The sequence below is a fragment of the Synechococcus sp. 65AY6A5 genome (assembly GCF_002760415.1).
Classification (GTDB): domain Bacteria; phylum Cyanobacteriota; class Cyanobacteriia; order Thermostichales; family Thermostichaceae; genus Thermostichus.
Window position 1 is genome coordinate 1,617,091 of record NZ_AXUW01000001.1, and the last position, 54,913, is coordinate 1,672,003.

48 protein-coding genes, 2 tRNA genes, 5 pseudogenes and 1 CRISPR repeat array (1 of these 56 cut by a window edge) are annotated in these 54,913 nt (G+C 60.9%); of the genes and pseudogenes, 31 read left to right on the plus strand and 24 right to left on the minus strand.

Translation table 11 applies throughout. From position 1 onward, the window contains the following. The 4 genes from tnpA to SYN65AY6A5_RS07710 form a co-directional block, all read left to right on the plus strand. Window positions 1-226 (plus strand): IS200/IS605 family transposase (gene tnpA / locus SYN65AY6A5_RS07695; RefSeq protein WP_143597149.1); only part of this gene is annotated, 226 nt, incomplete at its 5' end. Window positions 227-598: 372 nt separating this feature from the next. Next, window positions 599-1,447, plus strand: coding sequence for a formyltetrahydrofolate deformylase (gene purU, locus SYN65AY6A5_RS07700; protein ID WP_099884195.1), 849 nt, complete (start codon window positions 599-601; stop codon window positions 1,445-1,447). A 90-nt stretch (window positions 1,448-1,537) separates the two neighbouring features. Next, entirely contained in the window at window positions 1,538-2,977 is a 1,440-nt protein-coding gene (gene ftsY, locus SYN65AY6A5_RS07705; RefSeq protein WP_099812367.1) for a signal recognition particle-docking protein FtsY, read from the plus strand. Window positions 2,978-3,403: 426 nt separating this feature from the next. Further along, entirely contained in the window at window positions 3,404-5,146 is a 1,743-nt protein-coding gene (locus tag SYN65AY6A5_RS07710; RefSeq protein WP_240531047.1) for a glycosyltransferase family 39 protein, read from the plus strand. 324 nt (window positions 5,147-5,470) lie between these two features. On the opposite strand, the gene SYN65AY6A5_RS07715 is transcribed toward SYN65AY6A5_RS07710, so the two are convergent. The 4 genes and pseudogenes from SYN65AY6A5_RS07715 to ureG all read right to left on the minus strand — a co-directional run bounded on the left by SYN65AY6A5_RS07715 (window position 5,471) and on the right by ureG (window position 8,594). After that, a tRNA-Leu gene (locus SYN65AY6A5_RS07715) sits at window positions 5,471-5,550 on the minus strand. Window positions 5,551-5,599: 49 nt separating this feature from the next. Continuing rightward, a complete protein-coding gene (locus tag SYN65AY6A5_RS07720; protein ID WP_011429646.1) occupies window positions 5,600-7,114 on the minus strand; it encodes a hypothetical protein in 1,515 nt (504 codons plus the stop codon). Between the two features lie 37 nt (window positions 7,115-7,151). Continuing rightward, complete coding sequence (locus SYN65AY6A5_RS07725; RefSeq protein WP_099884197.1) at window positions 7,152-7,955, minus strand: urease accessory protein UreD; 804 nt, start codon at window positions 7,953-7,955, stop codon at window positions 7,152-7,154. Then, window positions 7,952-8,594: pseudogene (ureG, locus tag SYN65AY6A5_RS07730) on the minus strand (urease accessory protein UreG). Before ureG ends, SYN65AY6A5_RS07725 begins: the two are co-directional and overlap by 4 nt. Before the next feature lie 71 nt (window positions 8,595-8,665). On the opposite strand from ureG, the gene SYN65AY6A5_RS07735 reads away from it, so the two are divergent. Continuing rightward, on the plus strand, window positions 8,666-8,917 hold the full coding sequence (locus SYN65AY6A5_RS07735; protein ID WP_011429644.1) for a hypothetical protein: 252 nt from the start codon (window positions 8,666-8,668) through the stop codon (window positions 8,915-8,917). A 73-nt stretch (window positions 8,918-8,990) separates the two neighbouring features. Then, the gene (locus tag SYN65AY6A5_RS07740) at window positions 8,991-9,548 is read left to right on the plus strand and encodes a carboxymuconolactone decarboxylase family protein (protein WP_011429643.1); all 558 of its coding nucleotides are present in this window, start codon (window positions 8,991-8,993) and stop codon (window positions 9,546-9,548) included. 91 nt (window positions 9,549-9,639) lie between these two features. On the opposite strand, the gene SYN65AY6A5_RS07745 is transcribed toward SYN65AY6A5_RS07740, so the two are convergent. Continuing rightward, window positions 9,640-9,957: a DUF3288 family protein gene (locus tag SYN65AY6A5_RS07745; protein ID WP_011429642.1), complete on the minus strand. Its 318-nt coding sequence runs from the start codon at window positions 9,955-9,957 to the stop codon at window positions 9,640-9,642. A 167-nt stretch (window positions 9,958-10,124) separates the two neighbouring features. Between SYN65AY6A5_RS07745 and SYN65AY6A5_RS07750 the strand changes: the two genes are divergently transcribed. The 4 genes from SYN65AY6A5_RS07750 to ndhI all read left to right on the plus strand — a co-directional run bounded on the left by SYN65AY6A5_RS07750 (window position 10,125) and on the right by ndhI (window position 13,389). Further along, window positions 10,125-11,309 (plus strand): NAD(P)H-quinone oxidoreductase subunit H, encoded by a 1,185-nt coding sequence (locus SYN65AY6A5_RS07750; RefSeq protein WP_011429641.1) that lies wholly within the window; start codon window positions 10,125-10,127, stop codon window positions 11,307-11,309. A gap of 30 nt (window positions 11,310-11,339) precedes the next feature. Continuing rightward, window positions 11,340-11,543 (plus strand): hypothetical protein, encoded by a 204-nt coding sequence (locus SYN65AY6A5_RS07755; protein ID WP_011429640.1) that lies wholly within the window; start codon window positions 11,340-11,342, stop codon window positions 11,541-11,543. Between the two features lie 61 nt (window positions 11,544-11,604). Next, window positions 11,605-12,726 carry an NADH-quinone oxidoreductase subunit NuoH gene (gene nuoH, locus SYN65AY6A5_RS07760; protein WP_099884200.1) on the plus strand — a complete coding sequence of 374 codons (1,122 nt, stop codon included), beginning with the start codon at window positions 11,605-11,607 and terminating at the stop codon, window positions 12,724-12,726. Window positions 12,727-12,765: 39 nt separating this feature from the next. After that, complete coding sequence (ndhI, locus tag SYN65AY6A5_RS07765; protein WP_099812371.1) at window positions 12,766-13,389, plus strand: NAD(P)H-quinone oxidoreductase subunit I; 624 nt, start codon at window positions 12,766-12,768, stop codon at window positions 13,387-13,389. A gap of 453 nt (window positions 13,390-13,842) precedes the next feature. On the opposite strand, the gene SYN65AY6A5_RS13840 is transcribed toward ndhI, so the two are convergent. After that, window positions 13,843-15,228, minus strand: a complete 1,386-nt coding sequence (locus tag SYN65AY6A5_RS13840) for a right-handed parallel beta-helix repeat-containing protein (RefSeq protein ID WP_240531012.1) — start codon at window positions 15,226-15,228, stop codon at window positions 13,843-13,845. A 399-nt stretch (window positions 15,229-15,627) separates the two neighbouring features. Here SYN65AY6A5_RS13840 and SYN65AY6A5_RS07775 point away from each other — a divergent pair, with 399 nt between their 5' ends. Next, window positions 15,628-15,981: a rhodanese-like domain-containing protein gene (locus SYN65AY6A5_RS07775; RefSeq protein WP_099812372.1), complete on the plus strand. Its 354-nt coding sequence runs from the start codon at window positions 15,628-15,630 to the stop codon at window positions 15,979-15,981. Between the two features lie 4 nt (window positions 15,982-15,985). Here the strand turns inward: SYN65AY6A5_RS07775 and SYN65AY6A5_RS07780 are convergent, their stop codons facing one another. Both SYN65AY6A5_RS07780 and ppsA read right to left on the minus strand, forming a co-directional pair. After that, window positions 15,986-17,245: a dihydrolipoamide acetyltransferase family protein gene (locus SYN65AY6A5_RS07780; protein WP_099812373.1), complete on the minus strand. Its 1,260-nt coding sequence runs from the start codon at window positions 17,243-17,245 to the stop codon at window positions 15,986-15,988. Between the two features lie 69 nt (window positions 17,246-17,314). Then, window positions 17,315-19,774, minus strand: coding sequence for a phosphoenolpyruvate synthase (ppsA, locus tag SYN65AY6A5_RS07785; protein WP_206336955.1), 2,460 nt, complete (start codon window positions 19,772-19,774; stop codon window positions 17,315-17,317). Window positions 19,775-20,086: 312 nt separating this feature from the next. On the opposite strand from ppsA, the gene SYN65AY6A5_RS07790 reads away from it, so the two are divergent. Further along, window positions 20,087-21,040, plus strand: coding sequence for an RluA family pseudouridine synthase (locus tag SYN65AY6A5_RS07790; protein WP_099884588.1), 954 nt, complete (start codon window positions 20,087-20,089; stop codon window positions 21,038-21,040). Window positions 21,041-21,322: 282 nt separating this feature from the next. Here SYN65AY6A5_RS07790 and SYN65AY6A5_RS07795 read toward each other — a convergent pair whose 3' ends face one another. Then, the gene (locus tag SYN65AY6A5_RS07795) at window positions 21,323-22,477 is read right to left on the minus strand and encodes an RNA-guided endonuclease TnpB family protein (RefSeq protein WP_099813241.1); all 1,155 of its coding nucleotides are present in this window, start codon (window positions 22,475-22,477) and stop codon (window positions 21,323-21,325) included. Window positions 22,478-22,948: 471 nt separating this feature from the next. On the opposite strand from SYN65AY6A5_RS07795, the pseudogene SYN65AY6A5_RS14430 reads away from it, so the two are divergent. The 6 genes and pseudogenes from SYN65AY6A5_RS14430 to SYN65AY6A5_RS07825 form a co-directional block, all read left to right on the plus strand. Then, window positions 22,949-23,029, plus strand: a pseudogene (locus tag SYN65AY6A5_RS14430) (hypothetical protein); the annotation flags it as partial. 54 nt (window positions 23,030-23,083) lie between these two features. Next, window positions 23,084-23,615: a CRISPR direct-repeat array (repeat unit 28 nt; unit sequence GTTGTCCCCACACCCGTGGGGGTGAACC). A 98-nt stretch (window positions 23,616-23,713) separates the two neighbouring features. Next, the gene (locus SYN65AY6A5_RS07805; protein WP_011429619.1) at window positions 23,714-24,892 is read left to right on the plus strand and encodes a transaldolase; all 1,179 of its coding nucleotides are present in this window, start codon (window positions 23,714-23,716) and stop codon (window positions 24,890-24,892) included. Next, window positions 24,853-26,409: pseudogene (locus SYN65AY6A5_RS07810) on the plus strand (cobaltochelatase subunit CobN); the annotation flags it as partial. The gene SYN65AY6A5_RS07805 and the pseudogene SYN65AY6A5_RS07810, both read left to right, overlap by 40 nt. 49 nt (window positions 26,410-26,458) lie before the next feature. After that, window positions 26,459-26,779 (plus strand): DUF2605 domain-containing protein, encoded by a 321-nt coding sequence (locus SYN65AY6A5_RS07815; protein WP_099812374.1) that lies wholly within the window; start codon window positions 26,459-26,461, stop codon window positions 26,777-26,779. Continuing rightward, window positions 26,779-27,042, plus strand: coding sequence for a DUF2973 domain-containing protein (locus SYN65AY6A5_RS07820; RefSeq protein WP_041438126.1), 264 nt, complete (start codon window positions 26,779-26,781; stop codon window positions 27,040-27,042). Before SYN65AY6A5_RS07815 ends, SYN65AY6A5_RS07820 begins: the two co-directional genes overlap by 1 nt. Before the next feature lie 292 nt (window positions 27,043-27,334). After that, window positions 27,335-27,766: a GerW family sporulation protein gene (locus SYN65AY6A5_RS07825; protein WP_011429615.1), complete on the plus strand. Its 432-nt coding sequence runs from the start codon at window positions 27,335-27,337 to the stop codon at window positions 27,764-27,766. On the opposite strand, the gene SYN65AY6A5_RS07830 is transcribed toward SYN65AY6A5_RS07825, so the two are convergent. After that, window positions 27,763-31,053 carry an SMC family ATPase gene (locus tag SYN65AY6A5_RS07830; protein ID WP_099884590.1) on the minus strand — a complete coding sequence of 1,097 codons (3,291 nt, stop codon included), beginning with the start codon at window positions 31,051-31,053 and terminating at the stop codon, window positions 27,763-27,765. The genes SYN65AY6A5_RS07825 and SYN65AY6A5_RS07830 overlap by 4 nt on opposite strands. A gap of 376 nt (window positions 31,054-31,429) precedes the next feature. Between SYN65AY6A5_RS07830 and SYN65AY6A5_RS07835 the strand changes: the two genes are divergently transcribed. Further along, a complete protein-coding gene (locus tag SYN65AY6A5_RS07835; protein ID WP_011429613.1) occupies window positions 31,430-31,966 on the plus strand; it encodes a thioredoxin domain-containing protein in 537 nt (178 codons plus the stop codon). A gap of 243 nt (window positions 31,967-32,209) precedes the next feature. On the opposite strand, the gene aroQ is transcribed toward SYN65AY6A5_RS07835, so the two are convergent. Both aroQ and SYN65AY6A5_RS14030 read right to left on the minus strand, forming a co-directional pair. After that, window positions 32,210-32,713, minus strand: a complete 504-nt coding sequence (aroQ, locus tag SYN65AY6A5_RS07840; RefSeq protein ID WP_011429612.1) for a type II 3-dehydroquinate dehydratase — start codon at window positions 32,711-32,713, stop codon at window positions 32,210-32,212. 208 nt (window positions 32,714-32,921) lie between these two features. After that, window positions 32,922-33,071: a hypothetical protein gene (locus tag SYN65AY6A5_RS14030; protein ID WP_011429610.1), complete on the minus strand. Its 150-nt coding sequence runs from the start codon at window positions 33,069-33,071 to the stop codon at window positions 32,922-32,924. Between the two features lie 169 nt (window positions 33,072-33,240). Between SYN65AY6A5_RS14030 and SYN65AY6A5_RS07845 the strand changes: the two genes are divergently transcribed. Further along, a complete protein-coding gene (locus SYN65AY6A5_RS07845; protein ID WP_011429608.1) occupies window positions 33,241-34,455 on the plus strand; it encodes an Era-like GTP-binding protein in 1,215 nt (404 codons plus the stop codon). Here the strand turns inward: SYN65AY6A5_RS07845 and lipA are convergent. Together lipA and SYN65AY6A5_RS07855 are read right to left on the minus strand one after the other, a co-directional pair. Beyond that, window positions 34,452-35,324 (minus strand): lipoyl synthase, encoded by an 873-nt coding sequence (lipA, locus tag SYN65AY6A5_RS07850; RefSeq protein ID WP_011429607.1) that lies wholly within the window; start codon window positions 35,322-35,324, stop codon window positions 34,452-34,454. The two genes, SYN65AY6A5_RS07845 and lipA, sit on opposite strands and share 4 nt — an antisense overlap. A 78-nt stretch (window positions 35,325-35,402) precedes the next feature. Next, window positions 35,403-35,900 carry a DUF4079 domain-containing protein gene (locus tag SYN65AY6A5_RS07855; protein ID WP_011429606.1) on the minus strand — a complete coding sequence of 166 codons (498 nt, stop codon included), beginning with the start codon at window positions 35,898-35,900 and terminating at the stop codon, window positions 35,403-35,405. Between the two features lie 566 nt (window positions 35,901-36,466). Here SYN65AY6A5_RS07855 and SYN65AY6A5_RS07865 point away from each other — a divergent pair. Then, window positions 36,467-37,678, plus strand: coding sequence for an argininosuccinate synthase (locus SYN65AY6A5_RS07865; protein ID WP_011429604.1), 1,212 nt, complete (start codon window positions 36,467-36,469; stop codon window positions 37,676-37,678). Between the two features lie 140 nt (window positions 37,679-37,818). Here SYN65AY6A5_RS07865 and ahcY read toward each other — a convergent pair whose 3' ends face one another. Then, entirely contained in the window at window positions 37,819-39,099 is a 1,281-nt protein-coding gene (gene ahcY / locus SYN65AY6A5_RS07870; RefSeq protein ID WP_011429603.1) for an adenosylhomocysteinase, read from the minus strand. Window positions 39,100-39,209: 110 nt separating this feature from the next. Between ahcY and ruvX the strand changes: the two genes are divergently transcribed. Then, window positions 39,210-39,689, plus strand: a complete 480-nt coding sequence (gene ruvX, locus SYN65AY6A5_RS07875) for a Holliday junction resolvase RuvX (RefSeq protein WP_011429602.1) — start codon at window positions 39,210-39,212, stop codon at window positions 39,687-39,689. Here the strand turns inward: ruvX and SYN65AY6A5_RS07880 are convergent. Further along, the gene (locus SYN65AY6A5_RS07880; protein ID WP_049749715.1) at window positions 39,656-40,024 is read right to left on the minus strand and encodes a YraN family protein; all 369 of its coding nucleotides are present in this window, start codon (window positions 40,022-40,024) and stop codon (window positions 39,656-39,658) included. The genes ruvX and SYN65AY6A5_RS07880 overlap by 34 nt on opposite strands. A gap of 94 nt (window positions 40,025-40,118) precedes the next feature. Then, a complete protein-coding gene (locus SYN65AY6A5_RS14690) occupies window positions 40,119-40,241 on the minus strand; it encodes a hypothetical protein (RefSeq protein ID WP_041438124.1) in 123 nt (40 codons plus the stop codon). A 386-nt stretch (window positions 40,242-40,627) separates the two neighbouring features. Here SYN65AY6A5_RS14690 and SYN65AY6A5_RS07890 point away from each other — a divergent pair, with 386 nt between their 5' ends. Then, complete coding sequence (locus SYN65AY6A5_RS07890) at window positions 40,628-41,251, plus strand: TMEM165/GDT1 family protein (RefSeq protein WP_011429572.1); 624 nt, start codon at window positions 40,628-40,630, stop codon at window positions 41,249-41,251. Window positions 41,252-41,481: 230 nt separating this feature from the next. On the opposite strand, the gene SYN65AY6A5_RS07895 is transcribed toward SYN65AY6A5_RS07890, so the two are convergent. The 4 genes and pseudogenes from SYN65AY6A5_RS07895 to SYN65AY6A5_RS07910 all read right to left on the minus strand — a co-directional run. Continuing rightward, window positions 41,482-42,183 (minus strand): MgtC/SapB family protein, encoded by a 702-nt coding sequence (locus tag SYN65AY6A5_RS07895; RefSeq protein WP_011429571.1) that lies wholly within the window; start codon window positions 42,181-42,183, stop codon window positions 41,482-41,484. Window positions 42,184-42,217: 34 nt separating this feature from the next. Then, the gene (locus SYN65AY6A5_RS07900) at window positions 42,218-42,415 is read right to left on the minus strand and encodes a hypothetical protein (protein WP_099812376.1); all 198 of its coding nucleotides are present in this window, start codon (window positions 42,413-42,415) and stop codon (window positions 42,218-42,220) included. A gap of 104 nt (window positions 42,416-42,519) precedes the next feature. After that, entirely contained in the window at window positions 42,520-43,899 is a 1,380-nt protein-coding gene (gene mgtE / locus SYN65AY6A5_RS07905; protein ID WP_099884204.1) for a magnesium transporter, read from the minus strand. 1,054 nt (window positions 43,900-44,953) lie between these two features. Next, window positions 44,954-45,085: pseudogene (locus SYN65AY6A5_RS07910) on the minus strand (IS200/IS605 family transposase); the annotation flags it as partial. Between the two features lie 545 nt (window positions 45,086-45,630). On the opposite strand from SYN65AY6A5_RS07910, the gene SYN65AY6A5_RS07915 reads away from it, so the two are divergent. The 3 genes from SYN65AY6A5_RS07915 to SYN65AY6A5_RS07925 all read left to right on the plus strand — a co-directional run bounded on the left by SYN65AY6A5_RS07915 (window position 45,631) and on the right by SYN65AY6A5_RS07925 (window position 47,551). After that, window positions 45,631-46,254, plus strand: coding sequence for an HD domain-containing protein (locus SYN65AY6A5_RS07915; RefSeq protein ID WP_011429568.1), 624 nt, complete (start codon window positions 45,631-45,633; stop codon window positions 46,252-46,254). A gap of 70 nt (window positions 46,255-46,324) precedes the next feature. After that, window positions 46,325-46,762, plus strand: coding sequence for a peroxiredoxin (locus SYN65AY6A5_RS07920; RefSeq protein WP_011429567.1), 438 nt, complete (start codon window positions 46,325-46,327; stop codon window positions 46,760-46,762). 48 nt (window positions 46,763-46,810) lie between these two features. Further along, window positions 46,811-47,551 carry a M15 family metallopeptidase gene (locus SYN65AY6A5_RS07925; RefSeq protein ID WP_099812378.1) on the plus strand — a complete coding sequence of 247 codons (741 nt, stop codon included), beginning with the start codon at window positions 46,811-46,813 and terminating at the stop codon, window positions 47,549-47,551. 48 nt (window positions 47,552-47,599) lie between these two features. Here SYN65AY6A5_RS07925 and SYN65AY6A5_RS07930 read toward each other — a convergent pair. Continuing rightward, a tRNA-Gly gene (locus tag SYN65AY6A5_RS07930) sits at window positions 47,600-47,671 on the minus strand. Between the two features lie 139 nt (window positions 47,672-47,810). Between SYN65AY6A5_RS07930 and zds the strand changes: the two genes are divergently transcribed. The 4 genes from zds (at window position 47,811) to SYN65AY6A5_RS07950 (ending at window position 52,122) form a co-directional block, all read left to right on the plus strand. Further along, window positions 47,811-49,262, plus strand: a complete 1,452-nt coding sequence (gene zds / locus SYN65AY6A5_RS07935) for a 9,9'-di-cis-zeta-carotene desaturase (RefSeq protein WP_099812379.1) — start codon at window positions 47,811-47,813, stop codon at window positions 49,260-49,262. 131 nt (window positions 49,263-49,393) lie between these two features. Beyond that, on the plus strand, window positions 49,394-50,341 hold the full coding sequence (locus tag SYN65AY6A5_RS07940) for an NDP-sugar synthase (protein WP_011429563.1): 948 nt from the start codon (window positions 49,394-49,396) through the stop codon (window positions 50,339-50,341). Between the two features lie 49 nt (window positions 50,342-50,390). Further along, entirely contained in the window at window positions 50,391-51,101 is a 711-nt protein-coding gene (locus SYN65AY6A5_RS07945; RefSeq protein ID WP_011429562.1) for a class I SAM-dependent methyltransferase, read from the plus strand. Window positions 51,102-51,231: 130 nt separating this feature from the next. Beyond that, window positions 51,232-52,122, plus strand: coding sequence for a CPBP family intramembrane glutamic endopeptidase (locus SYN65AY6A5_RS07950; protein ID WP_099884206.1), 891 nt, complete (start codon window positions 51,232-51,234; stop codon window positions 52,120-52,122). Here the strand turns inward: SYN65AY6A5_RS07950 and SYN65AY6A5_RS14435 are convergent. Beyond that, window positions 52,092-52,498 (minus strand): annotated as a pseudogene (locus SYN65AY6A5_RS14435) (zinc ribbon domain-containing protein); the annotation flags it as partial. The gene SYN65AY6A5_RS07950 and the pseudogene SYN65AY6A5_RS14435 overlap by 31 nt on opposite strands. Before the next feature lie 273 nt (window positions 52,499-52,771). Here SYN65AY6A5_RS14435 and SYN65AY6A5_RS07960 point away from each other — a divergent pair. Further along, window positions 52,772-54,904 carry a caspase family protein gene (locus SYN65AY6A5_RS07960; protein WP_099812381.1) on the plus strand — a complete coding sequence of 711 codons (2,133 nt, stop codon included), beginning with the start codon at window positions 52,772-52,774 and terminating at the stop codon, window positions 54,902-54,904. Here the strand turns inward: SYN65AY6A5_RS07960 and SYN65AY6A5_RS07965 are convergent. Then, on the minus strand, window positions 54,901-54,913 hold the 3' end of the coding sequence (locus SYN65AY6A5_RS07965) for a DUF1614 domain-containing protein (RefSeq protein WP_011429559.1). It continues 659 nt past the right edge of the window; only the last 13 of its 672 coding nucleotides appear in the window; the start codon falls outside the window, past its right edge; the stop codon is at window positions 54,901-54,903. The two genes, SYN65AY6A5_RS07960 and SYN65AY6A5_RS07965, sit on opposite strands and share 4 nt — an antisense overlap.

Below are 54,913 nucleotides of genomic sequence, written 5' to 3' on the forward strand. Positions count from 1 at the left end.
GCATCTGTTGGTGAGTTTTCCGCCGGATGTCCAGGTCTCAAAGCTGGTGAACAACCTGAAAACAGTCTCCAGCCGGTTGATTCGCAAAGAGTTCGCCACAGAGGTGGCACGGTTCTACAGCAAGCCTGTATTTTGGACAGGGGCCTATTTTGTTGCCTCTTGTGGTGGGGTCACCGTTGAGCAGTTGAAGAAGTATGTCGAGCAGCAGGCAACGCCCAGATTGTGAGACTCAGGGGCATTGAACCCCTTCGTCTCACCGCCTATCCTCCAGCCCGCCAAGCTGCGCTGTGGCGGGAGTACCCCGGAGGTTCTGATGGAGATCACGCACCTGTTCGTTTTGCTCCGGCGGAGGTAGCAGCCGGGCTGCGGCAACACGGCCAAAACCCCTCCGACTCCGAGATCTCACCAGGAGCTGCCCCCTGCCGGCTCCTCGGCGACGATGGGGATTCGCATCGACCTCAGGCGTTGGGATGGTCGGCCGGTGGATCCCTGGTTGTTGCAGGAGATCAACCGACAGGACTGAAACCCCTTGGCCAGGGGTGCTTGCTCGGAGACCGATCCAGGCCCTAGGGTAAAGGGGCGAGCTCTTTGCACTTCTATGCCCACGGCCACCCTGTTGGTCTCTTGCCCCGATCAAAAAGGGCTGGTAGCCAAGCTCTCTAACTTTATCTACAGTTACGACGGCAACATTCTTCACGCCGACCACCACACAGATCTCGAGGCAGGGCTGTTCCTGAGCCGCATCGAGTGGGACCTAGAGGGCTTTCGCTTGGAACGCTCGGAGATTGTCCCCGCTTTCTCTGGGATTGCCCGCGGGATCCAGGCCAACTGGGAGCTGCATTTTTCCGACACGCGCCGGCGCATTGCGGTGTGGGTTAGCAAGCAGCCCCACTGTCTGCTGGATCTCATCTGGCGGCAGAGGGCTGGGGAGCTGCTGGCGGAGATTCCTTTGATCATCAGCAACCATCCCGATTTGGAGCCGCTGGCCCGCTCTTTTGGCATTGACTACTACCACATCCCTGTTTCTCCGGAGAACAAGGCCGAGGCAGAGGCCCGCCAGCTCGCCCTGTTGCAGGAATATCGCATTGACCTGGTGGTCTTGGCCAAGTACATGCAGGTGCTGAGCGGGTGGCTGCTCCGCCAGGCGCCCCCGGTGATCAACATTCACCACTCCACCCTGCCTGCCTTTGCCGGCGCCAACCCCTACCAGCGCGCCCACCAGCGGGGCGTCAAGATCATCGGCGCCACCGCCCACTACGCCACCGAGGAGCTGGACGAAGGGCCGATCATCGAGCAGGACGTGGTGCGGGTAAGTCACCGCGACACAGTAGCCGACCTCATTCGCAAGGGCCGCGACATGGAGCGCCTAGTCCTGGCCCGGGCCGTGCGCTATCACCTGGAAAATCGCGTGCTGGTCTACCACAACAAGACTGTGGTGTTCGCTTGAAGGAGCTGCGCCGTTCCCCAGGATTGCAGAGCCGCGCTCCCGAAAGAGAGCTGCTCTGCCAAACTGGAAAACAAAAGTAGAGGTGGGATTATGGCCTTCGATTGGTTTCGCCGTCGCTACACCGACTTCAAGGGCGAAGCAGAATCTTCTCCCCCAAATGCCGAGTCGACGCCTCCCCCAGCGGCAGAGTCGGCAGCGATGTCGCCGGAGGACTATTTGGCTTTTGCCAAGGCCGCCTATGCCAACCTGAAAGCGCGAGCTGCTGCCCAAGCCACTCAAGCAAAGGTTGTCTCCCCAGCCACCCCTGCAGCAGAATCGCCTGCAAGCGAGGGCTCTGCCCCAGCAGTTGCAGCAACTGAGGCAGTCTCTCCCCCATCGCCTCCTGAGCAGTCGGCTGCTGCGGCCTCCTTCTTTGATCTGGCCCCCCGTGCTGCCGAGCGCCTGCAAGCCCTAAAGGCAACCGCTGTGGAGGAACCGGAGCCAATGGCGGCAGCCGTGGCTGCCCCGCCCCCAGAGCCGGCGGCGGAAGAGGTGGTTTTCGACGAGGGCTTTCGCTGGTCAGCCGAGATCCTGGCAGCCCAAGGGCGCAAGCCCGAAGAGATCTCCGTAGAAGAGATCTCCTGGCTGCAAAAGCTGCGGCGAGGCTTGGGCAAAACCCGCCTCAACCTGATCAACCAGTTAAAGGCTCTAATAGGCCGGGGGCCTCTTGATCAAGAGGCGGTCGAAACAATTGAGACGATGCTGCTGCAGGCGGATGTGGGAGTTGAGGCCACTGAGCAGATCATCCAGGCCCTGCAAAAACGCATGCGCGAGGAGGTGGTGCCCCCCGAGGAGGCGGTGAAGTACCTCAAGCAGCAGATGCGCCAGATGCTGACAGTAGGGGATCCCACCTTTGCGCCGCAGCGGGGCAGGCTCAACATTTGGCTGATCGTCGGCGTGAATGGGGTGGGCAAGACCACCACCATCGGCAAAATTGCCCATGTGGCCCGCGAGTCCGGCTACCAGTGTCTAATTGCTGCCGCCGATACCTTCCGCGCTGCTGCCGTCGAGCAGCTCAAGATCTGGGCAGAACGGGCGGGGGTGGATGTCATCGCCAACCCGTCTCCCAATGCCGACCCGGCAGCCGTGGTGTTTGATGCCATCAACGCCGCCAAGGCCAGAGGTACGGAGCTGCTGCTGGTGGATACGGCAGGCCGCCTGCAAAACAAGAAAAACCTGATGGAGGAGCTGGCCAAGATCCGCCGCATCATCGACAAGAAAGCCCCCGAAGCCAAGGTGGAAAGCCTCTTGGTCTTGGATGCCACCCAAGGGCAAAACGGCCTGCGCCAGGCCCAGGTGTTTGCCGAAGTGGCCAAGCTAACCGGCGTCATCCTCACCAAGCTGGACAGCACCGCCAAGGGGGGGATTGCCCTGGCCATTACCCAGCAGATGCACTTGCCCATCCGCTTTATCGGCGCCGGCGAAGGGCTGGAGGACCTGCGGCCTTTTTCCAGCTACGAGTTTGTGGAAGCTCTGCTAAGTGAGTATTGAGGCAGCCCCTTGCTGGGCAGAGCCACCGTGAACGAGATACCCACAGCTCCCAATTGGGTTGGGCGTCGCCCTCGCCGCCTGAAACCGGTGGGGGCGGGAAGGATGCAGAGGCTCTGCAAGAACTGGTGGCCACCTCGGTGTTGTCGAGGCTGTTGAGAGCATCTGCCAAGAGCTGCGATCCACCAGGGCTGAGTTTTGGGAGTTCACCGACGGGGGAGAACTTCTACTATGGTCGAACTGCACCTGCAACCCCATGCTGGTTTCAGGGCTTGACCTGTCTGGCAGATAAGCTGGAGAGCGCCTCTGGATCCCTGGAGCTTCCCCTTCGCGTCAGTGGTGCGTAGCGCTAAAAAAAGGCCAGATCCCTTGTCGCAGAGTTTAGTCTGGTCAGAGCGGCTACTTGGTGTCGTTCCAGAGGGCTTGTTCATGCGTCCTTTCGGCAACCCCAACCGTTTGGGCAGTTCTCCTGGCGGGGGATCCCTGCCCGGATCCAGCTCTTTTGTGCAGTTTCGCCGCGACCCGCACCTGCTGTCCTTTTGGGGCCTGAGCCTGGTGATCATGGGCCTGGCAGTGCCGCTGTTTGTGCTCTCGGGGGCGGATCCCAGTTTGGCCGGCTGCGACGAGAGCTTTTATGCCCAGATGGCCCGCGAGCTGCTGCGGGGGAGCAACTGGCTGGGGCCGACTTTTTTGGGGGAGCCTTTTTTCGAGAAACCCCCTCTGCTCACCTGGAGCGTGGCCCTCAGCTTTGCCCTCTACGGCATCAACGAATGGGCGGCGCGGCTGCCCGGGATCCTGGCGGCTCTGCTTTCTATTCCTCTGGTGGGCTGGATTGGGCGAGCCTTTTTGCCAACCCGGGCGGCCCTCTTGGGCATGGCGGTTTTGCCCCTCTGCTACCTCTGGGTGCAGCAGGGGCGGCTGGTGGGGCAGGATGTGCCCTTGACCTGTCTGGAGCTCTTGGGGATCCTGGCCCTGGTCAACGGCAGCCGCGGCCACCGACGCTGGTTCTGGCTGACGGGGGCGGCCTTTGGGCTGGGCCTGTTGATGAAAAGCGCCATGATCCTAGTGCCGGCGGCAGCGGTGATCCCCTACTTGTGGCAGCAGCGGCGGCACTGGCTGGGAGCCGCTTCCTTTTGGCTGGGGCTTTTGCTGGGCCTGGGGATCTTCGGCCTCTGGCTGGTGCCGGCCATGGGGGTGTACGGCACAAAGGTGCTGACCACCTTGGTGGGGAAGGTGTGGGATCTGGGGCAAGAACCCTTCCATGCCGATGCCACCGGCTGGTATTACTTTTGGCACATCCCGATCCATGGCTTCCCCTGGACGGTTTTGGCCTTGGTGGGAGGCTGGCTGCTGCTGCGGCAAAAGCCGGGATCCACCCTGCTGGTTTGGTCTTTCCCCCTGCTGTTGTTTTTGCTCTTGCAGCTCTACCCCACCAAAACGCCCTACTACACGGTACAGCTCTATCCCTGGCTAGCTCTCCTAGCGGGGGTGGTTCTGGATCAAGCTCTGCCATTTCCGCTCCGCTCCGCCTTGCCGGCAACAGTAGGACGAGGCTCTCGCCGCGACAGACCCCATGTGGCCCAGGTGCTCTCCTGGGGGCTGGCGGCGGTGGGGACGCTGCTTTTGGGTTTGGGGGTGGCCGTCAGGCGGGACGTCGAGGGACTGGAGCTGCTCCAACCCCATGCCTGGTCGTTGGTGGCAATCGGCCTGTTGTATCTGCTCTTGCCGGTGCTCTGGAGCTGGCGGCGGGTGCTGCACTATGCCGGCGAACTCTGGGTAGGCACGCTCCTAGCTGCCAGCATCCTTGCCCTGGTCAGCATTGTCCTGCGGCCTGACTTCGGCAATTTCAATCCTGCCTTTGCCCAGCTGGACTGGAAACAGATGCTGGGCTCTGACAAGGGCGATTTCCCCGTAGTGGACATTGGCCGCAGTGGTCTGCCAGATGTCTGTCAGGCCCAGGCCATCGCCTTTTACACCCCCAACCCAGGGCGATGGGTGGATGACGCCGCCCTGCAAGCAGGAGAACATGGGGATTACCTGTGGGTCTCTCCCGTCCAAGCTCAGCAGCTATCGCTCCAGGATTTGGGGCTGCAGCCTTTGGCCGAGGTAGAGGGTTGGCAACTGGTGCGCCGCTTGGGATCAGCCGGCGGGGAGCTTTCTCCCTCTCCCTAGCAAAAGACCCCAAAGGCCACCGCCAGCTTGCCATCCCCCAAAGGAGCCCAGGTTCCCCAGGCAATCGGCAAGGTACCCTTCACGGCTTTGCAGGCTTCTGGGCTGCCATCTAACCGGAACCCCTCAGCTAGAAGCCGCAGCAGCCCCGCACTGTACCCCCCTCAATCCCCCTGCCCCCCGTATACGGGGGGTTGGGAGGGAAGGGGGGGCGGTCGGAGCCGGGTAGTTTACGCAGCTCGGAAAAGCCAGTTGCCGGAGTGGGATCCTGTCGATGGAGGCAGCTCCTTCTCAAGAGCAAACGCCAAGGGTAGAGTCGCTTTGCCATGGGCAAGGTCGGATTCGAACCGACACGGTTTCCCGCCGCATTTTGAGTGCGGTGCGTCTACCAGTTCCGCCACTCGCCCAGGCTTGAACCATTATCCTACTGAACCGGCGAAACCTCGTCAACCACCCCTACGCGCCGCGGGCTTGCTCGAGTTGCTGGGCTTTTTGCCGCAGCTTGCGGGTTTGCTCCATCACCTCCTCCAGATCTTCCTGGGAGAGGCGCTCTACGTAGTTGATCTTGATCTCTTCCAGCAAGTCTTGCAGCAGGGAGCGGATCTCATCCAGAGCATGTTGCTGGGTAAGTTCACCTGCCAAGACTTCGCCAAATCGCCGCAACAGTTGGGCCACCAGCTTGGAGCCGACGGGATCCTCGAAGCTGTTGGTCAAGGCTTTGTAGGTGGTGGTGGTCAGCTCGCCGGCCAGGCGCTCCGTCAGTTGGCTGAGCAGGGATCCGAGGCCGGGCAGCCGTTCCAGGGTTTGCAGGGCGGGGAGTTGTTTGAGCAGGCCATCCAGGTTGTAGCGGAGCCATTGCTCCACCTCCGGCTGAACCTGGGGCAAGACGCGGTAGAGGACGGTGCGAAAAACCAGGTTGGCAATGGCTTCCAGCTCGTTGATCTCGTTGAGGTCGATGTAGCTGCGGGAGGGATCGGCTGCCGGCAGCAGGGGCAGGGATCCCCGCTGGATGGATGCCTGGATTTGGTTGATCACCCGCACGACGATGACCTCGGTCAGGTCTTCGGCGAAGTTGGTGACAAAGCCCTGGCTTACCTGGGCCCGGACCCGCTCCAGATCCAGCAACTGCGCCTGTCCCAGCCGGATGGTGACGGGGATCACCCGCAGCCAGCGCCAAAAGGGCAACAGCAGCAGCACATCGTACCAGCGCCAGAGCATGGCATCCAGCCAATTGACGCCGGTGTAGCGGCGGCTGATGGCCACCGTGCGCAGGACAAATTCCAGCCCAAACAGCAACACAAAGGGAAAATCCAGCAGCGGAAAAAAGTCCACGGGGCTGCCGCTCTCGCCGATGGGGCGGGAGTAGTTGGTCTCGAAGAGGGGGCGCAGCCGGGCCTGGAAAAATTCGATCCCGTCTTTGGGATCGACGCTGGCCAAGTATTCGGCAGTCCAGAAGCGGGCGAAGGCGGCCCTGGCCGAGTCGGCTCCGGGGATGTGCTCCCGCATCAAGTTGAGGATGCGCACAAACTGGCCGGTTTTGTTGGCGGCCTGAAAGGGGTTGGTCTCGATCATCTCGTCGCTCAGTTGCCGCAAGCGGGCCAGGAGCGGCGCCGCCGCTTCCGACTCCACCCCAAAGCGCAGGGTGACCTGGCGCAGCTCATCCACCAGGGCCAAGTAGCGCTGGGTTTCCGGGTTGGGCTCAATGCCTTTCACCGGGTCATACAGGTCGGTTACCGGGGAGCGGCTGGTCTGTTGGGAGAGGATGGGCAGGGGAATGGGAGGGCCAAAGGCGCCGAAGATCTGCACCCGCCCCTGGAGCCAAAAGTCCCGCCAGGGCACGTAGCTGAGGTCGAAGAGCACCCAGCACAGGTTGCCCAGGGCCAGCAGAGCCATTCCTCTTTCGTAGAGGAGCAGCCAGCGACTTCGTCCCTTGCGAACAGAACGTTTGATAATGCGTCGGGCCGCGTTCATGATCTCGGGCAACGGGTCGGGTGAAGCCAGCCCTAGCCTACCACCCCTGGCTTGAGCTTCTCTGGGCCGCGGCAAGCTGTTGCACAACCTGGCCGAACTGCTGCCAGATGGCCTCTGCCTGTGGCCCCACCTGGCGCAGGATCCAGCCCTGACAGACGGGATCCGGAGACTTGACCAGCCAGTGTGGGGATTCTGTCCCGCTGACGTGAACGGTCGGCCAAGTGGGTTCCGGCCAGTCCCCCAGCAAATACAGGGATCCCCAGCAGAGATGGGATCCCAGCACCGACGCGGTGGAGACATGCTGGTGGGGAAAGCGGAGATCGATGTGTTCTTGCAGCCAGAGCTTTTTCTGGCGGCTAGCAGATGGGCTCCCGGCAGCGACCCAAACCCGCAAGCTGCTGGAAAGGCGCCGAAACTGCCAGCATTCCCCCATGGCCAGCCGCCCGGCCGTCCAGATCTCGGCATAGGCCAGGCGGGCACTGGGATCCAGCTCGATCTGCACCTGTTGGCGGAAGTCTGCTCCTGCGCCGGGAATGGTCGGGTGAGGGATCCAGATCAGTTGGCTGGTGGGGGCCAGCTTGACCTTGGCCTGTTGCCGGATCAGGCCGGGGTGGAGGCGGGTTGCCCCCTGGGTGCGAATTGCCAGCCCTGCGCCTGCCCCCAGCTCGATCGCGATGCGGTGGCGATTCCCGCCCAGCAGGCCGCCGTTGGGGTTGCGCAGGTAATAGAGGGGCGGCTCACCGGGGGATCCCAGCCATTGCAGGGGGGCCTGAGAATACTCCCAAATGCGGGCATGTTCGCCTTGGCGGCTGATCTTCAAGAGGGCCTTGCCGAAGGTCACAGGCGGCTTACAGAGGGGGAGTTAGCCTGGATGGGGCAAAAGAGCACCTCCCGCTTCAGCCAGCTCAGGATCTGATCCAGTCCCTCGCCCGTGCGCAGGTTGGTAAAGACAAAGGGCCTGTCTCCCCGCATGCGGCGGGCATCCCGTTCCATCACCCCCAAGTCCGCCCCCACATAGGGCGCCAGGTCGATCCTGTTGATCACCAGCAGGTCGGAGCGGGTGATCCCCGGCCCCCCTTGCGCGGGATCTTGTCCCCTTCGGCCACATCAATAACATAGATGCAGGCATCCACCAGCTCTGGGCTGAAGGTGGCCGCCAAGTTATCCCCTCCCGATTCCACCAAGATGGGATTCAGGGGACAGAAGCGGCGCTCCAGCTCCTGAATGGCATCGAGGTTGAGGGAGGCGTCTTCCCGAATGGCCGTGTGGGGACAGCCGCCGGTCTCCACGCCGATGATCCGCTCCGCCGCCAGCGCCTTGGCCCGCACCAAAAACTCGGCATCTTCGCGGGTATATTAGTCTCCACGGCCAAAGACAAGGGATCCCGCAGTGCCAGACAGAGCTTTTCCACCAGGGCGGTCTTCCCGGATCCCATCGGGCCGCCAATGCCAACCCGCACCGGCTGAGCAGTCTGCGCCATTTTGCCCGACCTCTGATACCTGATACTCTTTTTGGGCATTCTAGAACTAGACGCTTGCAAGGGATCCGGGTATGGTTCGACTTTTGGTGGCAACTGCCGTAGTGCTGGTGGGCTTTCTGGTGGTGAACCGGCTCTACCGCAACCCGCTCAGTTCAGAGCCAAGTCCAGAGCAGGCCAGCCCAGAAGCCGCCCAGCAAGGGATCCCCCAGGGAGGGCCGCTGCAGATCTACCAATCGCGGGAACAGCTCCAGCAAACCCTCAACCAAGGGGCTACAGCTACCCAACAGCAGGTAGAAGCCCTCGAGCAGTCCTTGGGCAATTAGTTGTGGCGGGCAGGAGGAGATATCCCCCAAACGCGCTAAAGTCGAGAATGCTGCAATTTTTTATAGATCATCCATGCGGATCCCTCCTGTTCCTCCGGAAAAAGCCGACAAGCAACTGCAGAAGGTTTACGAAAGCCTAGAAAAAACCTATGGCACCGCCCTCAACCCGCTACAGGTAATGGCCCACAAGCCGCAGCTGATGCGGGCGGTGATGAACCTGTACGGAGCGCTGCACACCGACAACCCCAACCTGCCCGAGGAGCTAAAAGAGCTGGTCAGCATCCGCATTGCCCAGATCAACGGCTGCCGCCACTACTGCCTGCCCTACCACACCCTGCAGGCGCAAAAACACGGCGCCTCCCCGGCCAAAATTGCCGCGGTGGCCCAGGCCCGCACCAGCGCCCTCTACACCGAAGCCGAGAAGCTGGCCATCGAGTACGCCGAGCGCATGACCGTGCCCAGCATGGTGGTGACCGACAGCTTCTTTGCCCGCCTCAAAACCATTTGGTCAGACGAAGATCTGGTGGAGCTCTCGGCCTGGATTGGCTTTATGAACTTCTGGACCAAGGTCATCGCCGCTTTGGATGTGCCTCTGGATCCCATCTTTGCCGAGCAGCTCCAGGCTTCCTAGTTTCCCAGGTGCTGATGAAGGATGGAGGAACTCCCCTCTTTTGCCAAAAAAGGGGGCAGAAGGATAGACACCCTTCCATAAAGGCTGCTGCCTAGGCCCAGTCATCCCGTGTACTGAAGCTGCGGCCGTAGACCTGGCCGCGGGCGTGGATCTGGCGGGTGCGGGCAAACAGCTCCTCTTCGCTCAGGCCCCACTGTTCCAAGATCTGATCCAAATCCCGCTGCAGATCCCAGGCGCCGGGAAAGCCGTGGTAGCGGATGCGCAGACGGGCCACTTCGGCCAGCACCCAATCCGAGGGGGGGCTCTCCTGCACTTGGGCCATCAGCTCGTTGAGAAGAGCCCGATCGGTGTCGTATTGCGGATGCTGCTGCTCCCGTCGAGAGGAGCTGTTTGTAGGGGAACCAGCCATTGCTCTCCCTCCTTTTTTTCACGTTAGCTGAGTCATCAAGAGCTCCTCAATAGCAAGAATTGGGATCCCTGATGGCCCGAGAGCTCGAGGAACCGCGGGAAAGCCGCTATACTGCAAATGTTGCAGACCATAAACATTCTTCAGTTGCGGAGGCGGCGGCCATGCCCATGCCCATGATCGAGACCCGTACTGACCGGATGCTGCTCAACTTTGGGCCGCACCATCCTTCTATGCACGGGGTCTTGCGCCTGCTGGTCACCCTCGATGGCGAAAACATCGTCGACTGCGAGCCGGTGATTGGCTATCTGCACCGCGGCATGGAAAAAATTGCCGAAAACCGCACCGTGGTGCAGTACCTGCCCTACGTCTCCCGCTGGGACTACGGTGCCGGCATGTTCAACGAGGCCATCACCGTCAACGCCGTCGAGAAACTGGCTGGGATCCCGGTGCCCCGGCGGGCCAGCTACCTGCGGGTGATCATGTTGGAGCTGACCCGCATCACCAACCACCTGCTCTGGTTTGGCCCCTTCTTGGCCGACCTGGGCGCCCAAACCCCCTTCCTCTACGCCATGCGGGAGCGGGAGTGGATCTTGGATTTGTTTGAAGCCGTCACCGGCATGCGCCTCATCAACAACAACTACTTCCGCGTCGGGGGCGTGGCGGTGGATCTGCCCTACGGCTGGACGGAAAAATGCCTCGATTTTTGCGAGTACTTCCTGCCCAAGGTAGATGAGTACGAGCGGCTGGTTACCGACAACCCCATCTTCCGCCGGCGGCTGGAAGGGATAGGGGTCATCTCCAAGCAAGATGCCATCAACTGGGGCCTGTCTGGGCCCATGCTGCGGGCCTGCGGCGTCAACTGGGATCTGCGCAAGGTGGATCACTACGAGTGCTACGACGACTTCGACTGGGAGGTGGCGGTTTACCCAGAGGGGGATTGCCTGGCCCGCTATCGAGTGCGCATGAAGGAGATGCGCGAGTCCTGCAAAATTGTGCAGCAGGCGGTGAAGGCCCTGCCCGGTGGCCCCTTTGAAAATCTGGAAGCCAAGCGCATGCTGGAGGGGCCAAAGTCGGAGTGGAACAAGGGCGACTACCAGTTCATCAGCAAAAAGCCCTCGGCCAACTTCAAGATCCCCAAAGGAGAGGCCTACGTACGGGTGGAGAGCGCCAAAGGGGAGCTGGGCATTTACATCGTCGGCGACGACAACGTCTGTCCGTGGCGCTGGAAGATCCGTCCACCCGGCTTTGTCAACCTGCAGGTGTTGCCTCAGCTCATTCGCGGCATGAAGGTGGCCGACATGATCGCCATCTTGGGCAGCATCGACATCATTATGGGGGAGGTGGATCGCTAAGATACTCGTAGGAAAGGGAGGACAAGGGCGATGGCCTGGGCGATCTTGCTTCTGCCGCTCCTGATTGTCGTAACTATTGCCGCGATTATCGGTCCCAAGCAATGGGCCAAGTACCAAGAAGAAAGGCGCCGCCGCGCCGAAGAGTTATCCGACGCCCGCCTGCAGGCCATCATTCAGCAGGAGCTGCGCCGCCGCCACCGTCCCCCTCAGTCGGATCCCAACGGCAAAGCCTAGTTAGATCCACAGACTCCAGTGCCTTTTTTGACTCACCGTCTCTAGGGAGCCACTCAACCCCATGACAACCGCCGGCATTGACCTACAGCTTGGTTTTGAAACAGCCCTGCAAAACTTGGGCCTGAGCCCAGGCGCTGCCCACGCTTTGTGGGTACCTTTGCCCATGTTGCTCATGGTCATCGCCGCCACCTTAGGAGTGATGGTCATGACCTGGCTAGAGCGGAAGATCTCGGCGGCGGCCCAGCAGCGGATTGGCCCCAACATGGCCGGGCCACAGGGGGTACTGATCCCGATTGCCGATGGCATCAAGCTCTTGACGAAGGAAGATGTGCTGCCCAGCTTGGCCGACCCAGTTTTGTTCACGCTGGGGCCGATCCTGGTTTTCCTGCCGGTCTTTTTGTGTTATCTGGTGGTTCCCTTCGGCCAGAACCTATTGATCTCCAACATCGCCATCGGGGTGTTTTTCTTGATCGCCACCTCCAGCGTGCAGCCCATCGGCCTGTTGATGTCGGGCTACGGCTCCAACAACAAGTATTCTCTGCTGGGGGGGCTGCGGGCGGCGGCCCAGTCAATTAGCTACGAACTGCCCTTGGCCTTGTCGGTGCTGGCGGTGGTGCTGATGAGCAACGGCCTGGACACCGTGGGGATCGTGGAGCAGCAGAGTGGGCTGGGGATCCTCAGTTGGAACGTGTGGCGGCAGCCGATTGGCTTTGTCATTTTCCTGATCTCGGCGCTGGCGGAAACCGAACGGATCCCCTTTGATTTGCCGGAAGCCGAAGAGGAGCTGGTGGCCGGCTACCAGACGGAGTACTCCGGCATGAAATTTGCCCTGTTTTACCTGGGATCCTACGCCAACTTGCTGCTGGCCTCTCTCATTGCGGCGGTGTTGTACTTGGGCGGCTGGTCGTTTGTGGTGCCGGTGGAAACAATTGCCGCCTGGCTCGGGATCCCGTTGGACAACCCCTTTTTGCAGATCGGCGCGGCGGTGTTGGGCATTCTCATGACGATGGTCAAGGCTTTTATCTTTGTGTTTTTGGCCATCCTCTTGCGCTGGACCCTGCCGCGGGTGCGCATTGACCAGCTGTTGGATTTGGGGTGGAAATTTCTGCTGCCCGTCTCGTTTGTGAATTTGCTGTTGACGGCGGCTTTGAAACTTGCCTTCCCGAGCGTTTTCGGGGGTTGAATGAAAAGTAAAGAAAGCGAGAGAGGGAGAGGACAGGCCATGACTTTTCTCAAGCGCGTTGGCGAATACGTAAGCGATGCCTTCAAAGCAGCCAAGTACATCGGTCAGGGGATGGGAGTGGTCTTCGACCATATGAACCGCCGGCCTGTAACTGTCCAGTATCCCTTTGAGAAGCTGATCCCCTCTGAGCGCTTTCGGGGACGCATTCACTTTGAGTTCGATAAGTGCATTGCCTGCGAGATCTGTGTTCGGGTTTGCCCCATCGACCTGCCGGTGGTGGACTGGGTCTACAACACCGAGCTGAAGAAGAAAGAGCTCTACAGTTACAGCATCGATTTTGGGGTGTGCATTTTCTGCGCCAATTGCGTGGAGTTTTGCCCCACCAACTGCCTCTCGGTTACCGAAGACTATGAACTGGCCACCTACGACCGCCACGAGCTGAACTACCACCAGGTGGCGCTGGGCCGCTTGCCTTCCAAGGTCACGGAAGACCCGATGGTGACGCCGCTGCGGGAGTTTGCCTATCTGCCCAAGGGGGTGATCGATCCCCACGAGCTGCCTGCCGGATCTCAGCGGGCCGGCAAGCGACCGGAGGAGATTCTGGCCGAGATGAAAGCAGCCAAAGAGGCGGAAGCGAAATCAGCCAAGGCCGCCGTAGAATAGCCTGAACAGATGACCGGGATCCCTGGAGTAGGGATCCCGTCTGTTTGTATATGGGTGGTTCGGCAGCGGTATTGTCGTCTCAAGTAAGACTACAGCTTTTTCACTTTCCAAACACTCGGCACTGCTGTCCCTCACCCCCGACCCCTCTCCCAGGGGGAGAGGGGATGTAGACTCTGCTTTAAGAAGGTGTTTTGTGGCTACTATGGCTGTTTGAACTTGTGGGAGAAAAGTTTTCTGGATCCCTGAGTCAAGAATTAATTTGAATGGGGGTGTCCAAGATGGATGGATGCCAGCTTTAGCTAACTTTAGGGAAAGGAAAAGGTAAACCTACCTGCCAAGCCAGGAGAGGTGGCCGATCCGCTGAAGGTTTGTGCGGCGCTTCCGCTTTTGCGAACCGTTACGGTGAACGGAACGGGAGCGGTTACCTGCGAACAGCGACGGAACAAGCTCACCTCAATAAACCTCAATAAGGTACAGGCCTGAGGGCGGGCTGGAGGCCCAAAAGACATTCTCCACAGGGTTTTCCGTTACGGCAACGCAGTCGGCATTGGCATCCACGTCCAGCCGTCCTCCAGAAGGGATAACCCGATTGTTAAAAAACACCGTCTGCTGCCCGGGATCCGTGACATATAAGTCAAGCTCATCGATAGTGTTCCAGGCTAGAGTAATCTGAATAGGGCCGGTGCCGAGCACCCGAGGAGTTGGCGATGGCCTCGGAGTGGGGGTAGGAGCCAGGGTTGGGGCAGGTGTAACTGTCGGTATCGGGGTAGGCGCAGATCCGCCGCCGATCCTCTCAGCAAAGTTGCCCTGGAAGCTGTTGCCGGCCAAGTAGGCAGCGACTACTGCCTCTGGCGTGCCGGGGGCCACTTGAATGGCTACCCCCGCGCCCTCGCCCCGAGCTAGGAACGTATTCCCAACAATGGTGCGAGCCTGGGTTCCTTGCAAAATGCGAATGCCGACACTGCCGACTATCCTGCCCACGCCGATCCGGTTGGATTGAATCGCTGGCGCCGATCCCGCTCCATCCAGTTGGATCCCGGTGGTGCCAGCCATGTCTCTTTGCCGCGCCTGCAACGCCAAGCCAGCCGCGGCGGTGGCTGGATCCCCTTCGATCTGGTTGTTGCGGAAGATCCCGCCGGAGTTGTTGCTGTAGCGAACTGCCAAAGCTCCCAAAGCTTGCAGAAGGATCGCGTTGTTCTCCAGGAGCGGGTTACTCCCCGGCACAGTGCCTACACCTACGCCTCCTGCCTTGCTGACACTGACTGAGATGCTTGCAATACGGCCACTGCCCGAGACCTGCACACAGGGATCCAAAAATTGCTGGCAAAAAATCTGGGCCAATTGGTTTAAAGCTCCCTCCAAAACGGCAGCGTTGCCGTTGACCAAGATGTTGGAGCGGGGGTCGTTGAGGGTAACCTTGCTCGGCTGAAAGGTGCCACCGTTGACCTGCACCCTTCCGCCTTCCAACACCACCTCCACCCCTTGCAGGCTGGTTTGGCTGGCTACGATCACGTCGAACAACCCGGCCAGGATCTCATAAGCTGTGGAGCTGGTAATCCGAATCCGCCCGCCATTGGTGCCGTCGCCCCCATCCAAGGCCAGATCCTTCTCTAGCCTCTCCTTGCCCGCCCCCAAAATCTGGATCAGCACCTCTAGTCCTGCTGTGGCATTTTGCAGCCGCTGCGCCTGTGCCACAGCATCGGCCAGCTTGGTAAAGGGGCCCTTGGCTGGATCCACTTGCAGGATGACGGGCCCACCACCTGGCGATGGTGGGGGAGGAGAGTTGCCCGTGCCTCCTCCTCCACAGCCGAAAGCGATCCCTGCCAACAGAGTCAGCAAGAGGGAACCGGTTCGCCAGCTAGATCGGGATACTTGGCCGTCTGTGGAAAGGGGGCCTTTCATCGGTGGAAAATCCTTGGCAAGTCCCTATCGGTCAAGCCTATCAGAACTGCGGATACCTAGAGCCCGGATGAACCCCTGGGATCCAATTCTCTCAAGCAGAGCCTCCCAAAAGGGATCCCTGCCCTATTGAACTTGGCAGAGGATCCGCAATCAGTACAGTTAAAATTTCTTCGAGAAATTTGGAGTTCTAGGGGGGCTGCCCCAAGTAACTCGACAGGGGGTTGCTGAAGGAAGGGTTGCCGGCCAACCACGACCTGCAACAATGGCAAGCAGACCAGGGTAGACGCTGAGCCGCTATATCCTGAGAACGGGTCCAGATAGGGTTACAGGTCAGCCATGTCCTCTTTCGTTCGCTCGGTTGCGCCGCAGCAGCTAGCTGCCCGCCTGAGGGATCCCGAGGCTGGCCCTCTGCAACTCATCGATGTGCGGGAACCGGCCGAGTTGGAGTTGGCCAATCTCAGTGCCCTCGGGTTTCGCAACTACCCCTTGAGCCAGTACCAAGAGTGGCGCGAGCAAATCTTGAGGGAGCTCGATCCCCATTGTCCAACCTTTGTCCTCTGCCACCACGGCATCCGCTCTGCCCAAGTGAGCCAGTGGCTGCTGGCCAACGGCTTCAGCCAGGTCTACAACATCAGCGGCGGCATCCACGCCTGGGCTCTTGAGGTGGATCCCAGCCTGCCCACTTATTGAGCTTCTACAGCGTCAGGGATCCCACCTTTTGTTCTAACAACTGGGCCAGATCTTGCAAGAAGGCCGCCGCGTGGGCGCCGTAAATAACGCGGTGGTCGCAGGTGAGGTTGACCTGCATCTGGGAGCGGATGGCGATGGCTTTTTCTGGTGTGGCCACCACGGTGGGGCGAGCAGCGCCGACGGCCAAAATAGCTCCTTGGTTGGGAGGCAGGATGGCGTCGAAGCGATCCACCCCAAACATGCCCAGGTTGGAGAGGGTAAAGGTGCCGCTGTTGTACTCCTCCGGCTGCAGTTGCTTGCGCCGCGCCCGCTCCACCAGATCCTTCCAGCGGCGGGAGATCTCGTAGAGATCGGTCCGGTTGGCCTGCTTGAGCACAGGGGTGATCAGGCCGCCGTCTTCCATGGCCACCGCCACGGCAATGTTGATCTCGGCTTTGTAGTGGATCCCGTTTTCCGTGTAGCTGGCGTTGAGGAGGGGATGCTTTTCTAGGGTCAGGGCCACCGCTTTCACCAAAAGGGCCGTCAGGGTTACCCCTTTGGGCTTCACCTGTTGGTAAAGCTGATCCAGGCTGTCGGTGGTGATGGTGTAGCCGACGTGGAACACCGGCACGCCCAAGCTGGCGTTCATGTTGCGCACCACCGCCGCCTGCAACGTGCTCAAGGGAACCACTTCTCCCAACGGGGCAGCCGCAGAGACAGGGGGGGGAGCTGCCGCTTGCGTAGAGGCGGCCTGAGCTGCAGCCCGCTCCACATCTTCGGCCACGATGCGCCCACCAGGGCCGGAGCCGCGCACCGTGCGCAGGTCGATCCCCAGGCTTTCTGCCAATTTTTTCGCCCGTGGGGAAGCCAGGATCCGCTGGGATCCGGCCCCGTTGGAGCCAGTTGGAAGGGTGGGGGTGGGGATCGCCGCAGGGACAGGGGTTGGCTGTTGAACTGTGGGGGTGGGGACTGCAGTAGGTGCAGTTGCCGGTAGAGCACCCTTAGAGAGGGCCTTGGCTCGCTCTTGGGCCTCGGCCACCTCCGCTTCGGTTTCGGCAATGAGGGCGATGGGGGCGCCCACCGGCGCCGATTCCCCTGCTGGGATGAGGATGCTGGCCAGAATGCCGCTGTGGAAGGACTCCACGTCCATGTCCGCCTTGTCCGACTCCACCACCAGGATGTTTTCCCCTTTCTCCACCCGGTCGCCGGGGTTTTTCAGCCAGGCGACGATCTTGCCCGTTTCCATGGTGGAGCTGAGGGCCGGCATGGAGAGTTCGTGGATCATGGCGGGGATGGCAACACAGCAGAGAAGATTGTAACCCAGCAGACGGGATCCCGGCGCCGCCCCCTGGGCCTATCGGCCAGCTTCTGCCTCGGCCACCACCAACAGGGTTTTCAGCAGGGAATCGGGGTTGAGGCTGATGGAGTCGATCCCCTGCTGCACCAGGAAGCGGGCAAAGTCGGGGTAGTCGCTGGGGGCTTGTCCACAGATGCCGATCTTGCGCCCGTGGCTTTTCACCGTCTGGATTACCTGGGCGATCAGCCGCTTAACGGCCTCGTGGCGCTCGTCAAAAAGATGGGCCACCAGGGCCGAGTCGCGGTCCAACCCCAGGGTAAGCTGGGTGAGGTCGTTGGAGCCGATGGAGAAGCCGTCGAAGATCTGGCAGAACTCGTCGGCCAGGATGACGTTGCTGGGCAGCTCGCACATGACGTACACCTGCAGGCCGTTTTCCCCCCGCACCAGGCCGTGGCGGGCCATCTCCTCCAGCACCCTGTGTCCCTCTTCGGGGGTGCGGCAGAAGGGGATCATCAAGATGACGTTGGCCAGGCCCATCTCGTCCCGCACCCGTTTCATGGCCCGGCACTCGAGGGCAAAGCCGTCGCGATAGCGGGGATCGGTGTAGCGGGAGGCCCCCCGCCAGCCAATCATGGGGTTTTCCTCATGGGGCTCGTAGCGGGATCCACCCAGCAGGTGAGCATATTCGTTGCTCTTGAAGTCCGACAGCCGCACGATCACCGGCTTGGGGTAGAAGGCGGCGGCGATGGTGGCCACCCCCTGGGCCAGCTTGTCCACAAAGTACTCCGGCTTGTCAGGGTACTGGGCGGTGAGCTCCGCCAGGCGCGGCTCCTCCTTGACGGCCTGCTCGTAGTGGAGCAAAGCCAAGGGATGGACCTGGATGTGGTTGGCGATGATGAACTCCAGCCGCGCCAGACCCACGCCATCGCAAGGGATCTCGCTGAGGCCAAGGGCTTTTTCCGGGTTGCCCACGTTCATCATCAGTTGGGTGCGGGGGCGGGGCAGCTCCTCGAGGGGGATCTCTGTAACTTCGTAGGACAGCAAGCCAGGATAGACGCGCCCTTCCTCCCCTTCGGCACAGGAGACGGTGATAGGATCGCCGGAGCGGAGCAACTGCGTGGCGTTGCCGCAGCCAACAATGGCCGGGATCCCCAGCTCGCGGGCGATGATGGCCGCATGGCAGGTGCGCCCCCCTTGGTTGGTGACGATGGCGCTGGCCTTTTTCATGATCGGCTCCCAGTCGGGATCTGTTTTCTCCGTCACCAGCACCTCGCCCGCTTGGAACTGATCCGAGCGGCGCACATCCAAAATGACCCGAGCTGTGCCCTGGCCAATGGCCTCCCCCACTGCTCGTCCCCGCACCAGGGGTTCTGGGCGCGCCTGCGGCTGCGTCAAGCGATAGGTCTTGAGGCGGTTGGCCGCCTTTTGGGACTGCACCGTCTCGGGGCGGGCCTGGACGATGAACAGCTCGCCCGTGATCCCATCTTTGGCCCACTCGATGTCCATGGGGGTGAAGCGGCCCCGCAGCGCCGAGTAGTGCTCTTCGATAAGGCAGGCCCAGCGAGCCAACTCCAGGATCTCGTCGTCCTTGAGGGCATATTGCCGGCGCAGGCTTTCGGGGACGGGTACGTTTTTGGTGAGGCGGGATCCCTCCTCGTCGTAGACCAGCTTCAGGGCTTTGCTGCCCAGCTTGCGCGAGAGGATGGGCCGCAGCCCCTGCTTCAGGGTAGGCTTAAAGACCACGTATTCGTCGGGGTTGACGATCCCTTGCACCACGTTTTCCCCCAGCCCGTAGGCGGCGGTGATCAGCACCGCGTCTTTAAAGCCCGTTTCTGGGTCGATGGAGAACATCACCCCCGAGCAGGCCAAGTCCGAGCGCACCATCTTCTGCACCCCCACCGAGAGGGCCACCTGGAAGTGGTCGAAGCCCTTGATCTGGCGGTAGGAGATGGCCCGGTCGGTAAACAGGCTGGCAAAGCAGCGGTGGCAGGCCTGCAGCACCGCCTTGATCCCGTGCACGTTGAGGTAGGTCTCCTGCTGGCCGGCAAAGCTGGCATCCGGCAGGTCTTCGGCGGTGGCGCTGGAGCGCACCGCCACATCGGTATCGGGGCCGTAGCGCTCGCACAGCTCCTGGTAGGCCTTGGCAATGGCCTGCTCCAGCTCTGGGGGGAAAGGCGTCTGCAAAATCAAGGTGCGGGCGGCCTTGCCCCGCTCGCGCAGGTTCCGCACATCCTCGATATCGAGGTCTTTGAAGATCTCCCGCAGCTTCTCCTCGAGGCCGGCAGCGGCGATGAACTGGCGATAGGCATGGGCCGTGGTGGCAAACCCCAGGGGCACGCGGATCCCTTTGGGGGCTAGCTGCTGCAGCATTTCTCCCAAGGAGGCGTTTTTCCCGCCCACCTGGGCCACGTCCCGCAGCCCCACTTCGGTGAGGGGCACAACCAAGGGCGGCTCTGAGCCAAGCTGGCGTTGAGAGGGCTGTTGAAGTTGGGATCCCAGCGTTGCTCCATCCGACATGCTCTGTCTCCTTATGCCCATCAGACTCAAATGTGAACCACGGCTGCAATACTTACGTGCAGCCAAAAACCATCCCCCAGCCAGAATCTGGCCTGGCTTTGAGGGTCTATACCCTCACTGTACTGAGGGTTTTCCGCTGGTTAAAATCCCGGCGCAACCCCCTAGAAAAGGCTGAGAAGGGGTTGACACAAAGCCATCTCGCCAGGATCCATCTGAGAAGGTTGCCACAAATCTTCGACCTTTTTTATCTAATGCAAAAGTAACCGCTCTGCCACCATGTTTTCAAAGCAGCAGTTGGCGGCAACAGGGCAAATGGAAGGCCTCAGGGATCCGGTGGCAGCAATTCGCCAGGTAAGAGTGACGGAAAAACAGCAGGGCTTGCGGCTGGATCGGGGGTTGGCAGAACAACTGCCGGAGCTGTCGCGCTCGCGCCTGCAGCAGCTTATCCGCCAGGGCCAAGTTTGGCTGAACGGCCAGCCCTGCTTGGATAAGGATCGCCCCCTGCAGGCCGGGGATCAAATCGAGGTGCGGATCCCGCCGGCCACCCCCACCCCCTTGCAGCCGGAGCGGATCCCCTTAGATATCCTCTATGAAGATGAGGATCTGCTTGTCATCAACAAGCCGCGCGGCCTGGTGGTGCACCCGGCTCCTGGACATGCCAGCGGCACCCTAGTGCATGCGCTGCTGGCCCACTGTCCTCGCCTTTCTGGGATCAACGGCGAGCAGCGTCCGGGGATCGTCCATCGCCTCGACAAGGACACCACCGGCGCCCTGGTGATCGCCAAACACGATCAGGCCCACCAGCACCTGCAGGCTCAGATTCAAGCCAAGACCGCTCGGCGCATCTACCTAGGGGTGGTGTTTGGCCGGCCAGCCCAAAGCCAAGGTACCATCTCTGCCCCCATTGGCCGCCACCCGGTGGATCGCCAGAAGATGGCGGTTGTGCCCCCCGGCCAAGGGCGAGCGGCGGTAACCCACTGGCAGGTGCTGGAGCGCCTGGGCAACTACACCCTGATGCAGTTTGAGCTGGAGACCGGGCGCACCCATCAAATTCGGGTGCACGCCGCCCACCTGCGCCTGCCCATTGTCGGGGATCCCCTCTACACCCAGAGCAAAACCAGCCCCGTCAAACTCAGCGGCCAAGCTCTGCATGCCTGGAAGCTCTCCTTTGTCCACCCGCGCACCGGCCAGCCGCTGCAGGTTACCGCCCCTCTGCCGGAAGAGTTCGAGCGGCTGCTACGGCAGTTGCGCAGCCAGGCCGGCTAGGCAGCCTCAGAGGTCGCTCTCCGCTCTGTCTAGCCTGTCCAATTGGGGTTCATGCTGATCCCCGTCCCCAAGAAGTTTCAGCCTTCAGCAAATCTTTAGAGAAGTCGGAAGTATTTTTGCCAGGTGAGTTGTTTAGAATGCGCTCATCCTGGCCAAGGTAAGCAATGCTACGTCAGATAGAGCGGATCCTGAAGCTAGATATGCTGCTGCGCTCCGGACAGCGAAAGACAGCCGCTTCGCTGGCTGAGGCTTTGGAGGTAAGTAAACTACCCGACACCCGCGCTATGCGCAGGGTGCGGGCTTTATCCCAATCCCTAGCTGACCCAGAGGACAGCTAAGTTTCGGAATTTCAGGCGAGTTTACAGTCGCCCCAAGGAGAGAGATTACTTGAGCAGCGTTATAGTCAGCATCCCCTTCCCACCCGCAGTGTCCACACTTGAACAACTTGCCGCTGCGGTAGGACTTACCCTGCTCAGGGTGGATGTGCAGGCATTTGTGGCAGGTCTGCGACGTGTAGGCAGGCGGCACCAGCACCACAGGCACTCCAGCAATGGCAGCCTTGTAGGTCACAAACATCCTGAGTTGGTAGAACGCCCAGTTATTGGTTCTGCGGCGCTCAGCTTTACTCCGAGGTTTCTGATTCAAGCGCTCTCGGATGTCTGTCAAGTCCTCAAAAGCCAGTGCCGCACCAATAGCCTGGGCATCCCTGACCAAGGTTTTGCTGATGTTATGGTTCAGCCATGTCTGGTAGCGCCGTTCTCTCCCAGAGAGCCTTCTCAACAGCCTCCTAGAGCTGCGAGTGCGTTTGGATTGAACCTTGGCGCGTACACGGCTGAACCGGTCACGGACGGCCTGGATGTGTTCTCCACTCCAAGAGCGTCCGTTGCTAGCGGTGGCGATATCCCGCCTGCCCAAGTCAACTCCGATTACCTTTGGAGTTTTACCGGTCGGGGGAGTGTCCAACTCAACCGCAATGTTGATGTAGTAGTCCCCTTGCTTGGTCTTGGACAGAGTAGCGCTGGTGGGCGTTTGCCCCCGCAGCAAAGCGATTTGATAACCGCCAATCTTGAGCTTGAGCCAAACCCGTCCGCTCATCAGGGTCACGCCCACGGCTTGGTCGGACTCTCGGTACTTAAAAGTACGCACATCCAAAGTCAGGCTGGTGGGGCGAAACTTGTGGACTTGTTTCACCGCTTTGGCGTTGCTAATCACACGGCGGAGCGCCTGACAGACGTGGTTGGCTTTCAACCCCGTTGCCGCTCTCACTGGCCTATAAACCAAGTGGTGCAGCTTGGCGGTGTTCCAGCAGTTCTTTTGTTTGGCGGTGTCGAGAATCTGGTTGCAAGCATTCGCAAAGCCCTGCAAAGTGCGGTCAATTTCTTGACGCAACTCTTGTGGGACTATCAGCTTGCAACGTACAGAGATAATCTGGCTCATGGGCTTATTGTAGCTCATCCAGGCTTTGACTAGCAGGCGGGCTTTCCTCCCGGCACCAAGCCTGCGGCTATGGTGCGGGCCTCCAGCCCGAAAATAGGTGAACGAACGGTTCGAGCGGATATTAGTTTCTTGAAGGATCGCTTTCAAGCCCCCATCAAAGTCAGCCGTGAAAAAGGGTATCACTACACTGATCGGGAATGGCGCTTGCCGACGATACCCCTCACTAAGGGGGAGCTGTTTGCCCTGACTTTGGGAGCGAGAATGCTGGAAGCCTACGCCGGATCGGCCTATGCCCCGCAGTTGCGCTCGGCAATTGGGCGGTTGGCGCAACGGCTTCCAGAGCAGGAGTGGCTGGATCTCCAGCAGCTAGCCGATGAGCGGCTCATCTTTCGGGCAGGGGCAGAAACCCATCTGGATTGGGAGATTTGGCAGCGGTTGGAGGATGCCTGTCGGGAGAAAAGACGAGTGTGGATGCGCTATCGCACCGCCAGCCGAGGCGATCAAGTGTCGGAACGGGAGTTGGATCCCTATCTCTTGCACATCTACCGCGGCACCAATCCCTACGTGATTGGCTGGTGCCACAAAAGACAAGAAGTGCGCTGGTTCGTTGTCCCCACACCCGTGGGGGTGAACCGACAAATACAGCCAGCTGGTGCGTCATTTGCCGAGTTGTCCCCACACCCGTGGGGGTGAACCAGGCGTTGCGCCAAGGTTCACCTATTCCCCGGAGAGTTGTCCCCACACCCGTGGGGGTGAACCGGCCACCCGTCGCACCGCGTCGGCCAGGTTGGGCAGTTGTCCCCACACCCGTGGGGGTGAACCGGTGGTGCTGGTGCGCCCCGCCGGCTCCAGTTTGGGTTGTCCCAACACCCGTGGGGGTGAACCGCCAGTAAGAGATTCACGATGGAAGTGAACAACCCGTTGTCCCCACACCCGTGGGGGTGAACCGCCGCCGGACGCGCCAGATGAGCCGCCAGCAGAGCGTTGTCCCCACACCCGTGGGGGTGAACCGCGCTCAATCTGCTCACAAATCTCCAGTGCTGAGAGTTGTCCCCACACCCGTGGGGGTGAACCAATCTATGAGCCCCCTGGTAGTTCTCCTGCTGTACGTTGTCCCCACATCTGTGGGAGTAGCCGGCTAGACAATTAAGACAATCTCACATCTACCGGGATCCCTTGCCTAGGTGGGCGACACTGGGGCTAGGTCGCAGAAGCGCGATATCTAAGGAGGGGAGTATGAGCAGGAGCTTGCTGGAGCAGTTGCGAGAGATGACGGTGGTGGTGGCCGACACGGGGGATATCAACGCCATCGAGACCTTTAAGCCGCAGGATGCCACCACCAATCCCTCTTTGATTACAGCAGCCGCCCAAATGCCCCAGTACCAGGGCATTGTCGATGAGACCTTGCTCAAGGCCCGCCAAGACCTGGGATCCAAAGCCGACACCAAAGCCGTGGTGGCCCACGCCATCGACCAACTGGCGGTGGCCTTTGGCGTGCGCATTTTGTCCATCATCCCCGGTCGGGTTTCGACGGAGGTGGACGCCCGGCTCTCCTACGACACAGCAGCCACCGTGGCCAAGGCCCGCCATCTCATCGAGCTCTACAAGGCGGCAGGGGCGGATCCCAAGCGGGTGCTCATTAAGATTGCGGCTACTTGGGAAGGGATCCGCGCCGCCGAGATCCTGGAAAAAGAAGGGATCCACTGCAACCTGACTTTGATGTTTGGCCTGCACCAGGCCATTGCCTGCGCCGAAGCGGGGGTAACCCTCATCTCGCCCTTTGTGGGCCGCATCCTGGATTGGTACAAAAAACACACAGGCCGGGAGAGCTACCCGCCCGCCGAAGATCCAGGCGTGCAGTCGGTAACCCAGATCTACAACTATCTGCGCAAATACGATTACCCAACGGAAGTGATGGGGGCCAGCTTCCGCAACATTGGCGAGATCATCGAGCTGGCCGGCTGCGATCTCCTAACCATCTCGCCGGCTTTGTTGGCGGAGCTGCAAAACACCGAGGGCCACCTGGAGCGCAAGCTGGATCCGGAAAAAGCTAAGAAAATGGATATTCCCCGCCTGGTGATGGATCGGGCCACCTTCGACCAGATGCACCGGGAAAACCGCATGGCCTCGGAAAAACTAGAAGAAGGGATCCAGGGCTTCTCCAAGGCGCTGGAGGTGCTGGAAAAACTGCTCACCGAGCGGCTGCAGAAGCTGGAGGGCGCCAAGGAAACGATTACCCACGCCGCCCAGGATGTCTTCCGCATCTACGACCTGGATGGGGATGGCTTCATCACCCGCGAGGAGTGGATGGGAGCAGATCGCGTCTTCGATGCCCTCGACACTAACCAAGATGGCAAAATTACTCCCGAAGAAATGCTGGTCGGACTGGGGGCAGCCGTTTATCTGAGAAATTAGCCAGGCAAGCAAGCCCTATGGGCGAGAGCTTTCGCCGCTTTGGAGACGCAGTAGCCGCCCTGGAGGCCCAGGCCCGCCGCTGGATTGCCCAGTATCTGCAGGGGATCCCTTACGATCCGCCGCCGGGGCCGGCGGCCAGACAAGTGCTGCACTGGATCGAGACCGACTTGCTCCCTCGGCTGCAGCAAACCCCCCAGGAGCTGAGGCATCTCCTGCACGGGCTCAACGGCGGCTATGTGCCCAGCGGCCCTTCCGGTGCCCCCACCCGGGGCCGGGTGGAGGTGTTGCCCACCGGGCGCAACTTCTACTCGGTGGATATCCGCGCCATCCCTACCCCCACCGCCTGGCAGGTTGGCTCGCTGGCTGCCGAGCGGCTGGTGGAGCGCTACGTGCAAGAGCAGGGGGAATATCCCCGCCACCTGGGCCTATCCGTTTGGGGCACCTCTACCCTGCGCACCGGCGGCGACGACTGGGCCGAGGCGCTGGCGCTCTTGGGAGTCAGGCCCCGCTGGGAGGGGGGACGGGTGGTGGATATTGAGATTTTGCCCGTGGCGGTTTTGGGCCGGCCCCGCGTGGATGTAACCCTGCGCATTTCTGGGTTCTTTCGCGATGCTTTTCCCAACCTGATTGCCCTCTTCGACCGCGCCGTGCAGGCCGTGGCCGCCCTGGAGGAGCCGGAAAGCGACAACCCCCTGCGGGCCCAGGTGCTGGCCGATACCCAGTACTGGCAGGAGCAAGGGATCCCGCCTTCAGAAGCGGCAAAGCAAGCGCGGCTGCGCATCTTTGGCTCCAAGCCGGGGGCCTACGGAGCCGGCCTGCAGGGGCTGATCGAGGCGCAAAACTGGGAAACGGAAGCGGATCTGGCCCGCGCCTACCTCAACTGGAGCAGCTACGCCTACCGGGCCGAGGGCGAAGGAGAGCCGGCCCCCGCAGCCCTGCGGCGGCAACTGGCCCGCCTGCAAATTGTCCTGCACAACCAAGACAACCGCGAGCACGATCTCCTTGACTCGGACGACTACTACCAGTTTCAGGGAGGCATGGTGGCAGCGGTGCGGGCGCTCCAGGGCCGCAACCCCCAGATCTACTTCGGGGATCACGCCCGTCCCCACAACCCCAAGATCCGCACCCTGGCCGAAGAAATCGACCGCGTCTACCGCGCCCGCGTCGTCAACCCCAAGTGGATTGCCGGCGTGATGCGCCACGGCTACAAAGGCGCCTTCGAGATGGCCGCCACCCTGGACTACCTCTTCGCCTACGACGTCACCACCCACGCCGTGCCGGACTTTATGTACGCTGGCCTGGCCCGCGCCTACTTGCTGGATCCCCGGGTGCAGCAGTTTTTGCGCAACCACAACCCTTGGGCGCTGCGGGACATGAGCGAGCGGCTGCTGGAAGCCCACCAGCGGGGCTACTGGCAAGAGCAGGCGCCGGAGCTGGTGCCCCACCTAGAAGCCCTGATGCTGGAGACGGAAGCCCGCCTGGAGGCTACCCAGGGATCCCTGGCGGGGGAAGGTTAAGTTCGGCTAAGATGCTCTCAGCAAACCAGACGCGGAGGGATCCCGATCCATGAGCAAAGCCAAGCTGTTGCGAGAGATTCTGGGGCCCCTGCTGGAAGATTACCGCTACTGGTTTGAGCGCTCTCGTCGCTTTTTGCAAGAAGAAACTTTAGAATTCATCAGCCCAGAGGCGCAGCAGGCCCTCCTGGAGTGGGTTTTGGCTGCCCAAGCGGAGCTCCAGGCAGCGGAAGCCCTCTATCAGTTGTCGGATAATGAAGTTGGCGTTGACCCGGCCCTGATGGCAAAATGGCATCGCCTGCTGATGGAGTGCGCCGAGCTGGGCCGTCGCTTTCGCCAAATTCACCCCTCCTCCGACTCATCTGACCCGTGATGCTGCAGATCCTCTACCTCATCGCTTTTGTGGCCATTGCCTTTGTAGCCCTGCGCAACCTGGTGGCCAACGTGGTTACTCTGAGCAAAGAAGAGCGCAAGGCCTCGCCACGTCGAGGCCGCCGGCAGGTGCCCCACCCAGAGCTGTTGGATGAAGAAGGCAACCTGACGGAAGAGCCCTTGCTGGTCATTCGCTCGGCCAGCTTGGAAGAGGCCCGCAGCCGCCTGGAGGATCTCTACTCTGGCTCTCCCGACGAGGACTAAAAAAGGGAGTTCAAGAGCGGCGCAGGAGCTCCCCCTTTCTCGGTGTCGGCCCGAGTCAGGTGTGGGGGTGAGCAGCCTTTCCTGGATGAAGTTGCAGTAAAACATTTGGCGCCGAGAACTATCCCCAACTCCCCTCTCCCTCAGGGAGAGAGGCCAGGGGTGAGGGCAGCGGCGCGGGGCGCTTGGGTAGGCAGCAAGGTATCTTAATCTTGTCTGAGACAACTGCAGTCAATCTGGTTCTTCACCCAGTGGCCTCTGGAGCTGGCCTGCAGCGTTTGCGCAAACGTCACCAATGGGATCCGATTCCAGTTCCGATTTCGAGGTGGCAGCCGTCCTGGAGGCGGTGCTGAGCAAGCTGAAGGTTTTGGCGGAGACGGGACAGACCTTTGGCCAGCCGATTACCATTGGCGACACAACGATTGTCCCCTACGTGTCGCTCTACTTTGGCGTTGGGGGAGGAGGGGGCCATTTTGGCAAAACGGCCAGCGGCTTTCGCAGCAACGGACGGGATCCGGCCAGCCTGTTTGGCGGAGCGGGGGGCGGGGTGCGCATCGAGCCGGTGGGCTTTTTGGTGATCCGGGGGGAGCGGGTGGAGCTGCTAACCACGGCCCAAAAGCCCAGCCAGTGGAGCCAGCTTGGCGAGACTATAGTTCCCCTGCTGCAGCAGTGGTTGCAAAGCCGGGCCGACAACTCCTCATCCTCAAATGACCAGCCAAATGACTAGCCGCGAATGAAGAGGCGGGATCCCTGGGGGGAGGGCTGCACGTCGATGCGGTGGGGAAAGGCCTCTTGCAGGCTGGGGATGTGGGTGATCACCAGGATGCAGGCAAAGTCGGAGGCAATGGCGTTGATGGCCGCCAGCAACTGGGCCCGCCCGGTGGCGTCCTGGGATCCAAACCCCTCGTCGATGATCAACGTTTGCAGGTCGGATCCCGAGCGCTGGGTAAGCAGGCGGGAAAGAGCCAGGCGGATGGCGAAGTTGATGCGGAAAGCCTCTCCCCCAGAGTAGGTCTCGTAGGGACGGGTGCCGCGGGGATCGGCGATGAGGATGTCGAGGGTCTCGATCAGCTTCTCCGAGCGCCGCCCCGAGCGCTGGGTTACAAAGCGCAGATGGAGGCGGTGTTGGGTGAGGCGGCCCAGGATCTGGTTGGCCTGGGCCTCTAGCTCTGGCAGGACATTTTCGATGATCAGGGCGGGAATGCCGTTGCGGCCGTAGGCGTTGGCCAGCTCCTGGTACACCTGCTGCTGGCGGCGGGCCTGCTGCAGTTGTCGCTCCAGCTCCGTCCGCTCCGCCTGCTGTTCAAGAGCCTGCTGCAGCCGCTGTCGGGCCGCCCCGATTTGAGAAAGCACCAGATCCAGCTCTTGCCGGTTCTCCCGCAGAGCTTGGCGGATCCCTTCTAGATGAGCCGGGGAAACATCGGGGTGCTCGGCCAGTTGTCGCTGCAGCACTTCCAGCTCTTGGGCAGCCTGGGCAAAGTGTTGCCGGCTTTCCTGCAGGCGTTGGGACAGGGCCTGGCTGCGGGCTGTGGCTTCCGGCAGCTCCTGGCGGGCCATCTGGAGGGCTTGCAGGCGGGCCGGCCACAGTTGCGCCTGGGCCAGTTCTGCTTTTACCTGCTGGTGCAGGGATCCGTCGTAGCCGACCTGGTGCAGCGCCTGCTCGATCTGGGCCAAGCGTTCTGCCAGCGGCGAGTCAGGGGATCCCGCCTGTTGCAGGGCCTCCAGTTGCGCTTGCAGGGAGGCGATTTGCTCGCCTAGGCGGGCGCGGCGCTCCTGGGCTTTGCGCAGCTCGTGGGAGCGGCCCAGGGCCCAGCGCCAGCGCTCCACCTCTCCCCGTTGCAAGGCATGTTCCCGCTCGTCATAGCCCAGCTGCTGCAGGGCCTGTTGGATCTGGGCAAGCTGCTGCCGCGCCTCTTGGGCATAAGCTTCTTGGCTGAGGATCTGCTCCAGTTCTGCGGCTTCTGCCCGCCGCGCCTCCAGTTGCCGCTGCCGCTCCTGCTCAGCCTCCCACTGCTGTTGCAGGCGCCCCTGAAGGTGCAGGCGCTCGTCCCAGGTGGCCAACTCTTGGCCAAGACGCTGGGCTTCTTCCTGCAGCAGCCCGATCTCCCGGTCGGCCACCGCCAATTGCTCGCGGATTACAAACAGCTCGCCAGCAATTTCCTCTTGCCGCTGGCGGTGTTTCTTCAGCACCACTGCCCTCAAGGACGGGCTGAGCGGACGGGCACAGAGAGGGCAAACCCAAATTGGGGCGGTCGGCACTTTGGTGGGCGGTGCTGGCATGGACTCGGCAGGCTGCTCTGAGAAGAGGGGGTCTGCGGTTACTTCGGATCCCGGTTCTGCAGCTCCCTCGGCAATGGCCTTCGCCCCCGTCAAAGCATGGGTGGGACGGCACCGGCCAGAGTCTGGATCCGAAGGGCCCAAGTGATCCGGGCGATCCAGATCTTCTAGCTCTGCAGGATCCAAGCGCTCGGCGTGGAGGGACTCCGCTCCGCTATCGTCAACAGGAAACTCTTCCCAAGGAGCCTCTAGCAGGCGGCAGCGTTCCTCCTCCTGTTGCCACTGGTGCTGGAGAACCCGCTGCCGCTCCTGCAGCTTCTGCACAAAGAGGCGGCGCTCCTGGATTTTTTCCAACACCTGCTGCTGGTAGAGGCGCTGCCGCTCCAGCTCGGCCAGGGCTGCAGCGCTGGCGGCAATTTTCTGGGCCAGGTGCTGCTGCTGTTGGGCCAGGGTTTCCTGGCTTTGCAGGTGCTCCTGGAGGAACTGGAGGCGGGCTTGCAGACGTTCTCCCTCGCGGCGGATCTCCTCCTCCCAGTGCCGTTGTTGCTCCAGGAGGGCAGCGGCTTGGGCCTGGGCCTCGTTTAAGCTTTGCAGGCGCTCCTGGGCTTGCCGGTAGTGGTGGAGGGCGTTTTCGATGCGCTCTCGTTCGGCCAGCACCTGGGCATCGGCCTGGGCTTGGGCCTGGCAGGCGGCCAATTCCTGTTGCAGCCGCTGCATTCTGCGCAGTTGCTGCTGTTGTTGCTCGGCCTGTTGGGCCTGCAGCTTTTGGCGTTCTTGGAGCAGGTATTGCTGTTGCTCGAAGAGGTGGTGAAGATGGCGATCCTGGGCCATCAGGGTTTGATAGCGTTCGTAGCCCGCCAGGATCTCCTCGCTTTGGGCAATCAGCTCTTGCAACTGGAGCAGGTGCTGTCGTTGAGCTCGCCACTGCTGTTCGGTGTGGTGCAGGTTGACGCTGAGCTTGTTCAGGTGCTGGGCAAGCTGCTGGTGGCGCTCCTCCAGGGTGTGGCGATGTTCATAGGCGCGTTCTAGGGCCTGTAATTCCTGCTGCTGTTGGGCCAGGAGCTGTTGCAGATGGATTTGCCGCTGTTGAAGCTGCTCCAGTTCGGCTTGCATCTGCTCGATAGAGACCTGGTGTTGATCCAGCTTGTGCAGGCGCTCTTGGAGCAGGTCGGCTTTGAGCTTGGCGCTGCGGGCCTGTTCGCGGCAACGCTCCGCCAGCAGATCGTACTGCCCCAGCTTGAGCATGTCGGCCAAGATCTGCTTGCGCTCGCCGGGACGCTTCAGGGTAAAGGCATCGGCCTGCCCCTGCCGCAGGTAGGCCGAGTGAACAAAGGTATCGTAGTCGAGGCCGAGCTGATTTTGGATGGCCTGTTGGGTGGCACGCAGGCCGCGGCGGGTGAGGCTGCGCCAACGGGCTTGGCCGTCGCTTTCTCCAGTTTGAATTTGCCACTCCAGGGATCCTTCCCCCGCGAGGTGGCGACTGCGCAGGACGCGGTAGGTTTGCCCCCGCGAGCGGTAGACCACCTCCACCCAGGTTTCGCTGGCCCCCTTGCGGATGAGATCGCTGTCGTTGCTGGCCCGGCTCTGTCCCCAGAGGCCCCAGGTAAGGGCGTCGAGCAAAGCCGATTTGCCCGCCCCGTTGGGGCCGCAAATGCAAGCGGTGTGGATCCCGCGCAGATCCAAAACCGCCTGAGAGTAGCAGAGAAAATTGTGTAAGGTCAGGCGAACTGGGATCACAAGGGCGGCTCTGGTCGCTGCAAAGCAATGGCGATGAGCCATTTGCTCCAGTTTATGAAGTTATTGGCTAGATCCCAAGTTTTGCCACAGCCAGAAAACCGTTGTCCCACCGCCCTGAGCCCACCAGGGAAACTGGCACTGCTGCTGAGGCGGAGCAACCCGAAGGAGCAAGTGCGGTTGCGGAACCAGTAACTAAGAGTTCCTAGGCTTACTGCTGGGCCGGAGCAAGCTATAGCTAGGGGGAGTACGTCCATCTGCCCTCCTCGCCAGCCGGGATCCCGGGAGACAGCCATCCAGAACCTAGTTGGCCCACTGCGGAGCGAGGGGGATGTTAGAACGGGGAAGGCGGAACACCAGATGGCGGAGTGATGGAGCTATGAAGGAAGACTGGGCAAAACGGTTGCGCAACAGTTTAGTTGCCGTGGTGGCCGTGCTCCTGGCGGCAGGCTTGTTTTTAGCCAATCAAGCTCGTCAGGCTGGCACCAGCTTGGCTGACTTGGCTGCAGAGGCAGTGTCCTGGGAGGAAGCGCAGGCCAACGGCAAGCCTTCTCTGGTGGAGTTTTACGCCGATTGGTGCACCACCTGCCGAGCGATGGCACCTCTCCTGGCCAGCCTGAAGAAAGAATTTGCCGATCAGGTGAACTTCGTCATGCTGAACGTGGACAACCCCAAGTGGCTGCCGGAGTTGAGCCGCTACCGGGTGAACGGGATCCCTCACTTTCTCTTTTTGGATGGTCAAGGGGAAGTGCTGGGATTTGCCATCGGAGAGCAGCCTGCCGCCATTTTGCGGGGCAATGTGTTGGCTCTGGCAACTGGGCAGCCCCTGCAGTTGACCAATGCCGGACAGGTGTCTGAGTTGGATCGGGGCAGGCCTGTCCTCCCGCATCAGGCGGATCCGCGCAGCCATGGATAGAGACCTAGGAGCTCCCAGTTGTCGGGCTTGAGGCTCCCAACTGTCCCTCTAAGCCGCCCACTGGTCTTGCCAGTTAACCGCTCCCTGAGTTGCGCCCGCCCCCCTCTCCCACGCCGCTGAGGACGGATGTTCTCCACCGGGAAAACCAGCGCCTACCTCTTCCAGGTGGGGGAGTCCCCGCGGTTGAGGATCGCCAAGCAGCGACTGTCTCGGCAGCGTCGAGGTAAGGCCAAACTTCTTCGGTTAGGCTTGGGCAGCCTGCAGCCGCAGGTGCTGAACTAGAGCCTGTAGGCCCAATAGGTAGCTGTGGGCTCCAAATCCACTGATTTGGCCGATGGCTACAGCAGCAATGTAGGAGTGTTGCCGGAAAGGTTCGCGGCGATAGATATTGCTCAGGTGAACTTCCACCGTGGGCAGCCCTACGGCAGCAATGGCATCCCGCAGAGCGATGCTGGTGTGGGTGTAGGCGCCAGGGTTGATGAGGATGCCGGAGTGCTGCTGGCGAGCCCGGTGAATGGCATCGACCAACACCCCCTCATGGTTAGACTGCAGGATCTCCAGCTTTGCCCCAAGAACTTCTGCCTGCTGGTGGAGCGCCCGATCGATCTGTTCTAAGGACACCGAGCCGTAGATGCCTACTTCTCGCACCCCCAGCAAGTTGAGGTTGGGGCCGTGCAGAACCAGAAGGCTTAGGAGCTCGCCAGCGGAAGCAATGGCAGTCGGATTAACGACGACGATGGGATCCATTTTCTACGGGAATGGGAGCAGGTTGGGGCTGAGGACTTCCCAGAAGAGTATCAATCACACGTTCCACCCATTCGCGGATCTTTTCGAGAACTTTTTCTACCCAATCCATCCGACCTGCCTCGTAGGAGTTACAGAGCCATCAACGGAGCTTGACCAATGGATCTCCATGATAGCGCTTTTTCCCGACAAGCGTGGAAATGCCATCGGACTAGTAAAGGGCGCTCAGGAGCACGATATCCACGACCAGGAGGGCACCTGCAAAGGCCAGCAGGCTGCGCACAATTTGACGCTCTTGTTTGGAGCGATGGGATCCGCCAAGGCGGAGCCAGCGGAGAGAGTTGGGGAGGCGGTACAGCATAGCAACAGTCGATGGGATCCTAACTTAGGAGCGCCAATGCCCCAAGGTGATCATGCCCCATTCTGTGAGCTTCGGATCCCGGCGGACTTCCCCACGCTGGGGGGGAATACCAGCGTGGCTATGGGGACCAATTCCTTTTAGAGTGGGGGTTAGGCCATTTTTGTTGTCGATGACCACTCCTCTAACTCAAGCCGAAACCGTTTTTCAGCGTTGCTGGGATCACTGGCAAGCTCTGGCCAGCCGTCAGGATCTGCAGCCGGAGTTCAAAGCTTTATCCACTCTGCGCAAGCGTCTTGTCACTCGGGTGTTTTCCATTGCGGTGTTTGGTCTGGTCAACCGCGGCAAGTCGGCTGTCTTGAACGCCCTGACCGGCGAGGCCCGCTTGGAGGTAGGGCCCCTCAACGGGGTGACGCAACAGCCGCAATCGCTGCTGTGGCAGCCGGGGCCGGGGATCCCTTGGCAGGTACGGTTCATCGATACGCCCGGCTTGAACGAGATCAACGGAGAAGCCCGCGAACAGTTGGCCTGGGAGGTGGCCCGCGCCGCCGACTTGATCCTGTTTGTCATCGCCGCAGACCTGACCCAGTTGGAGTACCAGGCTCTGTTGGAGCTGCGCACCCTGCACAAGCCCATCCTGCTGGTGTTGAACAAGTGCGATCTCTATTCGGAAGCCGAGTTGCAGGCCATTCGCGCCCAGATCAGCCGCCACTTGGGCTGGGTGTTGCCGCAGGAGATCTTGACGGTGGCCGCCCGTCCCAAGCCCACTAAGGTGCGCACCCACTGGCCAGATGGCCGCATCACCTTGGAATGGGAGCGGCCCGCACCCCAGATCGAGGCCCTGCGAGGGCGCATTGTGGAAATTTTGCAGGCAGAGGCGGGATCCCTCTTGGCCCTCAATGTGCTGAAGCGGCTGGAGCACCTCCAGGCCCAGCTCTGGCAAAAGCAGTGGCAGCACCACGCCCGCTTTGTCGAGCAATGGGGCACGGCCTGCGCCCTCGGCAAGGGGATCGCGGTGGGCTTGGCGCCACTGGGGCTAGATCTGCTGTTGGCGCCGCTACTGGATGGGCTGTGGCTGTTGGGCCTGGGAATGCGGCTGCGCCTGCCCTGGGGATCCTTACGGGAGGCGCTGGGATCCGCCCAGGAGGGGCTGTGGCGACTGCTGCTGCTCAATGGGGCGCTGCTGCTTTTGGCCGAGGGGGTGAGCTCTTGGCTGTGGGGAGGCTGGAGCAACAGCCTCTTGCCGGGTCTGGTGGCGGGGGCGAGTTTGTACCGCTTGGGATCCCTGGCGCCACGGGTGTTGCTCCGGTTTGCCCCAGAGGGGTTCGGCCTAGGGGCCCTCTTGCGGGATCTCATCAGCAGCCAAGAGCTGGCTGAAAAGGCCTAGGGTTCCTCTTCCCGGCCATCCTGAGCCATTTCGGCGGCGTGGTAGGAGCTGCGCACCAGGGGCCCAGAGCGCACCTGGCGAAACCCCATCTGGAGGGCAATCTGGCCCAGCTCGACAAACTCCTCCGGCGTCCAGTAGCGCTGCACCGGGCGATGGGCCAGGGAAGGCTGCAGATACTGCCCCAGGGTGAGCCGGTCACAGCCTACCGCCAGCAGATCTCGAAAGGTTTCCAGCACTTCTGCGCGGGTCTCGCCGTGCCCCAGCATCAGGCCGGACTTGGTGGGCAGGCCGGGATCCAGCTCCTTCACCGTTCGCAAAACCCGCAACGACAGGTCGTAGCCAGAGCTGCGCCGCACCGCCTGCGACAGCCGGCGCACCGTTTCGATGTTGTGGTTGTAGCAGGTCGGTCGGGCCGCCACCACACGGGCAATGCAGTCGCGCTCCCCGCGAAAATCGGGGGTGAGCACCTCGATCTGGATCCCAGGGCAGCGCCGCCGAATCGCTTCCATCACCTCCACGAAGCGGCCGGATCCCTGGTCGGGCAGGTCGTCGCGAGCTACCGAGGTGAGCACCACATAGCGGAGCCCCAGCAGCTCAACGGCCTCAGCCACCTTTTCCGGCTCCTGCGGATCCAACGGCGCGGGCCGCCCGCTAGCCACCTGACAAAAGGAACAGGCGCGGGTACAGATCCCGCCCATCAGCAGGAAGGTGGCAGTCTTTTGGCTGTAGCATTCGGCCCGATTGGGACAGCGCCCCTCTTCGCAGATGGTGTGCAGGCCCCGCTGCTTGATCACCTGCTGCACTGCCGAGATATCGCTGGCCTTGCCGATAGAGCGCTTGACCCAACTGGGAAGAGAGCTAACAGGCATGGGAGGACGAGAAAGAAGAGATAGCGTCCATTGTGGCATGGACGCCTTCCAGATCGATCGCCCTTGGCCGGAAAAGGGCTAGGCCACCTGAGGAGAGGTTAGCATCTGGTTGACGATGCGCTGCACAATTTGAAAGCCAGTCGCCGCCTGCCAGCCCAGGATCCCCAAAATCACCAAATTCAGCAGGAGGTGGACATTGCGAGCCCAGGCCTTTTGGCCATCCTTCATCAGGGGCGCCAAAGCCGCAGAGCTAGCCACCAAGGCCACAATGCCCAATCCCGCCAGCAAGTGGGGGCCAACAAACAGCTTGCCGTTGTTGAGGTAGGTCACCCCCATGCCGCCCAGGGCCCCGAACACCATCAACAGCAAGAACAGGGATCCCGCAAGAAAGTGCCGCTGGCCAAACTTACCCTTGACGAGTTCTTTGCGCTCTTGTGCAGAAGCAGTGCGCAGCCGTCGCACCTGCAGGCCCAGGTAAAGAGCGTAGAGAGCTAGGGCAAAGGCGAAAATCATCAGCACAGGGTGAAAGAAGGGCAAAGCCAGCTTCAGCCATTGGGGAAGTTGAATGCTGTTCATAGGGATTGCGCAACGAAGAGGAGGCTGCCCCTAAATTAACACAAATTTAAAAAACTTCTGTCGCGGCACGGGCGCGTGTGGACTCCGGGAGTGGGAGCCCTATCTGCATCAGATGCTGGTAGAAATGGATTTGCCATTGGCAGCGGGCCAGATGATGGGCTTTGCGACTTGGGTAACGCTGCGGATCCCAATTCCAGTAGCAGTCTTCCAACCAGTCTTGCAAGAAGCCATCCCCAATTTCAGGGTAAGCAGTTGGAGCCTTGATCAGGAGGGGCTTTGTGGCGCTTTTCGGTAACCGTGGATCCCTTTTAGCTTTTTTCCGGTAGCTCGATTGCTGTTGCCTTTTCGGCCTTGCTGCCTGCCCTCTGGGCTTGGGTCGAGGGTGGAAACCGTCCTTGCGCACAAGGCGTTCTTCCTCCCTCCGTAAGCCTGGCCGAGGAGGGATCCCTTGGCGCGCCCCGATACCGTGATGTCTCCCCTTCGTCCGCTGCCACCCCCCGCCTCAAGATCCAAGCCACAGGGCATAATGGGCTAGCAACTTCTTTTGAACAGGGATCCGCAGCAGCATGGGACGGGCAAAGAAAGTGGTATTGGCCTATTCGGGGGGCGTCGATACTTCCGTCTGCATCCCCTATCTCAAGCACGAGTGGGGGGTGGAATCGGTGGTCACCCTGGCGGTGGACTTGGGTCAGGGGGCGGAGCTGGAGGCCATTCAAGCCAAGGCCCTGAGGGCCGGGGCCGAGCAATCCCTGGTGCGGGAGGCCGTCCAGACCCTGATTGCCGACTACGCCTTCCCCGCTATCCAGGCCAATGCCCTCTACGAGCAGCGCTACCCTCTCTCCACTGCCCTGGCCCGGCCCCTGATCGCCCAGCTGTTGGTGGAGGTGGCCGAAGAGGTGGGCGCCGACGCCGTGGCCCACGGCTGCACCGGCAAGGGCAATGACCAAGTCCGCTTCGACCTGGCCATCGCCGCCTTGAACCCCAAGCTCAAGGTGCTGGCCCCGGCGCGCGAGTGGGGCATGACCCGCGAGGAGACCATCGCCTACGGCGAGCGCTACGGCATCCCTATGCCAGTACAAAAATCCAGCCCCTACAGCATCGACCTCAACATCCTGGGCCGCAGCGTCGAAGCCGGGATCCTGGAGGACGCCGACCAAGAGCCGCCGGAGGAAGTCTACGCCCTCACCCGCTCTATTGCTCAAACCCCCGACGAGCCCGCCTACGTGGAGATCGCCTTTGAAGAGGGGATCCCGGTGGAGCTGGACGGGCAGCGCCTCGGCCCCAGAGCCCTCTTCGAGCGGCTCAACGCCTTGGCCGGCAGCCACGGTGTCGGTCGCATCGACATGATCGAGGATCGGCTGGTGGGGATCAAGTCGCGCGAGATCTACGAGTGCCCGGCCCTAACGGTGTTGATCCAGGCCCACCGCGAGCTGGAGAGCCTCACCCTCACTCGCGAGGTCCTCCACTACAAGTACGGCATCGAGACCACCTACAGCCAGTTGGTCTACAACGGCCTCTGGTACTCGCCGCTGCGGGAGGCCCTGGACGCCTTCATCCGCACCACCCAAAAAAGCGTTACCGGCGTGGTGCGGATGCGCCTGCACAAGGGCCAGGCGGTCTGCGTGGGCCGCCGCTCCCCTTACTCCCTCTACAACGCGGAGCTGGCCACCTACGGGGAAGGGGATCAATTCGACCACCGGGCTGCCGAAGGCTTCATCTACATCTGGGGCCTGCCTACCCGCACTTGGGCGCAGGTGCACCGCGGCAGTGGTGCTTGAACTCTACCGCCAGGCAATTTGTCCATCCGGGGTGCTGGTCAACCGGCTAGCCTGCTGGGGGGGAGGTGTCAAGCCGCTTGCCTGCTGGCACGACGGCGCAGGTGGGCCAGGTTTGCCACCGCGGAGGTGAGGGGCTCTCTCTAGGTTCCTGCCGTCCAGGTGTTGCCGTACTCGATCTGCTCCGGGGTAAGGCTGTCGATGGAGATCCCCATGGCTTTGAGCTTGAGGCGGGCGATGGCCTCGTCGATCTCTGCCGGAATGGGGTGCAGCCCTGGCGCCAGGCGGCCACGGTTTTTCACCAGGTACTCGCAGGCCAGGGCCTGGTTGGCAAAGCTCATGTCCATGACGCTGGCGGGATGGCCTTCGGCGGCAGCCAGGTTGATCAGCCGGCCCTCTCCCAGGACGAACACCGATTTGCCCGACTGGAGACGGTATTCTTCCACAAAGGGGCGCACCGTCTGCCGGGAAACCGTCCGCTCTTGCAGCGCCACCAGGTCGATCTCGATGTCGAAGTGGCCGGCGTTACAGACCATCGCCCCATCTTTCATACGGTCGAAGTGCTCGCCGCGGATGACGTGCTTGTTGCCGGTGACGGTGATGAACAGATCCCCCAGGGAAGCGGCCTCGGCCATGGGCATAACCCGAAAGCCGTCCATCACCGCCTCCAGGGCCCGCACCGGGTTGACCTCGGTCACGATTACCTGGGATCCCATGCCGCGGGCCCGCATCGCCACCCCCTTGGCGCACCAGCCGTAGCCGGCCACCACCACCGTTTTTCCGGCCAGAAGAATGTTGGTACAGCGCAGGATGCCGTCCAGGGTGGATTGGCCGGTGCCGTAGCGGTTGTCGAACAGGTGCTTGGTCTCGGCATCGTTGACGGTCATCACCGGGAAGCTGAGCACCCCCGCCTTAGACATGGCCCGCAGGCGCACCAGGCCGGTGGTGGTCTCTTCCGTGGTGCCGATGATCTCCGGGAGCTGCTCCTGGCGATGCTGCACCAGCTCCGCCGTCACATCGCCGCCGTCGTCGATGATCAAGTTGGGACGGTGATCCAAGGCAATTTGCACATGGCGGCGGTAGGTTTCCACATCTTCCCCCTTGATGGCAAAGACCGAGATGCCGTAGTCGGCCACCAGGCTGGCGGCCACATCGTCTTGGGTGGAGAGGGGGTTGCTGGCGATGAGGACGCTCTCCGCTCCCCCTGCCTGCAGCGCCAAGGCCAGATTGGCCGTCTCGGTGGTGACATGGCAGCAGGCCACCAGGCGCAGGCCGGCCAGGGGCTTTTCTTGGGCAAAGCGCTCCCGGATCTGGGCCAGCACCGGCATCTCCCGCGCCGCCCACTGGATCCGTTGCCTGCCCAGAGAGGCGAGGCCCAGGTCTTTAACTTCGTGCTTGGGGAGAGACAGGGTGGCGCTGGTCATCGAGAAGGCTCCAAAGAGAGTTGTCGAAAAAGGATAGAGGTTCAGCCGAGCTACACGGCCAGAGAGAGGGAGTTTCAGGCCGTTACAATGTCGGCAAGAGGGACAAACAGATGTCAACAGACCTGAACTATTCTGCCACAAGGGATCCCTTTTCGGCGCTGGGGCTGGACGTGGGCAACCGCCGCATCGGCGTGGCCGGCTCCGACGGGCTGGGGCTGCTGGCCACGGGGCTGGGGGTGATCCGGCGCCGTTCCCTGCCGGAAGATATCGCCCAAGTGCAGGCGTGGATCCGCCGCCGCCAAGCCACCGTGGTGGTGGTCGGGATCCCGCTTTTGGCGGATGGATCGGTGGGGTCCCAGGCCCGCAAGGTGCAGCGGTTTGTGCGGGCGCTGCAGGCGGCCGTGGATTTGCCGGTGGTTACGGTCAACGAGTACCTGAGCACCGTACAGGCGGAGTGGGATCTGCGCCAGGCCGGGATCCCGGCTAAGGCCCAGAAAGCGCTTATCGACCAGCAGTCGGCGGCAGTGATTCTCCAAACTTGGCTGGACGAGCGGCGCTATTCCCAGAGCTCAAAAGCGCCCTGCAGATAGTCTGCCAAGGCGTAGCTCACCCCTTCCTTGCCCGGTCGCTGTTCCACCAGCGCGACATCAAAGCGACAAGCTAGTTCAGCAAGATCAGGGTGCTGGCTCAAGAAAGCTTGGGCGGCCCGGATTAGGCGCTGCTGCTTTTGGATCCCAACCGCCAAAAGCCCCTTTTGATCCCAGCCCTGGCCACTGCGGGTTTTCACTTCCACAAAAATCAACTCCCCTGCCCTAGAGGCCACCAGATCCAGCTCTCCCCAACGACAGCGCCACTGTTGCGCCAGGATCTGCCAGCCTTGCTCCTCCAGGTACTGCCGCACACAAGCTTCGCCAGCCTCGCCCATGTTTTGGAGAGAAGTTCGCTTGGGCAAGGGATCCCCAGCCTACCTAGATACAAACTCCTCGAAGGAACTATTCAGAATCGCTCCCCCCTTGGCCCTAGTGGGCAGAGCCGTTGCCGTGATATTTATCGGTGTCGTAAAAGCCGTTGCGGGTGCCGAAGTAAAAACTTGCCAAAGAGAGGGCAAAAGCAACCCCCACCAAGACTAGCTTTGCATCCACGTGGCCTTCTCCTGATTTCCTCCTGAACCGTAACCATGATAGCCTGTCTCTCCTGCATAGCCCTCTTGTGGGAAGCAGCATCAACATCGGCAAGGCAGGGATCCCAAAGGCCTACGGGCGCGAACGGAGAGCTTTCCTGGATGAGCTGAGCATGCTACCATTCAGGCTAGAAAGGGAGTAGTCAGGCGGCTTACCGCCCTCTGCATCGACATACTGGCTAAAAGCAGCCCGGTGCCAGAGACAAGGCAAGCCCATCGTCTTGCCTTGGTGACGAGACTTTCACTGAGTTCACGCGGAGGTGAGCTTGGTGAGTCCGTCTGACTTTCCCAGCCTTCGCCTCCAGGTGTGAACCGATTCTGCACACAAGAGAGGTTGGAGGCTAAACGATGTGGGCCGGTTTTGCGTCCAGTTTGTTGTTGGTCACAGTAGCTGAGTTTGGGGATAAGACCTTTTTTACCCCCCTGATTCTGGCTATGCGGCACCCACGCCGCTGGGTCTTCTTGGGAACGTGGCTGGCTTTGGCCGCGATGACCTTGCTGGCTGTGGTGGCCGGGAAAGTGCTTTTTGAGCTGCTGCCACCCCTGGGCGTGCGAGTGCTATCGGCTGGAGTTTTCGCGGCTTTTGGGCTAAGAATGCTCTGGCAAGCTTACCAAATGACTCCCCAGCAGGAGAAGGAAGAAGAGGAAGAAGCCCTCAGGCTGGTGGAGCAAGCCGAAGCAAAAGGCGCTGGCCGCGGCGGGGCTTGGGCTGTTGTGTGGGAGGCCTTTAGCCTGACCGCCTTGGCCGAGTTCGGGGACAAAACCCAGATTGCCACCGTTTCCTTGGCAGCCACCCACCCGGGATTGAGTGTCTGGGCAGGGGCCACCCTCGGCCATGGGCTGATGGTGGGGTTGGCGGTGGTGGGCGGTCGCTTCTTAGCAGCCCACATCTCTGAACGGGCCGTGCATTGGGTGGGGGGCGGCTTGTTTCTGCTGTTTGCGTTGGTAACCAGTTGGGAATTGTTAGGATAAACAACTGTAGTTATTTCAAAGAGCAATGAAACAGCTCGTTGCGTCAGTGGAGCCGAGCACTGGAGGAGCGTCTTAATCGGGTTTGAAACAACCATACCCGTAGGAGCTGCTCCCGCTTGGACTGCAAAATCTCCTCTCGCTTCATGGCGCGAAGGTCCGCTCTTTGTTGAGCTGGGCACATTCTGCCTTTTGGCTGCAGAACTCCCATGAAGTCGGAAAAAAAGTTCGGATTATCCAAATTCCTGTTCGATAATTCGCCATCTGGCAGTAATCACTCCTGGCTCCAGGCTGAGGCGGCTGACGACAAGTTCTAGAGCCTGGTCGTCGCGGGTTTGGGTGACCAGCTCCGCTTCAACTTTGACCAGGTCGGGTTTGTCTTCTAGGTCTTCGCTGTAGAGGGCTCGCAATTTGAGATGGGTGGGCGCTATGCCCTGCAGCAGCAGGGCGCGCAGGTGGGCTTCCGCATGGCTTTTGCAGATAAATGAACACTCATAGACCAGTTCCAGCTCCGTGCCTTTGAGGGGCTGTTGGTTGATGCGGTAGCCCAGGGGGCGCAGCAGAATGTTGGCGATCAACACGGCTCCTGCCCCAATGGTGGCTTGGGGAATGTACCCTGATCCGGCAAAAGCCCCTACGGCTGCTGCACACCAGATGGTGGCAGCGGTGTTCAAGCCGCGCACGCTGGCCCCCTCTTTGAGGATCACGCCCCCGGCCAAAAAGCCAATCCCCGACACCACCTGGGCGGCAATGCGAGTTGGACTGCTTTCATCAGGGGTGAGCACTGAGAGCATGACAAACAAGGCTGCGCCAGTGGCCACCAAGGTGTTGGTGCGCAGGCCGGCCATGCGCTGCCGCCACTGGCGCTCCAGCCCGATAAGGGATCCCAAGATAAAGGCAACCGTTAGGCGGAAGGTGAAGTCAATCCAGGTCATAGGGCATGCTCCAGTTGCCGTGGAGGAGTGAGGGCTAGCCGGCCACATCTGGGATCCCCAGGGCTTTGGCCTCCTGTTCCAGAGCCTGCCAGAGGGTTTCCAGTTGAGCAAAGGCCACTTCTGGGGCCAGCTTACCACCCGTTTCTAAAGCGCAGGTTATGCTGACTCGATGGGCGTAGCGCTGCAGCAGCAACCGGAACTGAGCTGTGGTGGAAGGAGCTTTCAAAGTCATGGCACACCTCCTGAACGAATAATCGGATTCAATCTGAATCCAGCTCCCCCAGGCCGGGGGTAGCCTGGGAGCCAAAGTTGGACTGCAAGGCGAAGAGAGCAGCCTCAGAACTCGACTTCAACGCCGACCAGCCAAGCTACCAAGGTGAAATACACCCAGAGGCCGGTGAAATCTTTGATGGTAGTGATGAAAGGGTCTGCTCCGGGAGCGTGGTCAAAGCCCAGCTTTAACATCACCCAGGGCAAAATGGCGCCCAAGATAGCCCCCAAAGTGAGGACAATGGCCAGAGCCAAGCCCACCGCTAGACCCAATTGTGGGATCCCATTGGGTGCCCCCTGCCAGAAGTAGGCAATCACCCCAGCCGTGACCCCCAGGATCACTCCGATAATGCCACCAATGCTGGCTTCCCGCAGCAAATAGGGGAGAAACTGCCGCACGTTGATGTGGCCCCAAGCCAAGCCACGGGCAAAGATGGTCGTAGATTGGGTGCCGACATTACCGCCCATATCCATGACCAAGGGGATGAAAACAGCCGCTGCCGTCACCGCCTCCAACACTTCCTCAAAGGTTTCGATCACTCCCCCCACCACCATGCCGCCAATCAAGGTGATGACTAAAAACGTGATGCGCAGGCGGACGGCATACCAACGGGAGCCTTTAACCAGGCGCTCGCTCCAAACCTTGTCTCGGCTGAGCAAGTTGCCCACCCCTGCTTGGGCCAGAGCGGCGTCGGTGGCTTCTTCTTCCACCAAGTTGATGACATCTTCAAAGGTGATATCTCCCACCAAGCGTCCTTCACTGTCGACCACCGGAATGGCCGGCAAGCCGGAATCTTTGAGCAAACGAGCTGCCTGGAGATCCCGGTCGGTAACCCGAGCAACAATATCCGATCCCTCGATCAGCTCCCGAATGGGCAGGTCGGGATCCGCCTTCACCAGCCGCACGGTGCGCACCAGACCTTTGTAGAACCGCTGGTCATCGACCACAAAGATCACATCCAGCTCGTCATCCCCCAGTTGGGAGTCGCGCACACTGGCCAAAGCTGCCCCGACGGTGAGGGTATCGCGCACCGCCAAGTAGCGCAGGTTCATCAGCCGACCGGCACTGCGCTCCGGGTAGTTCAGCAGGATATTCACGGCTTCGCGGGCTTCTGGGCTGAGGTTGGCGATCAGCCGCTTGGTAACTTTGGCCGGCAGCTCCTCAAACAGGCGCACCCGCTCGTCTGGGGGTAATGCTTCCACCAGCCGGATCACCTCTGGGTTTTCCATGCTGCGGATGAGATCGGCCTGTTCTTCAGGCCGCAAATACTCAAATACCGCCATGGCCTTGTCTTTTTCCAGCAACCGAAAAGCCAGTACCCGCTGCCGCGGAGAAATCTCCATCAACTGCTGCACCAGCTCGGCAATAGGGGCGCGGTTGGCCGCTCGCTTGGCGGCTTCCAAAGAGGCAGGAGAGAGAAGATCGCGAAGAATGTTTTGCTGCATAACAAACCTCCGAAGGTTGGAGTCAGCCGGATAAAAGACCCGGAGGGCAACGACCAACCCCTGCTCCGAGGCTCATGGGAGCCCTGAAGCTGAACGCCTCTCAACGTCTTAGGCCCGACTCGACGCCCACAAGCCCAAGTCGATAAAAGGGAATCCAAAGGGCTCCCCCTGGCCCACGAACAACAAATACAAAACCCAAGGCTAGGGGAAGTCCCCTTTGAAGCACTCCTGCTTTTCCCTTTTCCGATGCTCAGGTCGAGCTCTGCTCAGCCCATCTGTTCGTCGCCGACCGAGAGAGCCACCCAAGCCAGAAGCTATTTGAGAAAGCTCTCCTGTCCCTTCGCGTTGGCGAAACGGGATCCTCTCAAGCGACGACTGAGGCTGTCAGCGGGAAAATGGAAGGCACCAGGAAGGCGCAGATCTCCAAGGACTTGAGCTCCTAAGAGCGATCTCCGCTGGCCGGTGCTACAACTGCCAGAAGCGTCCATGTTGTTGAACGTTTTCCTCCGAAAGAGTTGAACCGGAACAACCCGGACAGCCCGAAGAGGATCTCTTCAGCCCTTTTTAGGCTAGTTGCAGGAAGGGGATCCCGTCAACCTTTTTCTGGCATATTCGGTGAACGATCAGCGGAGCAGATGGGGAGTTAAGATCGGGGTAAGCGAACAAGAGAGCACAACCTCTTCCGGGTTCTGCTCGCAGCCTGACTGAGTAGAGTCCCCATCCTGGCAGCTTGTGACCTTGGGAAAACGCTGCCCTATGCTGCCTGTGTTTTTAAGAGGCTCACCCCAATGAGCTGCGCGGAGTGGATCAGCTCTTTCCAGCCTCTACAGGTGCCGCTGCCCATGAGCCTATGGCCACCCTTCCCCTGGTTTCTGTGATCTTGGGTACGCGGCCCGCAGCCATCGAGCTGGCTCCGGTGATCCAGGCCCTGCGGGCCAGTCCCCACCTGCACACAAAAGGATAGCTTGGTAGCCCCGCACTTGAGTGCAGGGCGGAAAAGCCCGCTAGCCACTTTAGTCGCTTACCCATGATGGGGGTCGTTGATATAGTTTCATAGCTCAAACAACCTCTTCCTGACTTCTCCTACCAAGACTTTTTTCCTTCTCTTTGGCCAAAAAATGAGATAAACAACCGCTAGCCCCACAGCATGGTTGTAGTGATTGTACCGTTGACTTTCCTCTCGCATTATCGCTTACTCATGTCAGACTGTAGTTATCATACTGCTCATCAACAATGATGGAGTACGGCTGTCAGCAGGTTCGAGTCAAGAACAGGGAGCTAGTCCCCCTATTAGAGTTGTGTCAACAGTCTAATAAGCAACTGTGCTCTGTACGATGCGAGACAAGTCTATTTCAAAACGAAGCGATGGGCAAGCTATGGTGAGCTTTGTGATGAGATGGCCAGAACCCAAAACAAGCACTTTATCGCAATGTATGTTTCCGCCGCACAACAGACGTGTAAGTCTGTAGCTGAGGCACTCAGTAGCTCTAAGAAAAAGCTGAGGCTCTCCTGGCAAGAAGGAATGAGTTTAAGACCAAACCTGCCGCGCTACCGTAAGAAGGGGATGTTCTCAGTAGCATACCCGAAAAAGTGGCTTAAGTTCCAAGAAGCAAAAGTCAGAGTGCCGCTCGGCAACCAGGTCAAAGCTTGGTTTGGAATAGACGCTTTCTGGATACGATTTCCTACCAATACCAATCCCCTCAACTGCCAACCTCGACCGGAGAGATACCTATGTCTACCCAGTTGACGCCGCGGTTTGCCGAGGCCATGCGCTACGCCTACCGCTGGCATGCCGCTCAAACCCGCAAGGGAACAAGGATCCCCTACCTCAGCCACCTGCTGGCGGTGGCGTCCATCGCCCTGGAGCATGGCGCCGACGAAGATGAGGCCATTGCTGCCCTCCTCCACGACAGCCTGGAGGATGGCCCCCGCTACAGCGGCGAGCCGCGGGCTCAGATTGAACGGGAGCTGCGGGAGCACTTCGGAGAACGGGTGCTGCAGATCGTCCTGGGATGCACGGACACCGACAGCGATAGCTCCCTGGGCGAGCCCAAAGAAGACTGGAAAGAGCGCAAAGTGGCCTATCTCAAGCACTTGGAAACCGCAGATGCCTCGGTTTTGCTGGTGGCCGCCTCCGACAAGCTGCACAACGTCCGCTGCATCCTACGCGACTTTCGCCAACTGGGGGATCAGCTCTGGGAGCGCTTCTCCGGCGGCAAAGAGGGATCCCTGTGGTACTACCGGTCGCTGGCGGAGATCCTGGGGCGACGGCTGCCTTCTAGGCTGGCAGTGGAGTTCCAAGAGCTGGTGGTCGAGTTGCAACGGGCAGCCGGGTCGGGGCCGGCAACAGCTTGACAGAGACGACCAGGGCTGAAGAAAATGCTGAGGGCAGCTTTCTCTCTTGCACTCTTCAGGTCACCTGTCTATGGTTCTCGCTGTTGGCACCGTTGCTCCAGGGTTCAACACGACCGACACCCACGGCAACCAAGTTTCTCTGGCTGATTTTACCGGGAAAACCGTTGTCCTCTACTTTTACCCTAAAGACGACACCCCTGGCTGCACCAAAGAGGCCTGCGGCTTCCGCGACGCCTACGCTGATTATCAAAGCAAAAACGTGGTGGTGTTGGGGGTGAGCATGGACGACCAGGCCTCTCACCAAAAGTTTGCCGAGAAGTACAACTTGCCTTTCCCTCTGCTGGTGGATACCAGTGGGGTGATCGCCCGCGCCTACGATGTGGATGGAGGCGGCTACGCCAAGCGGGTGACCTACGTCATCGACGCCGAGGGCAAAATTGCCAAGGTCTATCAGAACATCAACACCGAAACCCACGCCCGCGATATTTTGGCGGATTTGGGTTTGTAGAAGCGCTGCCTCTTTTCAGTACTCCTCGCTAGATCCCGGCCTTTGCGCATGAACGACGACATTCCGGTCGCCCGTCGCCAGTCCACTCCGGCGAAAAAAGCGCAAAGTTCGGTGCCTGCCCTGAGGTCCCGTCTAGTCTTGGGCCTGGTGCTGGTTGGGCTAGTGCTCCTGGCGGGTTGGGGGATAGAGAAGTTACCGGGATCCCAGCAGGCGGCGGATCCCCAAGTTCTGGAGGAAGCCGGTCAGCCCTCTCTGCCGCAGCCAACTGTGCAGAATGGGCGACCTTCTCTGTTGGGGCACTATGCCTATTCCGAAGCCCCTGCAGACAGCTTGCGGGTGGTGGGCAGCTACCGTGGTCGAGAGGTGCGCCTGCGCCAGGCGGCTGCCGAGAGCTACCTGCGCATGAGTGAAGCAGCCCAAGCCGACGGGATCCGCCTTGTCCCTATCTCTGGGTTTCGCTCGATAGCGGAGCAGGAGTTTTTGTTTTTTCAACTGGCCCAATCGCGAGCCTTGCGACCGGAAGAACGGGCTGCGCTCAGCGCTCCCCCCGGCTACAGCGAGCACCACACCGGCTACGCCATTGATATTGGCGATGCCCAGTTTCCTCAGTGGGACACTCAAGAAGCCTTTGAGACCACCCCTGCCTTCCGGTGGCTGGAGAGAAATGCCGCCCGTTTTGGCTTTGAGCTGTCTTTCCCCAGAAACAATCCGCAGGGGGTGAACTACGAACCTTGGCACTGGCGCTTTGTGGGCGACCGCCACAGCCTGGAGACCTTCTACAAGCGCTAACACCTCCCCTCTCCCCTTGGGAGAGGGGACGGGGGTGAGGGATCGAAAAGCGGATGACGCGATTCGAACGCGCGACCGTCTCGTTGGCAACGAGAAGCTCTACCACTGAGCTACATCCGCATCGGACATCTATCATGGCAAGTTTTGCGGTCGTTTGTCAAGCCAGGGATCCCTGGCGCATTTTGTTCCAGAATGAGAGAAGTTTATCTTTCTTTGCAGTTGCCTCAGCCTTTGGCTGAGCTCATTTGAGGGGATCACGATGCGGGTAGCCATTATCGGGGCCGGGTTGGCCGGCTTGGTCACAGGGGTGGATTTGGTGGAAGCGGGGCACCAGGTGCAGATCTACGAGGCGCGGCCCTTTGTGGGCGGCAAGGTGGGCTCCTGGCAGGATGCCGAGGGCAACCACATCGAGATGGGGCTGCACGTTTTTTTCTGCAACTACAGCAACCTGTTTGCCCTGATGAAGAAGGTGGGGGCCTACGAGAACCTGCTGCCCAAGCAACACACCCACACCTTTGTCAACCGCGGGGGGCAGGTGGCCAGCCTCGATTTTCGCTTCCCGCTAGGGGCGCCCTTCAACGGCCTCAAGGCTTTTTTTGCCACCGAGCAGCTCTCTTGGGCCGATAAGCTGCGCAACGCCCTGGCGCTGGGCACCAGCCCTCTGATTCGCGGCCTGCTGGACTACGAGGGGGCGATGCGGCAGATTCGCGCTTTGGATCGGATGAGCTTTGCCGAGTGGTTCCGCCGCCACGGGGGATCCGAGGCCAGCCTGAAGCGGATGTGGAACCCGATTGCCTATGCCCTGGGCTTCATCGATACGGAGCAGATTTCCGCCCGCTGCATGCTGACCATTTTTCAGATGTTTGCCAGCAAAACCGATGCCTCCAAGCTCAACCTCCTCAAGGGATCCCCGGACAACTACCTCACCCAGCCCATCGTCCGCTACCTGCAAGCCCGCGGCGGCCAGGTTTACACCCGCAGAGGGGTCAGCCGCATTGAAGTCAGCGACTCTCCTCCCTACGCAGTAACCGGTCTGGTCTTGGCCAATGGCGAGCGGGTGGAAGCGGATGTGTACGTGTGTGCAACAGCCGTGGAAGGGGCGAAACGGCTGATCCCCCAGGTGTGGCGGCAGTGGCCCCAGTTCGACAACCTCTACAAGCTGGAATCCGTACCCGTGGCAACGGTGCAATTGCGCTTCGACGGCTGGGTGACGGAGCTGAAGGGCCGGGCCAAACGCGCCGCTGACCACCCGCAGCCAGTTGGCATCGACAACCTCCTCTACACCCCCGATGCCGATTTCTCCTGCTTTGCCGATCTGGCTCTCACCAGCCCCGCCGACTACTACAAACCCGGCCAGGGATCCCTGCTGCAGTGTGTGCTCACGCCGGGGGATCCCTTCATCTCCATGTCCAACGAACAAATTGCCCGGCACGTGCTGCGCCAAGTGCACGAGCTGTTTCCTTCGTCGCGGCAACTGAACATGACCTGGTACAGCGTCGTCAAGCTGGCCCACTCCCTCTACCGAGAAGCGCCAGGCATGGATCCCTATCGCCCGCACCAGAAGACCCCCGTGCCCAACTTCTTCTTTGCCGGCAGCTACACCGCCCAAGACTATATCGACAGCATGGAAGGGGCTACCCTCTCCGGCCACCTGGCCGCCCAGGCCATCCTGGCCGCCTGCCGGGATCCCCAGCCGTCGCCGCCAGCCTAGCGGGCCTTCGCTGCCCAGCAGAACAGCGGCAAAGGGGGGCTCTCCCTGCCTCTGGCCTCAGCCAGTTGGCTGTGGCAGGCTGGATCCTTTTCCCCTACCATCTAGGCTGGGAAAATGGGTTGGGGATAGCTATGCAGGCGGTGATTTTGGCAGGGGGGCAAGGAACTCGCTTACGGCCGCTGACCTTGTGGCAACCGAAGCCTCTGCTGCCGTTGCTAGAGGTGCCTTTTTTACACTGGCTGATCGGGCGCTGCCGCCGGGCCGGCCTGACGGACATTTTGCTCAGCGTGGGGTATCTGGGCAGACAGATCGAGGCGGCTCTGGGAGATGGCACTGCTTGGGGGGTAAAGCTCCGCTACGTCGTCGAGGAGACGCCGCTAGATACAGCGGGAGCTTTGGTGCTGGCCCAACCCTACTTCAGCGGGGATCCCTTAGTGGTCTTCAATGCCGATATCCTCACCGATCTGGATTTATTAGATTTGATACACTGCCACCTGCAGAGCGGGGCCGTCGCCACCCTCACCCTCGCCCAGGTGGAGGACGTCACCGCCTACGGCCTGGTGGAGGTAGGGGAAGGGGGCCGGATCCAATCCTTTCGGGAAAAGCCCACTGCTGCCGAAGCCCTCACCCTCACCACCAACACCATCAACGCTGGTACCTATGTCCTCGATCCGGCTATTTTCAAAGACTACCCCAGCGGGGATCCCCTCAGCTTCGAGCGGCGTATCTTCCCCGACTTGCTGCGGCAGGGGCGACGGCTGCAAGCCTACCTGCACACTGGCTACTGGCGGGATCTGGGCACGCCGGCCAGCTACTACCACGGCCAACTGGACATTCTCCTGAGCCGGATGAGGGATTTCCCTCTCGAGGATGTGGAAGAACGGGCGCCAGGGGTATGGGTTCACAAGACCGCCGAGATCCACCCTGACGTTCAATTGCACGCGCCCTGCTACATCGGCGCTTACACGCGCTTGGGCTCCCAAGCTCAAGTCCCCGCCGGCACCATCCTCGGCAGCTACAGTTGGGTCAATGGATCCCTGCAGCCGGGGGCCTATGGGCCGGGCCTCCTGGTAGTCTAGGTTAAAGGCCAGTTAAGCGCCCAAGCCTCCACAACAGAGCCGGCCAAAGATGGAGCTACCGCAAAGCGGGGAACGCTGGGATCCCTATCTTGCCGCCGTAGCCGCCCGCTTCAACCGGGAGCTGGAGGTGCAGTTGGGTCGGGCCAGTTGGCAGCTTCCCCCCGACCTGGAACAGTTGCCCTTTTGGCAAGCCCAAAAGCGGGATCACCTCCAGGAACGCCTGGGGATCCCCTTTTGGCAATTGCGCGCCCCCAAAAAGCGGGAAGCCTGCTTGGATCTGGGCTGTGGAGTGAGTTTCCTGACCTATCCCTGGAACGATTGGCAGGCCTACTTTTACGGCCATGAGCTGAGCGGGGGGATCGTGCGCTTTGTGCGCTCGCGGGCACCGCAGCTTAACTCCAAGCTGTTCAAGTCGATGCAGCAGGGATCCGCCCATCACCTGGAAAACTACGGGCCAGAGCAGTTCGATCTGGCCATTGCTACAGGATTTTTGTACTACTACCCGATAGACTACTTTGACGCGGTTTGGGCAGAACTGAGGCGGGTGTTGCGTCCGGCTGCGCCAGTGATTATCGAAGTGGTCAATCCTGAGTCGGTGTGGGCCGAACAGTGGGGGTTGATTGAGCTCTTCAAAGGCAGCGAGCCGATTCTCACGCCCCTACAGGAGTGGGAGCGGCGCATCGCCGACTTGGGGGGCAAAATCCAGAAACAGGCCAGTGGCGAGCTATTTACCACCTATTGGATTCAGCGCAAGCAGTGACCTCCTCTCCCTTTGAAGAGGGGGGCTTTCCCCTTCCACGAGGTAGCTTGCCCGGAGGATTGGCTTTCCAAAGTCGGTGCTCTCTCCCCCACCCTTATAAGATGGGAAAACTCCTACCTCTTACTTTTTTATGTCCAGATCCCCCGCCTTGCCGCCTGCCGAGCCGGGTTCAGCCGGATTTTCAGCGCTGAAGGCCCGCTATCTGCTGCTGGCTTTCCTGTCGATCAACGGGGGGGTGGGTCTGGGAGTTGTCGCTTTGGCCAGGCTGTTGCCTCTGCCCTCGGACGATCCGGTGCTGGCCTACGTTGTCTATTGCGTCACGTTTGTGCTCACTTGTATCTGGAGCTGGCAGCGCGGGCGACGAGCCCATTTGCAGATGAGGCGGCTGTGGGGCAACTGGCGAGCTGTGATTCCCTGGGGATCCCTGCTGCGGGTAGTGCCGGCTTTGGTTGTGCTCTCCATGGGCACCACTTTGCTGATGCTCTACTGGGTGTCGCTGTCTTTCCCGGAGCTGGCGGAGTCGATGCTGGACTCCCTGGGGGAAGAGGAGGGGGAGACAGCCTGGCCGCAGGTGTACCAGGGGTTGCGCTGGCTCTCGATTGCAGTGGTGGCCCCCATAACGGAGGAATGGCTGTTTCGCGGCATTTTGCTCCACCGCTGGAGCCTCAAGTGGGGGCTTGACAGAGGCCTGCTGGCTTCTTCCGTGGTCTTTGGCCTACTGCACCCTAACCCACTTGGGCTGACGGTGTTTGGCCTGGTGATGGGGCTGCTCTACCTGAAAGCACGCTCCTTGAGCTTACCCATCCTGGCCCATGCTTTGAACAATATCCTGGCTCTAGCGCTGGGATCCCTGGGAGGAGGGGTAGTGGAACAGGTGGATCCCATCGGGAGCTTTCACCTCTACTACAGCCTGTGCTGTCTAGTTTTGGCTGGGTTCATCGTGATCCCTTTCCTCCGCTGCGATTGGCCGGAACGGGGGGCTCACTTGCCCTATTTTGTAAATTGCCCGCACTCATGCTGACACATAGAGTGCAGGCTTTGGGTAGCCCTGCAGTTGGCAAGCCAACCAAGGGCCCCCCACACCCCCCGTGTACGGGGGGCAGGCCGGCTTACAGCAGCCCCCAAAACCGCAATCACATTGGCACCGTTAAAATCTGCCTCCCCTTCCCAGCCCCAGGCCGGGTTCACACAACGAAAACGCTTCCCTTCCTGCTGGCCAAGCCATAAACATCGGTGGCCGGTTTGCAAACTGTCGGCAGGCGGCACCACCACAACCTTGACCCCGGCCCCACCGCCTTGGAGTGCAGAAACTGCCTCAGTTGAGAAAACGCCCAACTGTTCGACCGCCAACGCTCTGTTTTGCTGCGCGGCTGTTGATTGACACGCTCCCGTATCCCCCGTGTACAGGAGGAAAAGGGCGGGCCTCCTGCCGTTTCTAGCTGAACTCCTAAGCGGCCTTGGCGTCGGTATCCCCAGACGGAAAGGACTTGAGGCGGGATCCCGCCAAGAATGTAAACGAAACGCCAAAAACTGTCACCCGATCCCTCGAAAAAGCTGGAGGGGTGGGGATATCCTGAAATAGGCAGCAACAGATCCGGTGCAGAGTTGAGCTGTGGCTCGTTCGCCAACAGGGTGGCTGTTACGCCAGCGAGGCAGCCCACAGGGTTGACATGGAAAGGCGGTCTTTTCTACAAAAGTTACTCCTGGTTGCTGCCGGCCTTGGTCTCTCTCCCGGCTGGTTGGTGGGTCAGGCTGAGCGCTACGGGCAAGCTTTGGCGGCCAGCTCCCGCAAGTTGGCTCTCTTGATAGGCATTAACCGCTACCCCGGCGAGGGATCCCCGTTACAGGGGTGTGTCACGGATGTGGAGCTGCAGCGGGAGCTGCTGCGGTATCGCTTTGGCTTTGACCCGGCAGACATTCTCATCCTCACCGATGGAGCTGCCACTTCAAGCGCGATCCAGTCAGCCTTTGCCGAGCACCTGGGAAGTGCAAGTCAGACGGCTGAAACGGTAGTGGTGCAGTTTAGCGGCTACGGCCAATGGCAGGCGGGATCTTCGCCCGAGCGCTGGCAGCCGGCGCTGCTGTTGGCTGGCCCTGAAGAAGCGGCGGCTATGGGTCTGGAGCGCTTTTTCCAGCTTGTGCAAAGCTTGGGCACAGCCCAGCTCACGACCGTACTCGATTGTGGCTTTACCTATGTTGCACCCGCAGTACGGGGCAACTTGCAACTGCGCTCCCGCCCGCCGAAAGTCCCCAAGGAAGTAGCCTCTACCTCCCCAGAGGCGGTGGCTCCCGGTCGCCTGCCTTCTGGTGAAGTGCAGCAGATTTGGCCCTCTCCGCCCAAGGGGTTGTTAATTGCCGCCACCACCCCCCAAGATTTGGCGGCAGAAGCCGCTTGGCCGGGATTTCATGCAGGGATACTCACCTACCTGTTGACGCAGTACCTGTGGGAGACCACACCTGCCACCCGCCTGCTGATAGCCTTCAACCAAGTGGCCGGTCAGCGGGAGCTGGGCCTGTTTGCTTGTCAGCGCCCCATCCTGGAGGGCAAAGAAACGGCTCGGCGCATCCCGCCCTACTTCCTCACCCCCCCTCAGGTGGGAGTCAGCGGCGCCATCCAGGAAGTGAAGGGGAATCGGGCCCAGGTGTGGCTGGGTGGGATCCCACCGGCGGCACTCTGCGGCTTGCAGCCAGGTACTCTTTTGGTTCCCATTGCTGCCGAGCCTTCCACCGCCTCGCCGGTGCCGCTGCTGATTCGTTCTCGCAGCGGCCTGTTGGCACAGGTGCAGCCGGCCAACGGGGAAGGTCAATTTCCCCCCGTGGGCACGCTGGTGCGGGAGCAGTTGCGCAGCCTCTCCAGCAGCCTCAAGCTTTTGGTGGGTCTGGAAGACAACTTAGGCCGCGTTGAAAAAGTAGATCTGACCAACGCCATCGCCGGCTACAGCTGGATGGAGACGGCCAACCCGCGCGAGCGCCAGGTGGATTGCCTGCTGGGCCGCATCACCCCCGAAATGGCCGCCGCCTTTCAATTGGACGCTCTGCCCAAACCCCTGGAAGTCAACAGCTACAGCCTCTTTTGGCCGGGGCGAGAATTGCTGCTCAATTCCTGCGGGCCGGCTGGGGAAGCTGCCGCTACGGCAGTGCAGCGGCTGGTGCCCCGTCTGGCCCATCTGCTGGCGGCCAAGCGCCTGCGGGCTACCCTCAACGCGGCAATCTCGCCGCTGGCGGTGGTGGGGGAATTGTCCACCAAGGGCAAACCCTTGCGGGGGTCACGGCTTGCCCAAGGGGCCGCTGCTCCTGGCGAGCCAGGCATGCCACGCTTTATGCGCGGGGATCCCCTCTATCTCACTCTGCGCAACGAGGGCGAGCAGGATCTGTTCGGGTACCTGTTGATGGTCGATTCCAGCGGGCAACTGCACCTGCTGGCCCCCATGCCCCAGGAGGACTTTGCCCTGCCGCTGCGCCTGGAGGCCAAGAGCAGCCTGACTTTGCCACCTCTGCCTGAGATGGCTGGCAATTCGCGCTCTGCCGTCAATCCCGATCTGCTCACCTGCCATGCCCAGGGGCTGACCGAGCTGCTGTTTGTGGCCAGCACTCGCCCCTTGTCGGCCAGCTTGGAAGCCCTCAAAACCATGGCCCGCAAGCTGGGGGTAGCCCGTTCGCCGCTGTTGCTCAATGGGCCGCTGGAATGGACGCAAATTCTCCTCGAGGAGTTGACCCAGCGTGCCCCCGAAGGGGATCCCGACTTGCGCTGGCTGGATCCCGGCCAGGCTGTTACCCTTTCCCTCACCTATTTGCTGGTTTAGCTCAGCAAC

Bases quoted from the DNA above. Each gene is read 5' to 3' on its own strand.
- purU (WP_099884195.1), top strand. From the start codon at position 599: ATGCCCACGGCCACCCTGTTGGTCTCTTGCCCCGATCAAAAAGGGCTG.
- ftsY (WP_099812367.1), top strand. From the start codon at position 1,538: ATGGCCTTCGATTGGTTTCGCCGTCGCTACACCGACTTCAAGGGCGAA.
- SYN65AY6A5_RS07710 (WP_240531047.1), top strand. From the start codon at position 3,404: ATGCGTCCTTTCGGCAACCCCAACCGTTTGGGCAGTTCTCCTGGCGGG.
- SYN65AY6A5_RS07720 (WP_011429646.1), bottom strand. From the start codon at position 7,114: ATGAACGCGGCCCGACGCATTATCAAACGTTCTGTTCGCAAGGGACGA.
- SYN65AY6A5_RS07735 (WP_011429644.1), top strand. From the start codon at position 8,666: ATGGTTCGACTTTTGGTGGCAACTGCCGTAGTGCTGGTGGGCTTTCTG.
- SYN65AY6A5_RS07740 (WP_011429643.1), top strand. From the start codon at position 8,991: ATGCGGATCCCTCCTGTTCCTCCGGAAAAAGCCGACAAGCAACTGCAG.
- SYN65AY6A5_RS07745 (WP_011429642.1), bottom strand. From the start codon at position 9,957: ATGGCTGGTTCCCCTACAAACAGCTCCTCTCGACGGGAGCAGCAGCAT.
- SYN65AY6A5_RS07750 (WP_011429641.1), top strand. From the start codon at position 10,125: ATGCCCATGATCGAGACCCGTACTGACCGGATGCTGCTCAACTTTGGG.
- SYN65AY6A5_RS07755 (WP_011429640.1), top strand. From the start codon at position 11,340: ATGGCCTGGGCGATCTTGCTTCTGCCGCTCCTGATTGTCGTAACTATT.
- nuoH (WP_099884200.1), top strand. From the start codon at position 11,605: ATGACAACCGCCGGCATTGACCTACAGCTTGGTTTTGAAACAGCCCTG.
- ndhI (WP_099812371.1), top strand. From the start codon at position 12,766: ATGACTTTTCTCAAGCGCGTTGGCGAATACGTAAGCGATGCCTTCAAA.
- SYN65AY6A5_RS07775 (WP_099812372.1), top strand. From the start codon at position 15,628: ATGTCCTCTTTCGTTCGCTCGGTTGCGCCGCAGCAGCTAGCTGCCCGC.
- SYN65AY6A5_RS07780 (WP_099812373.1), bottom strand. From the start codon at position 17,245: ATGATCCACGAACTCTCCATGCCGGCCCTCAGCTCCACCATGGAAACG.
- ppsA (WP_206336955.1), bottom strand. From the start codon at position 19,774: ATGTCGGATGGAGCAACGCTGGGATCCCAACTTCAACAGCCCTCTCAA.
- SYN65AY6A5_RS07790 (WP_099884588.1), top strand. From the start codon at position 20,087: ATGGAAGGCCTCAGGGATCCGGTGGCAGCAATTCGCCAGGTAAGAGTG.
- SYN65AY6A5_RS07795 (WP_099813241.1), bottom strand. From the start codon at position 22,477: ATGAGCCAGATTATCTCTGTACGTTGCAAGCTGATAGTCCCACAAGAG.
- SYN65AY6A5_RS07805 (WP_011429619.1), top strand. From the start codon at position 23,714: ATGAGCAGGAGCTTGCTGGAGCAGTTGCGAGAGATGACGGTGGTGGTG.
- SYN65AY6A5_RS07815 (WP_099812374.1), top strand. From the start codon at position 26,459: ATGAGCAAAGCCAAGCTGTTGCGAGAGATTCTGGGGCCCCTGCTGGAA.
- SYN65AY6A5_RS07820 (WP_041438126.1), top strand. From the start codon at position 26,779: ATGCTGCAGATCCTCTACCTCATCGCTTTTGTGGCCATTGCCTTTGTA.
- SYN65AY6A5_RS07825 (WP_011429615.1), top strand. From the start codon at position 27,335: ATGGGATCCGATTCCAGTTCCGATTTCGAGGTGGCAGCCGTCCTGGAG.
- SYN65AY6A5_RS07835 (WP_011429613.1), top strand. From the start codon at position 31,430: ATGAAGGAAGACTGGGCAAAACGGTTGCGCAACAGTTTAGTTGCCGTG.
- aroQ (WP_011429612.1), bottom strand. From the start codon at position 32,713: ATGGATCCCATCGTCGTCGTTAATCCGACTGCCATTGCTTCCGCTGGC.
- SYN65AY6A5_RS14030 (WP_011429610.1), bottom strand. From the start codon at position 33,071: ATGCTGTACCGCCTCCCCAACTCTCTCCGCTGGCTCCGCCTTGGCGGA.
- SYN65AY6A5_RS07845 (WP_011429608.1), top strand. From the start codon at position 33,241: ATGACCACTCCTCTAACTCAAGCCGAAACCGTTTTTCAGCGTTGCTGG.
- lipA (WP_011429607.1), bottom strand. From the start codon at position 35,324: ATGCCTGTTAGCTCTCTTCCCAGTTGGGTCAAGCGCTCTATCGGCAAG.
- SYN65AY6A5_RS07855 (WP_011429606.1), bottom strand. From the start codon at position 35,900: ATGAACAGCATTCAACTTCCCCAATGGCTGAAGCTGGCTTTGCCCTTC.
- SYN65AY6A5_RS07865 (WP_011429604.1), top strand. From the start codon at position 36,467: ATGGGACGGGCAAAGAAAGTGGTATTGGCCTATTCGGGGGGCGTCGAT.
- ahcY (WP_011429603.1), bottom strand. From the start codon at position 39,099: ATGACCAGCGCCACCCTGTCTCTCCCCAAGCACGAAGTTAAAGACCTG.
- ruvX (WP_011429602.1), top strand. From the start codon at position 39,210: ATGTCAACAGACCTGAACTATTCTGCCACAAGGGATCCCTTTTCGGCG.
- SYN65AY6A5_RS07880 (WP_049749715.1), bottom strand. From the start codon at position 40,024: ATGGGCGAGGCTGGCGAAGCTTGTGTGCGGCAGTACCTGGAGGAGCAA.
- SYN65AY6A5_RS07890 (WP_011429572.1), top strand. From the start codon at position 40,628: ATGTGGGCCGGTTTTGCGTCCAGTTTGTTGTTGGTCACAGTAGCTGAG.
- SYN65AY6A5_RS07895 (WP_011429571.1), bottom strand. From the start codon at position 42,183: ATGACCTGGATTGACTTCACCTTCCGCCTAACGGTTGCCTTTATCTTG.
- SYN65AY6A5_RS07900 (WP_099812376.1), bottom strand. From the start codon at position 42,415: ATGACTTTGAAAGCTCCTTCCACCACAGCTCAGTTCCGGTTGCTGCTG.
- mgtE (WP_099884204.1), bottom strand. From the start codon at position 43,899: ATGCAGCAAAACATTCTTCGCGATCTTCTCTCTCCTGCCTCTTTGGAA.
- SYN65AY6A5_RS07915 (WP_011429568.1), top strand. From the start codon at position 45,631: ATGTCTACCCAGTTGACGCCGCGGTTTGCCGAGGCCATGCGCTACGCC.
- SYN65AY6A5_RS07920 (WP_011429567.1), top strand. From the start codon at position 46,325: ATGGTTCTCGCTGTTGGCACCGTTGCTCCAGGGTTCAACACGACCGAC.
- SYN65AY6A5_RS07925 (WP_099812378.1), top strand. From the start codon at position 46,811: ATGAACGACGACATTCCGGTCGCCCGTCGCCAGTCCACTCCGGCGAAA.
- zds (WP_099812379.1), top strand. From the start codon at position 47,811: ATGCGGGTAGCCATTATCGGGGCCGGGTTGGCCGGCTTGGTCACAGGG.
- SYN65AY6A5_RS07940 (WP_011429563.1), top strand. From the start codon at position 49,394: ATGCAGGCGGTGATTTTGGCAGGGGGGCAAGGAACTCGCTTACGGCCG.
- SYN65AY6A5_RS07945 (WP_011429562.1), top strand. From the start codon at position 50,391: ATGGAGCTACCGCAAAGCGGGGAACGCTGGGATCCCTATCTTGCCGCC.
- SYN65AY6A5_RS07950 (WP_099884206.1), top strand. From the start codon at position 51,232: ATGTCCAGATCCCCCGCCTTGCCGCCTGCCGAGCCGGGTTCAGCCGGA.
- SYN65AY6A5_RS07960 (WP_099812381.1), top strand. From the start codon at position 52,772: ATGGAAAGGCGGTCTTTTCTACAAAAGTTACTCCTGGTTGCTGCCGGC.